We start from the raw sequence: 40,973 nt of genomic DNA, 5'->3' as shown, positions 1-40,973 counted from the left end.
AACCTTCAAAGTAAAATACAATGGTCCGTTTAATCTATATTAAGGTAATAATGTAACCTGCAAAAGCAAAGAGCCGCTTCATTTAAATGAAGCGGCTCTTTGCTTTTGCAGGTTATTGATTTTTACCGTTTGAGAAACACTCTAAAGGTGCTCCCAACATCAATCTGACTTTCAACTTCTATATGACCGCCCGCGTTTTCGACCATCTTCTTAACCATGTAAAGGCCAATACCGCTACCCTCAACATGATCGTGAAAACGCTTGAACATGGTAAAGAGCTGCCCCATATGATTCTCCTTCATCCCTAGGCCGTTATCTTTTACTGTGATAACATGGTGCGTTGCTGCAGTTTGGCAGTGAACTTCTACAAGTGCCTCCCTTTCTGGAGAGCGGTACTTAATGGCGTTGGATAGCAGGTTGTAAATAATGCTACGCAGGTTTTTTTCAGAAAAGTGGATGGTGCTACACTCAGATACATCGATTGTCAGCTGTACTCCCGACGATTGGATCATTGGCTCCAGGTCCTGTATAACTTCCTGCACCACCTCCGGCAGACTTACCAGAACAGGACTTACCTTATTCTCCTGCTGAAGCTTAACGACATCGTTAAGGTTATTAATCGTTTTCTTAAACCGGTTAACAGACCCTTGCATTAGGGACATAACATGCTTCGCATCGTTTTCCTGCAATATGCCTTGGCTTAAGTCATCAGACAGGAAAGCCAGTAGTCCCTCAATATTGGCGATAGGAGCTTTCAAATCATGAGAGGCTGCGTAGACAAAGTTATCAAGGTCATTATTAATGTACGTTAACTCCTTGTTTTTCAACTCTAGTGCCGCCTCTGCCTTTTTCTGGTTGTCTATATTGGTGTTGGTTCCGATCCAGCGCACCACTTTGCCATGTGTATCTTTCACGGCATGGGCTCTTGTAAGGAACCAACGATACGCACCATCGGCGCCTCTCAATGGAAATGTTAACTCCCAGGTCTCACCCTTTTCCCAAGTCTCCTTTAAGTGTGCTACCACGCTGTCCACGTGATCCGGATGGTGAACTTTTGCCCAACCCCATCCGAGCATTTCCTCCAGGGTGGTTCCTGTGTATTCATACCAGCGTTGGTTGTACCAGTAGATCCATCCATCAGGCTCTGCCATCCATGCCAGGTTTTGTACATTATTGGCAAAGGTCCGGAACTGCTCTTCGCTTTCCCGTAGGGCAATCTCCGATTTCTTTCGCTCCGTCACATCACGGGTAACTCCCAAATGCATTACTCCTTCTGCAGTAGATAAAGGAACAGCATGTGTCTCCATGCGTCGGCGTGCCCCATTTAATCCAATGATATTGAACTCCCAGCTGAGGCTCTCCCCATTGCATACACGCTTATGGTTTCTTTGCCATTCCTTCTTATACTCTGGATCAATAATATCGAACACACAGGCAGTACCCAACAACTCTTTGTTACCCTCTATCATTTCTAGTCCGGAATGGTTTATAAACTGAAGCGTTCCATCTTCCGATACTATTTTTATACACTCCGGCGTGGCCTCAATGATAGCCTGCAGCCTGGCCTCGCTCTGTCGTAGTGCTTCTTCATATTCTTTTTGCCTTTGCACATCTGTAGCAGTACCGTACCATTTCAATACGTTTCCTGCTTTATTAAGCTGCGGAAGGGCCCTGCTGAGGTACCACCTGTAAGCTCCATCCTTCATCTGAAGCCGGTGCTCTTGTTCATACACACTTGCTTCTGCCACAGCTTTGTTCCAGGCATTAGAAGTTGCCATCACGTCATCCGGAAAAAGTATTCCCTCCCATCGCCAGGTGCCATTGGGTAGTTTGGTTGCACCGGCAAATTCAGAGATTCTGTCATTGTAATATGTTACTTCTCCGTCTGCATCCGCAATCCATACGAGCTGGGGCATCGCATTAGCCAATTTGTTTAATTCCTCTTTATTTTCCTCCAATTTCCGCTGTGCCAATACCTCTTCTGTAACATCAATGGCGGTTTGGTGAATGCCATATAAAATACCTGCTACATCAAAAAGGGGCTTGTAAGTATAGGTGAAGTAAAAGGATTGTAGTCTCCCATCAATAAACAGGTTGGCTTTTTCCTTCACTCCGCTGTAAGCCACTCCGGTAGCATACACCCTATCAAGCAGATCAGGGAAAGGCTGACCTTCCAGTTCAGGCAAGGCCTCACGTAGTGTTTTGCCAGTTACTGAACAATCTTTTCCCCAATACGACAGCATAATGTCATTGGCATACTGTATTCTAATTTCCTTGCCTATGTAAAGTGCAGTCGCAATTGGGGCCTCCTCTATAAGAGTACGATATCGGTACTCCGTCTCCTCAACCCTTTTGCGGGCAAGTACCTGCTCCGTTACCTCATGGGCCACGCTAAACACACCGGAAGCTTCCGGATCAGAACTTTTTTCAAAGTATGGTTGGTAAACAAAGTTGTAGTAGCGCAATTCCTCTTCGCCGTCTATGTGTAATGTTATCGGGTACTCTGTGGCAGAAACTTGAGTGCCGGTGCTTCGAACCTGGTCCAACAGCTCTGGGAAGCCTTGTGGTATGGCTTCGGGTATCACCTCAAACAAAGGTTTACCGATTATTTCAGATGTATTTCCTAACACCTGAAGCATTTCCTCATTTGCTAATCTTACAAGGTTCTCCGGACCATTAACAATACATACTGCCACCGGGGCTTGCATAAACAAGCTGTACGTGCTCTCAACCTTTTCCAGCTCAATTACTTTTTCCTCAGCCTTAACATCGTCTGTCACTTCTTTAGTAGCGTGCAAAAGGTAAAGGATATCACCGTCTTTGTTCAGGATGGGCTTGTTAAACGACGACCAATATCGCTTCTCAAATACTCCTTCTGCATTTGGTACATCATAGCGAATAACAGGCATTTGGTCTGACTGCTTCGTTTCCACTGCACTGGTAAGAGACTTTCTAAGATTTGATGGCCCTGTAGCTGTTACAGCTTCAGGGTTTTCAGGAAACACCTCAAAAATGCTTCTGCCTATTACGCTGTGCCTCTCCAGGTTGGCTAACTTGAGCAACTCATCGCTCACAGCTAAAATAGTAAAGTGCGGTACATCAGGTTTTAGAACCAAGAAGTTTCCCGGCATTGTGTTGAAAACTAGCTGAAAGTCCGGTGTAAGGTCCTGATTCATTTTAAGTGAAGAAAGGGGCTTATAAGATAGGGATGGCCGAAGGTAAGCAAAACCTATTGGAACGCTGCAATTAATCCGTTAATACTGACAGGTTAACGCTTTCAGGCTACCTTGGGTTTTAGTTGCTTTTGTGCACCAGATGAAGGGGACTGAATAGCCTGTACTATTTAAGTCAACTGCACTTTGCAGCTACCTTGCTTCATTCTAGAAGTAGCTCCGCGGCCGATAAAAAGCCTTGGTTTTTCAGCAAGAAGACTTGTAAACAGGACCTCCAATACAACTATTCAATTGGAAAATAGCATTATAACTTCACAATGTTTTTTTAATACATACTTTGCTTACTTTTGAAGATTGTACAAAAGTAAAGCTGTCCGATATGGAGTTTTTCCAGAAGTTACTGCAATCAGATTTTATGCCTCACGGGCATTGTTATTTTTGGAAGCCGGAGATCCTTTGGTTGACTGTTGGGGGCGATGCCCTTACCGCAGCCGCCTACTACTCTATTCCGCTTATGCTATTCTACTTCGCAAAGAAGCGGCAGGACCTGGCGCACAAATATGTGTTTTTCCTGTTTGCAGCATTTATACTGCTGTGCGGTACTACCCATATCTTAGACATCTGGACAGCATGGGTGCCTACTTACCGACTTGCAGGTATGATTAAAATGATAACCGGTTTAGTGTCCATAGCCACAGCAGTGGTTTTGTACAAATCTATTCCGGCTTTACTGGCGATCCCAAGCAATTTGCAACTGGAGTCTGCTAATCATAAATTGAGAGAGGAGATTAAGGAACGAGAGAAAGTTCAGGCCGAGCTTAACCTGGCTAAAGATGAACTTGAAACACGTGTAGAAGAGCGAACTGCAGAACTTTTCCGTGTGAATCGTGAACTGGAGGAGGAGATCGTAGAGCGAAGAAAAGCGCAGGAGGCTCTTGTGCGTAAGAATGATGCTTTGCTTCAGATAAATTCCGACCTGGATAGCTTCGTCTACTGCGCCTCCCACGATCTAAAGTCACCAATAACGAACATGGAGGGTTTGTTATCTGCCCTGCGTGAAGAAATGGAAACACCAGGAGGAGATGTTGAACCTATTCTAAAGCAATTAGAAACCTCTGTACAGAAGCTTAACGGCACAATTGAAAGCTTATCAGATGTAAGTAAGATTCAGCGTAAGTCCCAGGATGAGCAAAGGGAGAAATTAGAGTTTGAGAAGACTTTAAGCGATGTAGCCCTGGGTATCCAGCATATGATACAACAATCCGGTGCCAATATAATCACTGACTTCAGTGAGCAACCTGTAGTTTGCTTCTACCCACAGCACTTGCAAAGCATTTTGCAAAACCTTCTCACCAATGCCATCAAATACCGGGCTTCTGAAAGAGATTGTATCATAAAGATAAGTGCAAAAGAGGCAGCCGAGTATGTGGTTTTAACTGTAGAAGACAACGGAATAGGCATTGACTTAAACAAACACGGAAATAAAATATTTTCTCTTTTCAGAAGGCTCCACGACCACGTAGAGGGAAGTGGTGTAGGACTTTATGTGATCAAGCGAATAATTGAGAACTATCAGGGCAAAGTGGAAGTGGAAAGTATGGTAGGCAGAGGTACAGCCTTTCACGTTTACTTCCGAAAAGCGTCCTGATTTTATTATCATGCTGCGCGTGCAGAGCAACCACGTGCAGCATGAACTCTTCTAAGCAACTCACAACTTCTTACAATAAGTTTAATCAGTTTACTTGCTGTACTAACCTTTCCTATGGTACGGGCAGGTACGCTGTTTCACGTTTCTATTAAGCTTTAGGCAGCAGGAATAGCCTCTCTGTCTAAGGCCCTAATCCCCTTTTCCTGCCAAATGTACCTTCTTATCCTATCCTTACTCAATAGCTGCTTTGGCTATGTTGTTCGCTTGCTTCCCTAGAACATTTTAACGGTGAGAGTACGGTCTCGTAAAAATTAACAAAGAAACGTGACACAGGAATTTAAAAGATATAAGATTGTGAAAACAAACATTCAAAAGACAGAAAAAAGAACAGGCATGTAGCGAAAAGCAGGAATGGGGCTTTGCCTTTTCCTGATGCTGGGTGCGGTTAGCTGCGACGATGATGACGATGACATTGAAGTGTTTGATAACAACACATTTTTCGAAGACTTCTCTGCAAACAACCTTTTTAATGATTGGGATCTAGATAATGATGACCTGCTGGATGAAGATGAGATGACTATGAGCTTCTTCGAAACCTGGGACACAAATGATAATGAGATGCTGGATAATGCTGAGCTCAATGCAATAGAAGAGGACTTTGGCATGTCAACGGCAGACTGGGATGTGTGGGACACTGACAATGACGGCATGATTGAGAGGAGTGAGTTCATTGCCGGAGCAGATACGGATGCAATTTTTGACAGCTGGTTTACAGACTGGGACATGGATGCTGATGGTTTTATTGAGGAGCGTGAGTTTACTGATGGTGTCTTCGGCCTGTGGGACGATGATGGCGATGGCTTCTTAAGCGAAGTAGAGTACAATGGATTCTTCGACACTTATTTTGGCCTATAACAGAAGACAGATTTTACTTAAGTACAGAATATTACAACATCAATATTTGTACTCCGTAAGGATAAACACATCATCATATGTTAGTATAAATTAAAAAACTATGGAAATGAAAAACGAAAAATTTTTATCAACAGTTGGCAAAGGCCTTTCCCTATTGTTCTTAGCAGGCTTGGTAGCTTGCGGAGGAGAAGGAGAAGTTGTAGAAACAACTGAAGTAGGAGAAGCCGAACTAGACAATGAAATGGTGACTGCAGAAACCTACGATGCTGATAGGTTTAATACTACTTTTGCCTCAACCAACTACTATGAGGAGTGGGATGCCAATGATGATGATATGCTTGACCAAAACGAGTATACTGCTGGCCTCTACGACACCTGGGATGTGAATAATGACAACCGGTTGGATGAAAATGAGTGGAATACGGCAATCAGCGATTGGGGACTGGAGAACGAAAGCTGGGCAGAATGGGATGCAAATGCCGATGGCTTTTTAGATGAAAATGAATTCGGAACTGGTTTTGCCGATAATGCGTGGTATGGTGAGTGGGACACTGATGACAACAACTTACTCACTGAGCGGGAGTACACGGATGGTGTTTTCGGCCTGTGGGATGCTAACGACGATAATATGTTAGATGAGGCTGAGTACAGAGCCTACAATATTTACTATGTAGATTAGAAATTGTTAATTTACTTATTGGGCACCTCTCCTGAGGTGCTCATTTTCATCTTAAAATTTACTACTATGAATCTCTTTACAAATAAATGCAAGCTACTTCTGTGGGCTTTGGCACTGTTAATTCTTGCAGGCTGTGCTCCAACAGTAAGCGTAACCACTGATTACGACCGATCAGCTAACTTTAGTCAATACCAGACTTTTGGTTTTTACCAGGAGCGACCAATGGAGCCACGGGATGCCTCAGTGAACTTCAATGAATCTCTGGACATGTACCTCCGCAACGCCATAAGGGAAACCCTCAACAACCAAGGGCTTCGCTTCGAAAGCACCGATCCTGATTTAAAGGTAGCCTACGATGTTGCCGTAGACACAGAAATAGAAGTAAATACCAACTATGCATTTGCACCAGGCTTCGGATATGGCTATAGCTATTGGTATGGTTACCGTTATAATTATGGCTTTACCAATTTCCCTACCACTTACAAAACCATTAACCAATATAAGGAAGGAACTGTGGTAGTAGACCTGATAAACCCGGATACTAATGAGTTAGTCTGGCGGGGTATTGGAGAAGCAGCCGTAGACATGTCGGGTGGTATAGACCAGGAGCGCATAAATACGATTATATCTGAAATTCTGCAAAAGTACCCACCAACACGTAGCTAAACATTGAAGAACATTTTGCAGGTAACGGTAAGTTAAAAACAATTCTTTTATTGAAGGAGGCTGATTCACAGGACAGGGATCAGCCTCCTTCTTTTTACCTTGTACCTTCCTTATCTAACCTTAACTTATTACTTCGCCTGCAAAGCTCAAACAAAAAAGCCGCTGTAAAATTACAGCGGCTTTTTTTGATGGTGGTATCAGATTAATTTCTTCCTATTGGATAGTAGGCTCTAAGTCCATCAGGATATATTCCCTCCAGGTAAACAACTTCTCCATCTATGTTTCGAAGGTATTTTTCTACATCAGCTGGAGTACTAACTTTATTCTTGTCTATCCTTGTGATGATAAAACCATCTTTTATACCTGTCTCACTGAACTTGCTATCACGTACACCCATAATTTTAGCGCCGCCATCAATTCTTAGCTTGTTCATTTCCTGTTTGCTGACAGGTTCAAAAGTTGCTCCGGCAAAGGAGGCTGCTTTAGCAACACTTCGCTTCACCAGTTCGGTACCATTGTTCATGTTTCTTAGGGTTACTTTGGCCGTCTTCTTATCACCACCACGCAGGAATGCAACTTTTACCTCATCACCAGGCCTATAGCGGGCTACCTGCTCCAGCAACTCAGAAGATTTGCTAACAGCCACACCATTTACAGCTGTAACCACATCACCGGATTTTAATCCTGCCTCGGCAGCTCCACCATTTTCAGCCACTCTGGAAAGAAACACCCCATTCAATGTTTTAAGGCCCTGCTCCTTCGCAAAAGCAGCATCAATTTCACGTATCTCAGCACCTAATAGCGCTCGCTGTACTTCTCCGTATTTCATCAGGTCATCTACAACCTTGCTTACAAGTGCCGAAGGAACCGCAAAAGAATAACCGGCAAAAGAACCAGTCTGCGAGGCAATGGCCGTATTGATTCCAATAAGGTCACCGTTTAGATTTACCAACGCCCCACCTGAGTTACCTGGGTTAACAGCTGCATCCGTCTGGATAAAGGATTCCACACTATAGCGCTGGCTCGGATCTTTAGAACGAAGTATGTCAATGCTACGACCTTTGGCACTTACGATACCCGCTGTAACCGTAGACGTAAGATTCATTGGATTACCAACCGCCAGAACCCACTCTCCTACTTGTATCTCATCGGAATTACCATAGCGTACAGTAGGCAGTCCATCAGCCTCTACCTTAAGAAGGGCGATGTCTGTAGTAGGGTCAGTACCAACCAATGTGGCAGATAACCTACGCTTGTCATTTAGCACAACCTCTATTTTAGAAGCCTTGTCAATCACATGGTTATTTGTAATTATATAACCATTAGTAGCAATGATTACTCCGGACCCGGAACCAATTTGTGGGCCCCTTGGCATTTCTCTACCACCATATCCTTCTCCAAAGAAGTCGCGCAGGCGTGGATCCATTTCACCTCCACGAGCGGTTGCACCACCACTATATTCCGTCATAACATGAACAACAGCTGGAGTAGCTACTTCAGAGGCTTTCAGAAAATTAAGTCCCTCCGGAGCAATGGCTGAGCCACTACGCATATCACTGGTATAACGAACCTGAGGTAAATTTACCTGATCCTGAAGATGACTGATCGCATTGCTGTCTAAAAATTGGTAACCGCCTATTGCAACACCTCCACCAAGAATAGCGGAAAGCGTAAGGCCGGCAATGTATTGTCTTGTTTTCATAAAAAGGTTTTAGGATTCTTTATTATTGATTATTAATATCTTGGTTTTAAATATACACTAAACTATCATCCAAATACTGTACCAAAATCAATAACGCTATCATAAAATGTTGTACTCCTTAAGCTACAGTCTCCAGCGGCTTTTAACAGCTCACTAACTTTATGTAATTCACATAGCAACAGGCTTTATTCATAATAATCCAATGGTTACAAAAAACTTAAACTAAACGATTCACCATTTCGATATACCTGCCTGAAAAAAATACAGGCGCTTCCGATACAGCTAAGCCACCAAAACCTCACTTCCTACACGCTATGTTTACCTTGAAATTTCGGGAGTTGGTCTAATAGATTTTTATAACTCACCGGAAATTTTTCCTTTGTATTAGAAAGAAATTATTCACGACCTACACCTTAAAACTATGTTAAAAAATAAGGACCTTCTTACACTTCTGATCCGGCTCTTCCTGGCTTACACCTTCTTCTCTGCCGGAATATGTAAACTGACACACGGTAATTTTGGCCAGATAATGGGACCTCCTTGGCTGGAAGAACGATTAGCTGAATATGGCCTCAGTTTATTTGCCCAGGTAGTGGCGGTAAGCCAGGTAATAATAGGTTTGCTGTTGTTTTCGCAACGCTTCAGCCTGCTGGGAGCCATTATGCTGGTGCCTATGAATGTAGCCATACTTGCCGTTACTGTATCGCAGCAGTGGGTGGGAACGCCATCTTTGAATGTGGTTTTCCTTACTCTTAACCTGCTCCTGCTGGGATTGGAACACAAGAAATTCAGGTTCCTGTTTTTTGCTTCCAGAACCTTCCAGATCAAACCTTCTAGCATAGATCATATCGGGCAGAACTTGTTTAGCTGGGTGGGCATTGGCTTTGCTTTGGCCACTTTGTTTTCAGCCCCTTTTATCATTTTACTAACCAACATTTTTGCTGTGCTAACGTTTGCCACCTTTGCCACAAGCATTATCCGCAGCGGACTGGAAAACAAATTCGATATACTGCTCTTGATAATGCCATTTTTGGCAATGACCGTCCTTACGTTGGGGAAGGTTATTCCCAGTGCCGAGATTGTACTCTTGAGTGTGCTGATGATAGAAGCACTGCTACTGCCATACAGGCTGTACCTCGGTAAAAGCAAAAAACCGCGTAAAGTCACTGCAACTGCTGCCATAGGCTAATGACACTGCCTTTACCAGCGGACGCTCTGCCAGAGTCTTCAAATCTTTTAAAAAAAATCAGATAGTTAAGTGTTGAAAAACAAAAAGGCCTCCAGCAACACTGGAGGCTTTTCTCTTTATTCACAAAAGTTGTTTTACTCATTCATATTTTAACCAATTATTGCAATCCTGACTCTTCCCCTTCTTTAGCATCTTCGTTGTTGACTTTCTTTACACGGCGCGGCTTGGCTTTCGCATCCTGCTTTCCAAACTGATAGTTGAAGCTTAGTCTTACCTGCCGCATATTCAGGTTTAAAGTGTTGGTTTGGTTCAGCACGAGTACGTTTTCTGAGTTATACGTTTTAATAACACGCTCCCGTGTCACGTACTTATTGAATGGGTTATTGACCCCAAGCGTAACGTTACCTTTTTTGTTCAGCACTTCTTTTCTTACAGCAAAGTTGTAGGTTCCAAATCCCAGGGTTTTGCCCTGCAGCGTTACCTGTGAAGAATTATAGTCACCAGCCATCTGGGCACTGAAGCCTTTGTTAAAGTTGTACGATACGTTCAGGTTCGTATTATAGACAATGCCTGAGTTAGACTGCTGCTGTCCGCCCCCCTCAATAGAAGCATAAAACAGGTTTACGTTACTGCTAATCCTTCCTTTCTCCCAGAACTTCGTACTGCCAGACAGGCTAAGCCCGTAGAAGCTCTCTTGCCCTAGATTCCCGAAAGTAGTTGTTACTCTGCCTACAGAGTCCGGGTTAGTACCATTATAAAGTGTACTAAGTGACTGGATGGCATTGTTTGTCTGGCGCCAGTAGAGAGATGCGTTTACGGTTGCCCCAGACTTAAAGAAAGTGCTGTACCCAAGCTCGTAAGAGTCTGTTAGCTCTGCCGCCAGGTCAGGGTTGCCCCGCACCACATTTTTAGGATTACTTAAGTTCTCGTAAGGGTTTAATAGAGACAACTGTGGTCGCTGAATACGCTTGGAGTAGTTGAATTTGATCGTCTGGTTCTGCTTCAGATTTCTGGAAACAGAAATACTTGGAAAGAGATTCTGATATTCCTGCTCCACTGTGGTGCCATTCATAATGAAGTCTCCATTAATCTGGGTATGCTCGTACCTTAAGCCCATCTTCAGGTTGTACTTGTCTAGTTTCATGCCATACATCGCATAAGAAGAAAGCACATCCTGGTTATAAGAAAACACATCTGTTCTTTCTGGAAGCAACACAAAAGGAGATGAAGCCGGATTTGCCACCAGGAAACGGTAGTCGCTTTCTGCATAGCGCCAGATTGCTTTCGTGCCGATTTCTAAGACTTGGCTTTTGCCTATCGGATGCGTGTAATCAGTCTGGGCTGTTATTTCCTCGTTGTAGGCATCGTTAAAGTTCCGCTCTTTTTGAGTTAGCTGGCTGTTCTGAAACAACTCCATGTAAACTTCATTGTCGCGGCTGCTTCTACTCATCAGTCCCAGCACCGAAAGTTCCTGCCCCGGCTTTTTAAAGGTTTTAGTATAGTCGAGGTTAATGTCATAGTTAACTCCTTCAAACCCATTGTTGCCTACCCGGGTGTTCCTGTTTTCAGGCGCATTTTCAAAAGCGTTGGTAGTTACCTGCGTGGTTTTAAACTTAACATCCGGAATTATCATTCGGATGCCTGTCGCTATATAGCTGGTTTTACTAAGTCCGTAATCAGCACCAAACTGCAGCAACCTGGAAGAAGCAATTCTGTTAGCATCTACATTTTGCGTGCTACTGGAAATAGATGATCCTGGGCCGAAAACTGACGTAATGTTATTTTTACCACGCATATCGGCCATTGCATAACCCAGGGTGCTGCTTACACCTACTTTGCCTTTTCTGTAGTTCAAACCCACATTGGTGTTGCTGTTGATCGTACCCAGGTTGGCAGCAAAGTTTCCGGTCAGGCCCTGTACACCGCTGTCTTTCTTTAAAATAATGTTAATGATACCTGCCGTACCTTCTGCATCATACTTGGCTGATGGACTCGTTACCACCTCTACCGCCTTGATCTGATCAGCAGGAATCTGCTTCAGAGCATCGGCCACGTTACTGGCCACTACAGCAGATGGTTTGTTGTTAATGAGTACCCGTATATTGGAGCTGCCGCGCAGTTGCACATTGCCCTCCAAGTCTACACTCATACCAGGTACTTTTGCCATTACTTCAGCCGCCGTTGCACCAGGATTAATGTCTTTATCAACGTTGTAAACCATGCGATCTACTTTGTCTTCTATCAAAGGCCTTTCTCCGGTTATAATAACTTCGCTCAATGCTTTTGTGCTGGACTTAAGTGTAACTGTTCCCACGTTCACATCATCTTTTCCTTTCTCAACAAGCACATTGTCAACGGCCATACTTTCGTAGCCGACGAAGCTTATGGTTAATTTATATTGGCCGGGAGCAACCTCGGCAATACTGAACCTGCCTTTGCTGTCGGTAGTAGAGCCGTTTACAATTTTGCCTGTGCCTTTGTTTACCAGCGCCACGGAGGCAAACTCCACAGGGGCTTTTGTCACCTCATCCTGAATAATGCCGCTGATCTTACCCTCGCCTTTTGCGATGGGTTGTGTTGTGACTGGCGCCTTGGTAGCACCTGCTGCCTGGCCTGCCACATTTTGGGCAATAGAAGCCTGTGTAGCGAGAAAGCCCGCTACTGCCATAAGTATAATTTTTTTCATAATAAAGAGCTTAGATAGTAATGTTTATGGGTTTCGTTCTATAATTAGAAAGGGTGCCTATAAGGTAAAATAAGCTTCATGGCCATGTAGCAGCTTTTACAATATTTATCTTTAATTGTACTATTCACTTAAGTCCGTTTGAAAAAGGGCAAACCCGTCCCAGCCCCTCTTATGAGGAGAATTTTTACTGCACCTTAACTCTTCTCAGGAAGAACCAGGGACAGGTGCCATTTACAAACAACTAACCTTATTATTCACTAGCACTAAGGGTGGATAGTGCTATACTTTTTGTAAGCGTAAGCTAAACCTGCAACTGTTGCATATACGATGCGCCCACCGGTACTTCGTTGCCTTTTATGCATACCTGGTGTCGCTCTATCTTATCTATTCTGTCTTTGGCTACAATGTATGACCGATGCACCCGCACAAATTTATCCGTAGGCATCATATCAGAGGCTTCGCTAATGGTCATGCGGGTCAGCAACTTCTTATCCTCTAACACAAACGTTACATAATTACCCGCAGCCTCTAAGTATAAAATCTCGTTAAAGTGCACCTTCACCTGCTCATAACCAGTCTTCAGGAACACGTAATCCTTGGCTAAATCTGCCCCACTGCGCAGCAAGTATAACTCCTGTGCTTTGTTACAGGCTTTCACGAAACGGGCCAACGAAAAAGGCTTCAGCAAATAGTCTATGGCATCCAACTCAAAGCTGGTAACTGCATGCTCAGAGTAAGCTGTAGTAAAGATCACCAGTGGCTTTTTCTGAAGGCTCGCCACAAACTCCAAACCGGTAATATCAGGCATCTTGATATCCAGGAAGATTAAATCAACCGGCTCTTTTTGCAGGTACTCCAGCGCCTGAAACGCATCCGTGAAACTAGCTGCCAGCTCCAGGTATGGCACTTTGGAAGCCAGCGTTCGTACTACCTCCAGTGCCAATGGTTCGTCGTCTACTGCAATTGCCCTCATTCTTTTATCGTTTAGCCTACTCTTTATACTTGCTGATCAAACTTAATGATATCGTTCTAAATTACAGCTGCAGCGTCAGGTGCACAAAATACTCTTCGGCAGTTTCTCTGATGATGAGTTCGTGCCTCTTAGGATACAACAGGTCCAGGCGCTGCTTCACGTTTACTAACCCCACCCCAGATTTGTCTTTTTCCGGGTCCTGCTCCTGCTTCGGATGCGTGCTGTTATACACATCAAAGTATAGTTTGTTATCAGCAGTGTGTAACGTTATCCTGATCCACGACTTATGCTTCAGGCTAATGCCATGCTTAAACGCATTCTCTACAAAGGGTATCAGCAGCATAGGAGCTATAAACTTATCTGATACCACCTCCTGTATCTTGGTTTCGATGTTGATGTTAGGTGAAACCGAAGTTCGCAATCGCTGCAACTCAATAAAGTTGAGCATGTAATCTATCTCCCTCGACAGCAAAATCTTCTGCTGCAGGTTCTCGTGCAGCATAAAGCGCATCATATCACCCAGCATCTGTATACCCTGCGCCGTGCGTTCGCTGTTCTCCTGCAGGGCCGTACCATAAAGTGTATTTAAGGCATTAAACAAAAAGTGCGGGTTAATCTGAGAGCGAAGAAAATCCACATTGGCCGTTGATTTGCCTAACTCCTCCTTCAACACATATAGCTCTTCATTGCCCTTTAAGTGGCGCTTAAACAGAAACCAGGTTGCCGGCACTGTTATAAACATATGAAACATCACATTAAAAAAGCTTGAACCAAAAGCCGAATCCTCATCCTGGAACAGCAGCAGCATCAGGAAGGCCACCGGTAGGTAAGAAACTATAAGTATAAGCGCACTGATGATGGCATAGTACCGGAACGGGTTCTTTTTATGCAGTGCTTTTGGCAGCAAAGAGTAAAACGAATAGCAATAAATGATCAGGGCACTAAGCGACACAAGTCCCCATATGATCGTAATTTCTTCGCCAATGTTCAGGATAAGCAACAGAAACACGCTCACCATCCAGGCTACAAAAGCTGTAAGAACGTCCCGTGTTATAATATTATACTTAGACTCTATGGAAGTAGAATTGGATAACAGGTAGAGTCCGCTATACTTGATACCGGTATACAGGCCCAGCATCAGCAGCAGCCAGAAGGCGTAATGGAAGCTTTGCTGAAAAACGTAATCATATGTCTGTTCCGCTGATTCGAATCTTGCAAACAGATAACCTTTGGTATAGGTGTCGAGAACGCCGACAACCATGCCTACAACCACAAAAGTTACAAGCGTGAGGAAGACGTTTAGCCATAGAGATTGCTTTTTGAGCAGCCTTGGCACCAGCACAAAATTGGTTAGAAGGAATACCAGGTACAGCAGCAGGTATCTGAACAACTGCGGAAAGAAATAGTGCTCGTAGTAATTATACTCTATTCCTGCTTCTCTGAATAAGTACCTATTAGGACTAACGCCTATTGCCAGTGAGAACAAAGCAAAGACAAATATGGTGGTAGCTGCCCAAAACTCCACCTTGTGCCGGTGGATCGGTTCAGCTATATAGCTTTTTAATGTCATATCATTCATAGAACAATGATAAGGGAATGTCTAAAGTAAAAATAAAAAATGTGACGAATGTATTAGAATTTGTGATGGATTAAATATTACAAGTATGAGTTAACAACATAGTGCAGAAACTGCTCCTGCGGCTTTACCTGTATGGCTCCAAAGAGCTTTACAGGCTCTGTAATTTTTACATTTTTCGTGTTATCGTAAGACTTCGTGTCTATCAGCAAGCTGTGCGGATCTATCCCTGCAACAACAGGTTTCTCTGGAACAACAAAACGGACACGCTGGCTTCCGGAAGTGATGCGGTGCTTTTGAAGATAGATTTCCTGTCCCAGATAACCGTCTTTATCTGCCAAAAACGCACCTACTTCAACCATATCCTGCATAGGCACTTCAGTTACTTTACCTGCTTCGTCGGCCTTAACTTTGCGTGCCTGCACTTCCAGCGTTACCTGCCACTTGCCGTCAGACATTTGCTGCGCCTGTGCATCCTTGGTTTTAACTTCCCAATAAGTATTTGTTACAAAAAGATCTGAAAGCAAGTGCTTTAACGTATCCGGTGTTACCGCCTGCAGTTCCCTGTAAAGGTCAAGCGAGGTAGGCAGTGGTGGATCTCCTGAACTATACTTCTGCAGCAAACTTCTTAAAGCCATGTCGATACGCTCCTCTCCCACGTACTCCCGTAACATATACATGGCAAACGGGCCTTTGCGGTAAGCCAGAAACTGATCTGTGGCACGTAGTAAGGGTACGTCAGCTTTAGAGCGTGGCGTAAGATAGGAGCTGCGCATCACGTAAAGCAGCCGGCGCAGGTGATCTGTGCCATAAGCCTCCTCCACCACACCAAGGGCGCTGTACCAGGCAAGGCTTTCAGCCAACACAGGGGCTCCCTCTACCGCTGCTGGAATCAGCTGATGTGCCCACCATTGGTGCGCTATTTCATGAGCCACTACCGCAAAAGCCAAGTCAAATTTACGTTCATCAGCATCAGGGTTTAAGGTTGCAAAACCCTCTGTATAGGCAATAGTACCCGGGTATGATGTGGCACTGGTTCCTCCATCATTATACTCCACAAACTTGATTTGCCTGTGCGGGTATGGCCCAAGGGTTTTGGTAAAGTAGGCAAGCGAGGTTTTTATACTTTGCATCATTCTAGGGAGGTTCTGGGTATGCTCCGGGTGATAATAGATCTGTATCTGCACATCTTTCCACTTGTCTTCCATAACCGCATACTTTGCCGAGAAGACAGGCTGCATCGTACGGATAGGACTGTCGGTGGTGTAATGAAAGTAGCGCCTTCCATTCTCTGTCCAGGACCTGGTGAGTTTGCCAGGCGCTACGGCTATTTGGTCAGCTGATGTGCCTACTGTAGCGCTAAACCGTACACGCTCACGGTTTACCAGGTTATGGCGGGCCTTTTTATCATACAAGGATGGGATAGCTGGTTTCGGCGCCAAATTATGTACGCTTCGCGTTATAGGATTATCTAACTCTCTGCTGGACTGATAGCCGATAGTTGGCAACCAGCTTTGAGCTACGAAAAAAGTGCCATTTTCTGCCACAGCGGTGTTTATGCCCTTGTTGGTAAACCCTTTCTGCTTACGGTGCACTTTAAAACTTACTTTCAGGGAATCGCCTGGCTGTAGTGGTTGTTTTAAAGAATATATTGTGTGCCGCATCGATTTATCAGCAAGTACAACTTTTGCCTCACGATTAAAACTTACCGCACTGGTTTCTACCTCTGAGGCAGTAGCCAGGTGCACAGTGTCTATAGTGACCCGGCTCTTGTTCTTAAGCGTGTAGACGCCATTTATAACCGCCTCCTGCTCATCAGGAAAAATCTCTGTGTGCAAACTAGTAGCTGTTAAACTTGGCTGAGGTGTGTTGTTATACTTTGCAAAGCGACGTTCATACTCCGCACTTTGCTCTGCCAGTTCATCAGGCGTGTGGTATTTGTTAAGCACGTTGGTATTATATAGTACAAACGATCCCAGCGAAACAACCAGCAATGCTCCGACAGCACTTAACAGCACAAGCGACTGGGCCGGACGCACAAAAACCTGCTGTAGCCTATCTCTGAACGAAGTCTCCCGGCCTCTTACCCAAAACAACTTTGCAAGTATAGCTAACAGCAACGCCCAGCCAGCCCAGTATAGTTTAAATAGCAGCCAGGGACCAACCGTAGCACCAAAGCCGCTGATGGCCGAGTAAGACCATTCTGGTGATGCGCCATAAATAAGCAGGTTATGCCTGACGCCAAACTCACCTGCAAAAGCAGTGTACATAAAAGTGAGCAGTATAATGATGTGGCCCATGTACTTCTGGTTTACCAGCACATGCACAGCCATGGCAACAGCAGCAAACAGCGTGTAATCGACTAACTGCAGCCCTAAAAGCACACGCAGGTAAAGTCCTATCTCCAGCTTATTATAGTCTGAAAACACTTGTATAAGAATGCCGGCCGCCATAAATGACACCTGTATCAGTACAAGCATCAGCACAACACTAAGAAACTTGCCAGTCAGCAGCAGTCCGTCCGGCACTGGAGTTGCGTCAGCAATGTCGCCCATGCGGGCATCCCGCTCTCTCCAGACAACCTGCCCTACATATATGCTGATCAGCGCCACCAGCACTACTTTTATCGGAAAGAAATTATATAGCGTGATCACCAGACCAGTTGAAGGATAACGCGGTACTCCAATCGGTCCTTCCAACAGCTCAGCTCCAATAAACAGCAGGAAAACAACTGCGCCAAGTATGGCTAACCACCCCCACGTTGCAAGGTTTTGAATGAGAGAGCGCCACGTAATATTCAGCAGTTGAAAAAATCTTATTTTGGAGCTGAACTCCCCGCGCACCTGTGGCACTGCTATCGGGGCAGTAACCGGTACTTCTGCGGCAACAGTTCTCCTTTTAAACACGCTCTTAAACCAACTGCTACCAACATAGTGACTGAAATGAAACCTGAAATACGCCAGCATCAGCATAATCAGCACCACTACAAGCCAAAACCCACGGTTCAGTATCACCCATTTTTCAAACCCCACATGCTTTATGTTTAATTCTGCGGTCGGGACAGCCTGGCGTAGTTCAGCATAAACCGTAAAAGCAGAAAAGTCCAGCATTTTAGCTAATTCCCACTCGCCCATGTGGTCGGCTATTAGCTCTTTGCATGTTAAGGCTCCCATAAAAAGGAAAGCGCCTGTCAGAAAACTTACCAGCGAGTGCCGGCTTAACAGCGCCACCACAAACAGGATAGCTGTGGTTACAAAAGTGTTTGGCAACACCACCAGGAAGTATGCATTAATGTAAGGCTGCAGCTCAAATGGCCCGAACAAAGAAGCTTCAAGACCAGGCATAAATCTGGCTAGCATAAGCACAAGCGGAACAGCGGTAAATACCAGAGAACTAACAGCAAACGCTCCCAGAAAGCGGCCACCTAGGTACGTAAATTTTGAAAGCGGGGAAGTATAAAGCAGTGGCTCCACTCCTTCCTGCATGTCATGGGTTGCGGCATCGCCGGCCACTGCGGCTGTTACGATAAGCCCTAGCAAACCAGTGGCTACTGCTACGATTGCTCCTATTACAATCGGCGCATTCAGCAGGTAATCGCCGTTGCGGGAGTTGTCCACAAAGCTTAACATCATGGCTGTGGTTAGCCCCAGAAAGATGAGAAAGTATACCCAGGTAAACCAGCGGCTAAGCTGATACTTTACCTCAAACCGAAAGATCTCCAGCAGTTTCATAACGCCACCTCCTTTGCCGGCTGATACTGGTGCTGCGTGTAATGTCCTGTCATGGTGCAGAAGTATACATCCTCCAGGTCTGGTGCTACCTGCTCGAACTCAGTGCCGGGGTCTTCGTTGTTGTATATATGAACCACTGTTCTGCCTCCGAGCATTTTAGTGGAGATAACATGGTGTTCCTGGGCTACTTCAGCAAGTTTACCTTTTTCAATAACACGTCGCCAGATGCGGCCTTTTAAGTTATCTATGGCCAGCAGTGGCTCGGCCTCCAGCAGTATCTGCCCTTTGTTGATGATGGCCATGTTGGTGCACAGCTCCGATACATCTTCCACAATGTGCGTGGAAAGTATAACTACGCTGTTCTCACCCAGCTCACTCAGCAGGTTCAGGAAGCGAACGCGCTCTGCAGGGTCAAGCCCGGCTGTTGGCTCATCCACAATCAGCAGCTGTGGGTTGCCTAGCAGCGCCACCGCCACACCAAAGCGCTGGCGCATGCCACCGGAATAACCGCCTAACTTCTGTCTGCGAACCTCCCATAGGTTGGTCTGTTGCAGCAGGCCCTGCACTACCTCTTTTCTGATAGACTTGCTCGTGATCCCCTTCAGTATGGCAAAGTGGTTGAGCAGACTCTCGGCACTAGTATTTCGATACACTCCGAACTCCTGCGGCAGGTAACCAAGTGTTTTGCGCAGCTCATCCTTTTGGTTCACTACATCAACATCTCCCAGAAATACCTCCCCCTTATCCGGATTTTGCAGCGTAGCCAGAATCCGCATCAGCGTAGACTTTCCAGCCCCATTTGGCCCCAGTAAGCCGAACATACCCTTAGGTATCGTTAAACTTACATCTTTCAGTGCCTCCACCCCATTCGGATAGGCCTTAGAAACATTCTTGATTGATAGTATATCAGGAGCACCCATACTTCTTTTCTTTTGATGTGCGACAATAGATTAAGTATGAGCAAGAGTAGGAAGTATAAAGCGCTACTTCAACAATATGTGATGAAAGACCGGAAAGATGTGATTAAATAACTATTGAATACAAACTCAGGAGCACAACGACACTGGTCCCATAACACTACCGTTCTGTAACCTTCCCTGAACCAGTCACATTCTGATTAATAACAGGGTTGCCTCTGTAGTTCATAATCGATCTTACTGATTAACCTTTTATAGAAAGATTAAGTAACTCTTAGCAGCTTTTACTTAGGCTGTGGTCTGCTTTGTTATGGACATGGGTGTAACAGAGCAACGCAAAGGGTAACTAATTTTTCACTAAACATTCTGCTCCATTTGAACGGTAGGTTAAGTTCTTTTTTACAGGACATAGGTAAGCTCCTTCACTTACCTGCCGGCTTAACCGTTCTGACACTGCCCGTAATTTTTTATTATGAAGAATGGTTCGCGTTGATTCCTTTCGGACTGATGGCACTTGTTAGTTCAGGTATAGGACAGTTGCTTTACCTGCCATTTAAGAGTTCTAGCGAATCAGCAGTTGGTCTTTCCATTATTTTTGTTGCCATAAGCTGGTTGATGCTTCCCCTTTTTGGTATCATCCCTTTTTATGGCACTGCCCTGACCGCACCGGCAAATGCTTATCCTGCTATTTCAGTTTTCAATGATCCTATAAACTGCTTCTTTGAGTCTATGTCTGGTTTTACCGGCACAGGACTAACAATGGTAAATGACCCTACTGAGCTGCCTTACACCCTGCAATGGTGGCGTACGCTCATGGAGTGGATTGGAGGAATAGGCGTTATTATGCTAGCATCTATGCTCCTGAGCCTGAATCATGATGAGGGAAGCCTTTATAAAGCAGAAACCCGAAACTGGACGATTGAAGACGCTCCTGTAACGGAAACAATAAAGAGAATATGGTGGATTTATGTTGCCTACACAATTGCTTCTATTAGTGCCTTTTACCTGGCTGGAATGCGCTTCTGGGAAGCATTGAACCATGGTATGACGGCCATAGGTACTGGAGGGTTTTCAGTTACTCCCAAAAGTTTTACGGAGTATTCGGCTTTGATAAAAGCGATTGCAACAACGATCATGGTTGTGGGAGCTGTAAACTTTAAGACTCACTATCTACTCATTTTCCGGCGAGACATCGGCTCGGTTCTAAAGCAATCTCAGCTCAGGTACTTCATTCTTCTTCTGGGGATAGGGTTATTGGCTCTTGTTCTTATAAAACCGGAAATTCCGTTCGTAGATGTTTTCTTTCAGGTTGCTTCTGCTCTTGGCACCTGCGGTTTGAATTCCGCCAACTTAAGTCTCTGGACCATGTCGCCACTCTTCCTGTTAACAATTTTAATGCTTTTTGGGGGAAATGCCGGATCTACAGCAGGAGGCATAAAAACGGAGCGGGTAGCCTGGTTTTCGAAAGGAGTCTGGCGAGGAGTTAAACAGGCCTGGCTTCCCAAAGACAAAGAAGCAACTATTGAGTTTGATGGTGAGAGAAAGAAACCTCACGTAACGGAGCGAAACATTCAGCAGGCAGCCAGTATCTACTTCCTGTGGATGGTTGCACTAACTATTGGTACTTTGCTATTGTCAGTGCTCGTAGGGGATCAGTTTTCTTTTGATCAAATACTATTCGATACTGCCTCGGCCCTGAGTAATGTAGGACTAAGTTCGGGTCTAACTGGTCCTGATTTACCAAATGGTGCAAAGTTCCTTTTAACGGCACTCATGTGGTTTGGCCGCTTAGAAATCATGGCTGTGGTAATTCTTCTGCTGTCACCCGTTTACCTCGCTCAAAAGAAAAGCTGATTACCATCTGAGTCAAATATCTAGTACAGTATAAGTAAAACCTCCCATAAGTACCGGGAGGCTTTAAAATCTTTATTGAGGTAAGGTTAGCACTACTTAACAGGCACTAATCGCAAGACTTTTCCATTGCGCTCATCTGTCAAAACATAAACAGAACCGTCGGGAGCCTGCTCTACATCACGTACCCGTGTGGCAAGAGGTAAACGCTCCACTTCCTTTGCCTGCTCCCCATTTATCTGCACCCGCACTATACCGGTGCTGGTAAGCCCCCCAATAAGGGTTGAGTTTTGCCATGCCGGGAACATGTTCCCGTTGTAGAAAATCATACCTGATGGGGATATAGTAGGTGTCCAGTGTATCACAGCATCAGCAAACTCTGGATGCGTAGGCGGGTTAGGTATGTTAGAACCATCGTAGTTGTCGCCCCAACTTACAACGGGCCAACCATAATTTCGACCGGCAGCTGGTTGGTTCAGTTCATCACCGCCCATGGGGCCCATTTCTGCAACCCACAGTAAGTTAGTGTTAGGATCAATAGCTGCACTCTCAATGTTACGGTGGCCATAAGACCATATTTCATCTTCGGCATTCTCTTTACCTACAAAAGGATTGTCTTTCGGAACTGATCCATCAGGATTAACACGAACAATAGTACCCAGGTGATTGGAGAGATTTTGTGCCGGATCAAACTTAAACCTTTCACCCAGTGTGAGAAGCAGGTGTCCTTCAGGGGTAAAAACAATGCGACCACCAAAATGATTTGGTCCTTCTACCTTGGGCTTCTGGCTGAAAATAACTTCAAAGTCTTTTATCATATCCCCTTCCAGCTTACCCCTACCGACTGCTGTAGATGCGGTGTTATTATCTCCGGGCTCAGCAAAAGAAAGATAAACAAGGTTGTTTTGTCTGAAATTTGGATCCAGGGCAACATCTAAAAGCCCTCCCTGGCCTTTATCAAAAACCTCTGGAACGCCCTGCAAGGGCGCTGAAAGCTCGTTGTTTTTGTTCAAAATTCGAAGGTTACCAGTGCGCTCCGTAACCAGCATCCTGCCATCCGGGAGGAAAGCCATTCCCCATGGATGTACCAGGCCTTTTGCTAATGTTTCTACCTTTATTGGACCAGCATCTGTCTTTACCGTTGGTTTTTGTGCACATGCAGTTCCGGCAAGTAGTAGGAACGAGAGAATGCCGGCCACACGACAAGCAGCACTCGTCATAAAATTCCTTGCTAATGTTTTCATAGTTAAGATTTGTAATTTATTAAAAGATCATTCTAAAGCTAACGTAGTTAAAAAATGCTGGTTTAATTCATAACCAGGGGATACGTAGCGAATACCGCTTTTCAATCGTTGCTGTCGTCTGCTTTACCTAAAACAAACACTTGCTCCGCCTTGTTTATAAAATTGTAGCCTTTTAAGAACCAGACGATTACCTGAGCCAGCAAACACAATGAATATACTTGTTTTCGGAGCATCCGGGCGCACAGGTCGGGAGATAGTGCAACAGGCCCTTGTGCAGCAGCATGCTGTTACAGCTTTTGTGCGCACCCTACCTGATTTTGACCTGCAGCACGAACGTTTGCGGGTAGTAAAGGGTGACATTACAAACTACGATGAGGTAGAGCTTGCCATTAGCGGTCATGATGCGGTAATGTCTGCACTTGGGCCGCACACCTTACTAAAGCGGGTACCTGCCTTAGTAACAGGAATATATAATATTGTGGGAGCAATGGAGAAGAAGGGAGTAAAAAGGCTAGTTTATGAATCGGCTCTTGGAGTTGGTAAAAGTAAAGCAGATCAGAACGCTTTTTTCCGCTACCTGATACTTCCGGTTGTACTTGGCCGTGACTATGCCGACCATGAGACAAATGAGCAGACCATCCGCTCCAGCCGTCTGGATTGGGTTATTGTCAGACCTGCACGTTTAGTGGATGGTCCCCGAACAGGTAATTACCAAGTTGGCCTGCACCTGGCTGCTACCTTTCCTTTTGGAAGGATTTCCAGAGCAGATGTCGCTGCGTTTATGCTTGAGCAACTTACAGAAACAAATTACCTTAAAAAGGAACCAGGTATTCTGGGTTTTAAAAGCTTGTATTAAGCTATTGAGAAATATTGCCTACTTCTCTTCAAACATACTTCTATAATCAATAACTACTCCTATAAGCGAGGCATGGACAAAGGCCTGCGGTATATTGCCTAACCATTCCCCTGTCTCCGGGTCTCCTTCTTCCGGCATCAGCCCTGTATCATTCATGTACCTCAGTACTGCCTGCAGCGTTTCTTCTACTTTCTTCCGGTTCTTCCGCATCACCCAATACTGCGCCACCCAACAAGTACCTGCCAGAAAGGCTCCTTCTTTTTGTGAATCATACTCCACCAGGTGCCGTCTGTAAAGCTTATTCTGACAGTAGTTCTTCTCCAGCTTCTCTATTGTCTTGAGCATGATGGGTGTGTCAGCATCTGTATACCCCCAAATAGGAAAAAGCACAGCACTTACGTCCACATCTTCGCTTCCCGCATAAACAGCGTAAGCTCCGTCTGATGTCAGGCAATTTTTATGGACAAATGCTTTTATCTGCTCCGATGCATTCAACCATCTTTCCTGTTCTTCTTTATCATCGGAGTGCTCGGCTATATACTTCAGGCTGATGGAAGCCACTACCTTACTAGAAGTATAGTGGTGCCTGCAGGTTTCTTCCCACATTCCGTGGTCTGGCTTGTCCCAGTGATCAACTATGAAGTTTGCAATCCGCTGAACCGTCTCCCAGTGCTCTTTTGTATCGTAACGGTTGTAAATTACCTTGGCGGCAATGAGTACATTGCTGTTAGCATCCAACTGCAACTGGTGATTAGCACCATTTCCGTAAATAACAGGCTTACTGCATCTGTAGCCGGAAAAATCCAGCTCCTGCTCCGTTCCCGCAGGTTGATAATCCAAAGTGAACATCGGTACGATCGGCTCGGACAGCCGGTGCATGGCCGAACAAATGAAGCTAAGGAACAAGCGTTCTTCCTCCCCATCGCTACCTGCTCGTGCAAGAGCACTAACGATCATAGCCGCATCTCGCAGCCAGACATAACGATAGTCATAGTTCCGGTTTCCTCCCAACACCTCCGGTAGTGATGTGGTAGCTGCCGCTATCAACCCTCCGTTCTGAGCATAGGTAAGCATTCGGAGCAAGCGGAGCGACTTTCGCACCTCGTCTTCATAAGGCCCTTTATAGGTAATGTGCCCTGCTACCTCCCCCCAGTTTTTCAATGTTAACTTCCGGGACTCTTCAAGGCGCTTTAACGGATCATCCAGCTCCGTTTCTGAAAAAATCAACCATGCCTCTTCACCGGCAGGAACGTGACAACTGATCGTTTCTTCTTCTATCTGTAATGGGTGAGAAGCATATAAATGGAAATCAAAGTCAATGGTAGCATGTTGTGCTTGCTTCAGCTTTAGCACAGCCTGACGCCGGTTGTAGTTTGGCCGGGGACTTAGCTTAAAAGTATATGACGATGGTGCTTTAGTGAGTTTGCGGCATATACCAAAGAAACTTGCGTAAAGCGGCATCCAGTCCTCCAACACACAGCTACCTTTCTCTCCCCTGAATGTGGTTTGCAGAATCGCACTATCTTCTACATAGGCCCTTTTCTCAAAATGCATCCCTTCCATTTCCAAATGCCACTCTCCTCCTTGCTTTGCATCAAGCAGAGAGGCGAAAACAGAGGGTTCGTCAAAACGTTTCGGGCAGTACCATACGATGTTGCCGCCTTTATCCAGAAAGGCGCAGCTACGGCGATCCCCTATCATGGCTAAATCCTGCACCCGTGGTTCGATTTCATCCATAGGATTATTAGTTTGGCTTAAAACAACCTGACCAATCTGATGTTAAAATACCTTCCGGTTTAACAACAATTAAATACAGCCACAGGTTATCCTGCCTCTTTTCAACGTGGGGACATAGGGTGTAGTTGTTTATTTGCTCTTTAGCTGCAGCTCTCCTCGCAAAGGCTCAAATTCATTTCGGTTTTTGGTCCAGTAGTCTGTCATCATAATGGCTTTTCTGACAGCACGACTTGTTTCTTTTTCGCCTCCAGGCAATCGCCGTACTTCCTCCCAACCAGCTATCTCGTAAGGGAAATCTGCTGTGTAGAAAATTCGTAAGTCGCGCGGATAGTTATTGTAGCTTACCTGTAGTACCCGCAGGTCCTTGGCAGCAAAACTACCCATACTATCAGTAGCAGCAATGATACTTACAGAAGCCTCTTCTGCTTCCAGTTGCTCATGAGTAAAACGCTGATCCAGCAGGCCGGGGATCAGCTTTAGCTGACCGGTGGGGACCTGGTTCGGATTCAGACGCAATAGGGTCCAGAGGTTATCCTCCGGCATAGCATCTATGGTTAGCCGCTGATCACTTTCATTCTCGAAGTAAGACAATAGCTGCGCTTTATAAATACCCTTTTCCCTGTTTAGTTGTGTGAACGTATGGCCGCACCACTCTTGAGAACTTGCAGACACCTTAACAGCAGGAATACTATCATACACTGGTGTGAACACAGAAAGCATCATGGAATAAGGATAAATTCCCGTCACAAACTTCTTGGTCATATTTAGTTTCAGTACCTTTTGCGCATCCTGCTCATGTTGCTGTGGATTGTCTAGTTTTACTTGCTTTTCACGGGAGAAATCCTCCGTCACAAAAATTAGAACCGCCTCTCCATCGCGCATCTCCCCATACCGGTACTGCTGTAAATCATAGGTATTTACCTCGGCTTTTCCCTGGTACCAGTGCTCTCCAAAGGCATCAAAATTTAAGTTGCGTGAGGCAACACTTGAAGAACTACCGGAGCCAGAGGGCTTGCAGGAGACAAGGCCCAACACTATTATAAAGTATGATAAGTATCTCATGATTTTGATATTAGTTTATCAGAACAAACAGCTTTTCCAACCTGTTATTAGCTTAAGTCTAATTTGAGTAGTTCCTTATCCAGCTTCTCTTTTAGTTGGTCTAAGGTTTGCAGCTTGTTTAACTCATCGGCCCCTAAAAGGAGTTCTAAAGTATCATCATTTGTTTGTAAAGCTATGAGCGGAAATTTACTATGGCTGAGAGTAAACTCCCATTCGTTCTTATAAATAAACTCCACCTCCAGCGGCAATTGCTTTATGTACTTTGCCCATTCCTGCTTTACAGTTAAGTTGCCATAGGTAAGGGCGCAGAGGCTACACGCATAGGTATCCGGAGAGACAATTTTATGCGCAAAATCTGTAAGCTTGTTAAAAAAGCCTGTATCTGCATTATAAACAAACAGTAGCTTCGGCTTCATCTCTTAAGCTTTCCTGTATGATTGAAAAGAGTGGTAGAAAACCAACAGGTAGCCAAGCGCAAGCATTCCATGGAAGATGAGCAAGCCATATTCCTGCTTAGCCACACTCCAGGCTGCTACCCCCAGAAATAACAACCCCAGCAGCCCCTCTACATAAGTGGTGTAGGGCATACTGAAGCTGAGGTAGAGATTTTCCTGCCACTTATGTTGCCTTGCTTCCAGATTGAATTTGGGGGTGCGGATAAAAGGGGATCTGCGACCACTCCACCCCTCCCAAACAGCCACTGCATTGTGCAGGGCCAGTCCCATTGAAACAGACAAAAACAAGGGAAAGTACAGCAGAAAACCGCCCGTAAGTTTACGAACAGAAGCCTTCTCCTGCGATTGGGCCTGAAAATACACCAGGCTGATCACGATGAAACTCAGCAAAGTTACTGCCCCCACATTAAAAACTATGTCAGGCAGCAAGCCATTCACTTTTGCCCAAACCAGCGGAATACTGGTAAGCGAAGCCAACAAAACGGCCACAAAAACAGCGCTGTTAAGTAAATGAGCAAGTGCATGGTATTTAATGCTGAAGGATGCCTCTGAGCGTAGTACCGTGGCTAAGTGCTTCACAGCTGATTCTGCACCTCCCTTTGTCCATCGGAACTGCTGCGACTTCAGCGCACTCATGATGGGGGGCAACTCTGCCGGTGATTCTACCTCAGGCAGATACTTAAACTTCCAGCCTTTAAGTTGGGCACGGTAGCTCAAATCAAGGTCTTCCGTTAGTGTATCATCTTGCCAGTTACCTGCGTCCAGAATGGTTTCTTTTCGCCAGACACCGCCTGTACCGTTAAAGTTTATAAAGGCGTTTAAACTGTTTCGCCCCACCTGTTCCACGTAAAAATGTGCATCCAGGGCAAAGGCCTGTAGCCGTGTGAGCAGCGAGTACTCCTTGTTCAGGTGCGTCCAGCGCGTCTGTACCATCCCCATATCCTTGTTAGTAAAATAAGGAACAGTACGCTTTAAAAAAGAAGGCGCTGGAACAAAATCAGCATCAAAAACAGCGATAAGCTCTCCCCTGCTCAATTCCAGTCCGTACTTCAGGGCACCGGCTTTGTAGCCACTGCGATCGGACCGACAAACAAGCTGCCAGTGCAATTGCGGATACTCCTTTATTCTGTCTTTTATTAATTCTGTAGTCTCATCAACACTATCATCCAGCAACTGAATCTCCAGCTTGTCAGTCGGGTAATCCAGGGCAGCCACCGCATCAATCAGGCGCTCCACCACATACTTTTCGTTATACAAAGGCAGTTGCAGGGTAACTGTTGGCCACACTTCTGGCGCTGGCGGCTCCTCTGGCTGCTTTTCTTTCATAAAAAGCCTGAACCGATACAGCAGATGCGCCTGTGCAATACTGTAAAAAAGTATAAACAGCATCGACAGGGAATAAACCACTACAGAAAATATCAACAATAACTTCATCAACTCAGCACCTTTGTAGAGTGATTACCTGTCAGGAAGGGAATGTCTGTAATTCGCCCCTGCTCCGGCCCGTTCTCTAATTTCAAAACACCTCTCGGACAAACAGAGGCACAGATGCCACAGCCAACGCAGGAGGCCCGTACCACGTTTTGCCCGCGCTGTGCATACCAGCGAACATCGATACCCATCTCGCAATAAGTAGAGCAGTTGCCGCAGGAAATACACTGCCCTCCATTTGTTGTAATGCGAAAACGGGATTTAAAACGCTGTACAATGCCTATATACGCAGCTAAAGGACAGCCATAACGGCACCAGACGCGGTTTCCCATCAGTGGGTAAAAACCCACTCCAACCACACCGGCAAAAGCAGCGCCAATCAGGAAGCCGTACCACTGGTGCAAGGTATTGGTATATTGTTCCAGCAGGGCAAACTCTGTGAAATAATTTGCAATAGTCATAGCCGTGACCACAACAATAATCACCAGAATGCTGTGTACCATCCAGCGCTCAATCTGCCAGGCCTTTAAGGATTTATCGGAGAGATGACGGTAAGGATCACCGGCAGTTTCTGCCAGGCCTCCGCAGCCACAAACCCAGCTACAATACCACCGCTTGCCATAGAAGTATGTAAAAACCGGTACTCCCACCAAAGCGAGCAGGGTTCCCCATATCAGCATGAACAAGCCAACAGATCCGCTGGCCAGCATACTTTCTATGCTGTACTCAAAATAGAAGTCATAGTCCAGGGGCCAGATATTCTTGAGGTCCTGCCACGGGTTATTGAGCAGTACCAGTATCTCTGGTATCAGAAAAGCAAAGCTAAGCTGAAAGAACATTACTGAAGAGGTGCGCAGCAACTGATATTTATTACCCCGGTACTTGCGGAACATGCGCACCCCCATCACCAGAATGGCAAGGGTATAAAGGGTCCCATAAAAAAACCATTGGCTGGCTGGTCCACCTGCCAGTATCTGGCTCAGCGGATCAACCAGTAGGGTCCAGTTTACAATAAACTCCGGGTACCAGTACAGCAACACATAGATTCCTATCAGGTATATCCCAAGCACAATTCCCACTACCCCCCTGGATTTATTAGAAGAAAACATAACGCCGTTGTTTCGAACACCGGCGGGTTCTTTCCTGTGCTTTGGCAGTATGTTCATCAGGGCACCCACTGTGCCCAGTACAATAGTTAGAAAGAGCAAAAGCAGCTTGTTATGCTGCACAAAACCCTGGCTGGCTACTTTGGTGAGCACAAAGGCATAATCGACCCAGATTACCCGGTCCCACTGCTGGCTTCGTTGTTGCTCTTCGTTGTAATTATCCAGGTACTGGTTAAATTCATTCGCAAATGCAAAACTTGAAGAATAGGTTTTACCCAGCATAGGTTTCAGTTCCTGCCGCAGTACTTCCACATGCTCCTGTTTGATCGTGCTTTCCAGCTCCTCTTCCGTCAGCTCATACTGCCCCATAAAAAGCAAGGCGTTGAAAAGCAGCAATGCCAGAAGAAAAATGCCTAATCCTATTTTTTGTATAAGCTTCATCATGCTGTTCTGCTTCCTAAAAATGAAAGCAGCCTTCTTTTCTCTTTTTTTGGTTGTAGGTTAGTTCCAAACTGGTGGTTGTAGGCCTGCAGTATGCTTTTATAGTGCTTGTCGTAAAATTCGGGATCAAAGTTGGCAAATTTCATATTCTCAAGCGCCTCCTCAATGGTACAGAGTTCACAAAGAGCCTTATCAAAGAAATCGTGTCGCAGGCGCATACCAAAAGCATTAACACCATGCAACTTCCCTGTATTACCATTATAAACAGCTCTGAAGGCTACCTTTCCATTCTCATGCTCCCAATAAAATGACTGCACAGGCTCATGCCACACAGTTGGTACCATACCATACGTCTGATACTCGATGTCAAAAAACTTAGCAGAGTTGAACCAGGGACCGGGTGTATACGGCACTGGTTCATGCGTTAGATTGTGCGCCAGCGTTTCGCCATGCATGCGCCCGGTATACCACACCTGCTCAATGTTCTTTCGTTGTGGTATTGGCACGCGGTGCTCTGCACAGTCGCCGATAGCAAATACGTTCTTTACATTTGTAGCAAAGTACTGGTCAATCAGTATGCCTCTGTTCACCTCTATAGGAGTGTCTGCCAGAAGGTCAGTATTGGGGCTAACGCCTACGGCCAGGCCTACAAACTGGCAGGGAATCTCCTCGCCTGTGCTCGTTACCACGGCTCCTGCACCACCTCTGCCATTTCCAATTATCTCCTTCAGCTCCGTTTGCAGGCGCAGGTCAACATGGTGTTCTTTCATGTGCCGCATTACCAGCTCCGATTCTTCTTTCGGTAATATGTTACCCCAGAAATGATCTTCACGCACCAGCATTGTAACCGGAATGTTCCTGCTCAGCAGCATTTCAGCCATTTCAACTCCAATCAACCCACCTCCTACCACCACAGCACGTCCGCAGTTTACTGTGCCTGCTTCCATGCTTTCCAGATCCTGGTAACTGTATAGCCCCTGTACACCTTGCAGATCCTGCCCTGGCCAATCAAATTTGTTTGGCCTTGAGCCCAAGGCAAGAATAAGGATGTCATAAGGTATTGCCTCCTGCTGCTTAAGCTGAAGCTCCTTTTTCTCAACATCTATTTTTGTTACCCAATCGTGCACCAGGTTCAGGCGATTCTTTTCCCAGAACCAATCTTCGTAAGGTTTTGTATGGGCATACTTCATCTGCCCCATGTAAATGTACATAAGTGCAGTCCGGGAGAAAAAATGTTCTGTCTCGCCTGATATAATGGTGATATGAGCCGTGCTGTCGCGTTTGCGCAGGTGGCGTGCACAGGTTACACCTGATATGCCATTGCCGATGATGACAATGCGGCGTCCTTTCGATTGGTTACAGAAATTTCTGTCTGGCTGTGTTTCCTTCATTTGTATACGTCAGCGGCACGCCTCTTAAGGCAGCTCCTGAAACTTTGCCTTATACTTTTCCTCTATAACACAAAAAGCTGGCGTTTGTGCTAATTTACCTGTAATTCCTTTCCCACACATACTTTCTCGACAAAACACCGACCCTTTCCGCTAAAAAGCATCAAAGGCCTGGCTCAAGTTTCTATTAAAACAGTACCCTTTCCACAATTACTTAGCAGAACATCACGCTATTTTATGTCTGCAGTTGTTCTTTATAAAAACATTTGTCAGTTTAAAGCTTAACTGGCGCAGCTCGTATAAACAAGCATTAACAAAGACTCAAATGGAACATCTTGTCGTAACAAAAGCCTCTGGCGAAAAAGTACTTTTTTCAGTTGGGAAACTAAAGCTTTCGCTCCGAAGGTCAGGAGCTGATGAGGCCTTGGTGGAGGAAGTGCTTCGGCAACTGGAGCCTTTTCTTTATGAAGGCATATCAACCAGGAAAATATACAGGCACGCGTATGCTATACTGAAGAAGAAATCTAAAACTACAGCAGCAAAGTATAGCCTGAGGCAGGGGATAATGCAGCTTGGGCCTTCAGGGTTTCCGTTCGAGAAGTTTGTGGCCGAGGTATTGAAAGTGCAGGGCTATTATACGCAGATTGGTGTTTTTGTGGATGGGCATTGTGTACGGCATGAGATTGATGTAATTGCCTCTAAAGATGGTAAACACTGCATGATTGAGTGTAAGTACCATAACCTGAGCGGAAATAAATCCGATGTTAAAATCCCGATGTACATTCACTCCAGGTTTAAAGACGTTGAAAAGGTATGGCCCTCGGAACAGGAGTATGAGGTACGTTTTCATGAAGCCTGGATCGTAACGAATACCCGCTTTACAGAAGATGCCATACGCTATGCTACCTGTATGAATATGCACCTGATGGGGTGGGATTATCCGGCTAAGGGTGGCTTGAAGGATATGGTAAACTCTTTCGACCTATACCCTCTTACCTGCCTTACTACCCTCACTCATAGTGAAAAACAAAAGCTGCTTGACATGAGGATCGTGCTTTGTAAAGAACTGCTGCAAAACGAACAAGCGCTACACAAAGCAGGAGTAAGAGAAAAGCACCTGCCTAGCGTGCTAAATGAGGTGGAGAACCTGTGTGGAAGCAACAATACCTATACTTTGCAACAGCCATGAGAAAAGACACGAGCAACGTACTTCGGCTCCGGAAACTGGGAATTGACACCCATACAGAAAACATTATCTTTTTGAGGTCTGACAGCCAGGTTTGTCGTTCAGAGGGTTTCACTGCCAATACAAGGGTGGCTGTTCACCTCGGTTCACGCCATATTATTGCCACACTAAACGTAATCACTTCCGAGCTGATCAATGAAAACGAAGTGGTACTTTCGGAGGCTGCGTTCGAAAAGCTACAGGCACAAGAGGGAGAACTGATAACAGTGACTCACCTCCAGCCTATTCTCTCCTTCAGTGATGTTCGGGCAAAAATGTTTGGCAAAAAATTTAATGACTCTGCCATTCAACAGATAGTCTCTGATATTGGCAAAGGTCTTTACTCCAAAATAGAAATTGCAGCCTTTGTTAGTGTTTGTTCCGGTGACAACCTGGCACTTGATGAAGTAATATATCTTACAAAAGCCATGATCAACTCTGGCTCCACTCTGGAATGGGAAACTCCTCTGCTCATAGACAAGCACTGCGTGGGAGGGTTGCCAGGTAACCGAACTACACCTATTGTGGTGCCTATAGTGGCAGCTGCAGGTCTTATTATACCAAAAACCTCCTCCCGGGCAATTACCTCACCAGCCGGCACAGCCGATGCAATCGAGACCATGACACCCGTTGATCTTACATTGGATCAGATAAAAGAAGTGGTAAAAAAGGAAGGTGGATGCATGGCATGGGGCGGGGCTGTAAAGCTTAGCCCGGTTGATGATGTGATCATTGCCGTAGAGAAAGCCCTTGATGTGGACAGTGCCGGGCAAATGATTGCCTCTGTACTCTCAAAAAAGGCAGCCGCAGGCTCTACGCATACTATTATTGACATACCCGTAGGACACACTGCCAAAGTAAGATCCAGGGAAGAGGCTTTTCTATTGGAATACTATTTTAGAGCTGTTGGACTAGCCATCGGAATGGAGGTAGAAGTGATGATTACGGATGGCACCCAACCTGTGGGGCGGGGCATCGGGCCTGCACTTGAGGCCATGGATGTGTTAGCGGTACTGCGTAATGAACCTGATGCCCCTGCCGATCTGCAGGACCGGGCCCTACAACTGGCTGGGCTCATGCTTGAAAAGGCAGGTAAATGTGAAAAGGGAAAAGGAGTAGCATATGCCCAGGAGTTACTCGTAACCGGACAGGCACTTGAGAAGTTCTATCGTATTTGTAAGGCGCAGGGAGGTTTTAAAGAACCAGTTCCCGCACCACTTCAGCACGATGTGCTGGCGGTAACAAGCGGTGTTGTACGTTCAGTGGATAACAGGAAACTGGCCAAGATAGCCAAACTGGCTGGTGCTCCGAAATCACCGGGCGCAGGTCTGATTTTTAAAGCACCTGTCGGTAAATATGTAAAGCAGGGAGAGCCTCTTTTTACTATTTATTCAGAAACGCAGGGTGAGATTAGCTACGCCCTTACATACCTTCATAGCTCCAATCATATTGTAGAACTGACAGCACCATGAGCATGATACTCTTTTCCTTGCCTGGCAACGAAGACCTTACCCGCTCTCTTGCCTCCAAATTAGAGGCAGAAACCGGAGAGGCTGTGACAAGGCGCTTTCCTGATGGGGAGAGCTATATCAGAATACTCTCAGAGGTAAAGGACAAGCAGGTAGTTTTGGTTTGTACCCTGCATCAGCCTGACCTGAAACTACTCCCCCTTTATTTCCTTGCCAGAACAGCCCGTGAAATGGGAGCATCAAAAGTTTGCCTGATAGCACCTTACCTGGCTTATATGCGACAGGATAAACAGTTTAATCCTGGGGAAGCAGTTACCTCCCGCTACTTTGCCGAACTTATTTCAAACACCGTGGGTAACCTTATCACCATAGACCCACACCTGCACCGCTTTCATCACATGCACGAACTGTATTCCATACCTGCCACTTCTCTGCATGCTGCTCCTGTATTGGCCAGTTGGATTAGGAATAATGTTCAAAAGCCCCTTCTTATAGGGCCAGATGAAGAAAGCCTGCAATGGGTATCAGAAGTTGCCAGCCTGGCAGGTGCCCCTTATCTTGTACTAAATAAAACCAGGTTGGGAGATGAGGAAGTGCAGGTTACGCTACCAGAAATTAACAGTTATCCGGATCATACTCCCGTACTTGTTGATGACATCATCTCCACTGCCAGAACCATGATAGAAACAGTGCAGCACCTGAAGCAGCTAACTCCACAACCACCAGTTTGTATTGGCGTACATGCGGTATTCGCAGAAGGTGCTTTCGAAGCGCTTAAAAAGTCCGGTGCAGCCCAGGTTGTTACCTGTAATTCTATTCCGCATGAATCTAACAGAATTTATATTGATGAGTTGTTGGCAAAGGCTGTAATTTCTGCTGAAGCTCATAACGGCTGATAGCCTTTTTCAGCCCTTTCTTTGATTCCGATCAACATTTTACGTTCCATGACAAAGTGGATCGGATCAAAAAAAAGAAACACCAGTATCCGCTGAAGCCAGTTCTCTTTTCGCCCGTGAGATCTGATAATGAACCGGGTTGTTTTATTATCTATGGGTTTTAACACGAAAGTGCCCCAGCCTTTTAAAACTATAAATTGCTTCTCTTCTAGTTCCGTTACAGGCAGTAAGGTGCTATCTCCATACACTTCTTTCGAACCTAACCGTATCGTATCACCTTTTTTTAGATGCTGCCACTCCGGCACAATTCTGTCAGCGTTATGGATATCGGCTCTTACCAGATTCTCCAGAAAGGAGTAGCTGTAGAAACCTGCCCGGTCCTGCCCTATTTGTACCAGCCAGGGCCACACCGCCTCCACCGGCGCATGTATAGTAATGGCATGGTTGGAAGCAGGATGATCCATCAATTCGTCTCCGGGCAATGGCTGCACGAGCTCTTCTTCTGTTGCCCCCCAGTTAATATATTTTTGACGAAAGATAAACAGCAACGCCACATAACCGATCATTCCTGCAGCTACTAATCCCCCTTTTTTTATCAAACTGCTCATCCTAGTTGGTTGGAAAAAACATATTTAAAATACCTGTACTGTTAATGCTGTCCTGACTCGGCCTCTGTCACTTCCTTTTTAAGCCCGATCACCAAACTTTGAAGGAATATTCGTCTCTTAGCCACCTGCACCCGTATTACTAATTAAATATTATTTATTACTTCAATAATTAAAAACAGTTTAGTTGTACCCTAAAAGAATAACACATAACCTGAGCTTTCTTGAATTAACATTCTAGTGGTGGCTAAGTCTTCATAAGCGCCCCTTACCCAAAGCACAGGCAGTTGAGTACTTATATATAACTTCTTAAGCGCTTCATCATGGGAAGACAATTTCAGGATAAAGTTGCCATTGTTACCGGAGGGAGTTTCGGAATTGGCAAGGCAACAGCCATACTTTTTGCTCAGCACGGAGCCAAAGTGGCAGTAGTGGATTGGAAAGAAGATGACGAAGCTGTGAACGCTATTAAGTCTGCTGGCGGAGAAGCCATTTTTATTAAGTGCGATGTATCAAAAGACGATGAGGTACAGGCTATGGTTACCCAAACCGTAAGCACCTTCGGTCGCCTTGATTTTGCTTTCAACAACGCAGGTATCGAAGGTGAGTCTGCCCCTACTCATGAGGTAACGGAGGAGAATTGGAACAGAGTGATAGGCATAAACCTGAAAGGGGTATGGCTTTGCATGAAACATGAAATCCCGCACATGCTCCGGCAGGGAAAAGGAGCTATTGTAAATTGCTCTTCTATTGCCGGAGTGATTGGTTTTCCGGGTATACCCGCTTACACGGCATCAAAACATGGTGTTCTCGGACTTACTAAAACAGCGGCACTGGAATACGCCACTGCAGGGATACGGGTAAATGCTGTTTGTCCGGGAGTAATCCAAACCCCTATGATCGACCGGTTTATGGAGAAAAACAAAACTAATAAAGCTGAAATGGCAAGCCAGGAGCCAATCGGCAGGTTCGGAACGCCCGAGGAAATAGCAGAAGCAGTTATGTGGCTTTGCTCCGATGGATCCTCCTTTGTTACAGGACACCCCCTCGTAGCGGATGGAGGGTGGGTAGCCAGGTAAGGTAAGAAACCTCAAATTCTTTAAAACATCTCCAGAAACAACAAGGCCCGGTGCATGCGTTGCACCGGGCCTTGTTGTTATAGAATGCAGCTTAAATTTATATTTTCTTTAAACCTTTCATGTCTTGTTTGCTGCCCTCTTTCACGCTCACAGCAACACCACCGCCTGGCGCCATTGGCTGCTTCAGTACACTTTTTGAATTCACTTTAACTTTGCGAATAGTATACTTCTGAGGATTCTTGTCCCAACTTGCATCGGTTGCATCGGCATAGATAGTGGCAATATACTCTTTGCCTTTTGGCAGGAAGTCGAAGCGAACGGTAGCAGTGCGTGCCTTCTCATCTGTGATACCCCCTACATACCATTCATCCTTGCCTTTTGCCTTACGGGCAATCGTAACGTAATCTCCTGGTTCTGCTTCCTGCACCCAGGTATTGTCCCAATCCACAGCCACATCTTTAATGAACTGGAAAGCGTCCGGGAAACGCTCGTAGTTTTCAGGCAGGTCGGCAGCCATTTGTAGCGGGCTATACATGGTTACGTAGTATGCTAATTGCTTCACTAGCGTAGTGTTCACCCGCTGGTTACCACCTGTGTTATAATAAGAAAGGTCTGTCTGGAAAATTCCTGGCGTATAGTCCATCGGCCCTCCCATCATGCGTGTAAAAGGCAAAATGGTGGCATGGTCAGGGGCTAGTCCTCCCATGGCCTCAAACTCTGTACCGCGGGCAGACTCCTGCGCTATCCAGTTCGGGTAGGTACGGTGCAAACCCGTAGGGCGAACTGCTTCGTGACTGTTAATCATGATTTTATAATCTGCAGCCTTTTCAGCTACATAAATGTAATGATTCACCATCCACTGACCATCGTGGTACTCCCCTCTCGGGATGATTTTGCCAACATAACCTGTCTTCACAGCATCGTACCCATGTTCTTTCATGAATTTAAAAGCCTCATCCAGGCGGCGCTCATAGTTTCTTACAGATGAAGATGTCTCGTGGTGCATCATCAGCTTAACCCCTTTGGATTTTGCGTACTGCTCCAGCTCCTTCACATTGAAGTCTGGGTATGGTGTCACGAAGTCGAATACATCTTCCTTCCAGTTACCAAACCAGTCTTCCCAGCCAATGTTCCAACCTTCCACCAGCACCGCATCAAAGCCATGCTTGGCGGCAAAGTCGATGTGCTTCTTCACATTTTCGTTAGTGGCTCCGTGGCGGCCGCTCGGTGTTAGCTTGTTAGGGTCATCCGTAAGCTTCACATTCTTATCTGTACCGTAGGCCCAGGTGCTTTTACCGGCGACAAAGTACTCCCACCACACGCCAATGTACTTCAGCGGCTTGATCCAGGATACGTCCTCATACTTGGTAGGCTCGTTTAGGTTCAGGATCAGCCTTGACTCCAGAATGTCAGTAGCCTTATCGCTTACCACGATAGTGCGCCATGGCGTCTGTGCATCCGTTTGCAGGTAGCCCTTGTTTCCAACGGCATCCGGCGTCAGGTGCGAACTCAATCTAAAGTTCTTAGGGTCCACGTTCAGGTGCATGGCCGGGTAATTCACCAGAGCCGCCTCATGTATGTTGATGTACAGGCCATCAGCAGTCTTCATCATAGAAGGTGTCTGCACCGAAAGCGTATCAATCGGCACCTGGGCATGCACATCGATCGTGGCTTTCTCGATCAGCTTCGGAACCTCAGATATCTGCGATGTCGTGTAGGCATACTCATTGGTGTTGTAGTCACCCCTGATCCAGTAGATTTTATGGTCACCGGTCAAGTTAAATTCCGTGTGTTCATCCTCCACAATGAAATAACTCAGGTTGTCCTGCTCCGGAAACTCATAGCGGAAGCCCAAACCATCATTGAAAAGACGGAAGCGGATACGGATGTGGCGGTCCTTCTGGTCTTTCTGTGCCAGGGTTACCAGCAGCTCATTATAGTTGTTGCGAATAGTTTTCTCCTCACCCCAGATTGGCTCCCAAGTAGTATCCACCGAGTTCTGCTTCGTATCCGTTACAGTAAACCCTTCCATAAAAGAAGGTACGTCCTGTGTTTTAATACCAAGCTTACTCTGCTTGATTACAGGCTTTTTCTTGTAAGTCAGCTGGTAGGTGGGTTCTCCTTTTGGCGTCAGCTCGAACTTCATGGTAAAGTTCTTATCCGGAGAAGTAATGACCTGTGCGTTTACCAGGAAAGAGAATGTGCAGAGCAGCAGCAGCAAGGCCAGTCTACGCATCATCCCGGCTGCACTCGTTGCAAAGGGTTGGCTCATAGTACGTTTATGTTTCATTTGATTTCAGGTTAACTGAATTGATAAATAAAAATCCAGACTTTTTTCCTGGTGAAAGATATGTTTAGTTAGCTGTTACTATATGTGCCACAGCAATTTTAGTTTCATGCGGCGGATACATAAATGTCTGCAATGCTACTTTACAATAATAAACACTGGACACACTTTCCCAAATATACAATTTGTGTTACACTTTTTACTACCTGCCTTTGAGTTTGCAGCACTAAAAAGAGCAAAGTAATATGATTTTTAGGCGCATCTGGCTTGCCTAAAACGTAAAGTAAGAAAAAAACAAACCGGATCCTGCTCTCCTTAAACTATAACAGGCGAGCAGGATCCGGTTTAAAATTATTATATTTTTCGCTTTTAGATCTTTATCATTCCTTCATAATTTTAACAGTTCTGCTTATTCCTGCCGTATCTGTATAAACCAGCAAATACAAACCTGAAGTAAGTTTTGCCCCAGCCAGGTTAATTTGAAGTTTTCTGTTCTCAGGCCTTAAGCTTTCGGATTTAAAAACCACTTTCCCTGAACTGTTAAGAATCATTATTTCTTCCAACACAACTTCTTCAGCACTAAAATCTAGCACAACAACATCCTTAAATGGGTTAGGATAAACAGCTGCGTCTTGAATATTTTCTTCTCCTTCTTCCCTTTTCAAAGCAGAAGAAACACTTACCGCCTCGAGCATTATTGGAGAGAGTCTATTACCTGGTATAGGTCTTTCCAGGATGCCACCAGGCAGCTGCCAGCCTACAGCCATATTATCTCCGCCTGCTTCTTCCTTCATTAAAGCCTCGATGTAGTAGCGCTTGCCTGCCTCCAGGGTCACCTTCACCGACTGTTGGGTGCTGTACTTTGTCCACTCCCTCGGAAAGGTCCAGCCATTGTACATGTAAGCGATGCGTTCTTTTTTTGCTGGATCTTCAGAAGTACTCAGCCACAGCTCGATATCATTATCTCCTGATATCCAGAAAGTATACTGCCCAGTCGTTGGTGCTGTCACGTAACCGCGCACACGCTGACCGTAATTGTCGCCAATGTCTGTAGGTGATTCGAACGAGGTGAGTTTCACAACAGAAGTTGGTGTGGTTGTAAGCGGAATGTTGCTTACAGAATTTCCTCCTATATTGCTCCAGTACTCACGTGTGATCTCACCAGTAGCTACAACAGGTGTGGTTGGTTCTGTAGGTGTGGTTGGCTCTGTAGTTGTTGAGGAGCTTCCCATCTGTGAAAGCCGCTTTCCTGCAATCGGTCTTTCCAGTGTACCATCCGGTAGTTGCCACCCTACAGCCAGATTGTCGCTTTTGTTCTTTTCCTTCATTAACGCTTCAATGTAGTAGCGCTTGCCCGCCTCCAGCGTAATTTTCACCGACTGCTGGGTACTGTACTTAGTCCACTGACGCGACTTGGTAGAACTATACACATAAGCTATTTTCACTTTACCGACAGGATTTTCGGAGGTGCTTAACCAAAGCTCCGCTTTGTTATCTGCAGCGATCCAGAAGGTGTATTGCCCATTTGCCGGGGCTGTTATATAGCCCCGAATGCGCTGACCGTAATTATCCCCCACGTTGCTCGGCGCCTCAAACAATGTCAGCTCTGTTACACTTGTAGGTGCCGCCGTTAGCGGAATGTCACTAATTTCAGATCCACCCACGTTTGCCCAGAACTCCCTCGTGATCTTACCTGTGCCTGTTGTAGAAGGCATCTGATTATTATCAGTTGGCGCGCTTCCATATGGTCCCAATACGATACCATTCTGCTGTAGTTTCTGTATCCATAGTGTGTATTCATTCGCCTCTGTCTCAACCGGAATTGCACCTCCCGGTAAAAACGTGTTGTTTGTAAAGGAGGCGTGCTCGGCGACGGAGACGTCGTTTCGGTTGTTGTTGTAGCCCCAGGCGGTGACGCCGACGGTGTTGTTGTCCACCGAGTTTGCGAAGGTGGTGTTCTTGCCGTAGTAGTCCTTGCTCCACAGG

Annotated in this window: 28 protein-coding genes; 11 read left to right on the top strand and 17 right to left on the bottom strand. The window is 45.6% G+C overall.

The window, feature by feature from the left end:
- Positions 1-122: 122 nt before the first annotated feature.
- Positions 123-3,176: a PAS domain-containing protein gene (locus tag ACFSRY_RS12905; RefSeq protein ID WP_377508082.1), complete on the bottom strand. Its 3,054-nt coding sequence runs from the start codon at positions 3,174-3,176 to the stop codon at positions 123-125.
- 376 nt (positions 3,177-3,552) lie between these two features.
- On the opposite strand from ACFSRY_RS12905, the gene ACFSRY_RS12900 reads away from it, so the two are divergent.
- The 4 genes from ACFSRY_RS12900 to ACFSRY_RS12885 all read left to right on the top strand — a co-directional run bounded on the left by ACFSRY_RS12900 (position 3,553) and on the right by ACFSRY_RS12885 (position 7,081).
- Positions 3,553-4,821, top strand: coding sequence for a sensor histidine kinase (locus ACFSRY_RS12900; protein ID WP_377508078.1), 1,269 nt, complete (start codon positions 3,553-3,555; stop codon positions 4,819-4,821).
- Positions 4,822-5,232: 411 nt separating this feature from the next.
- The gene (locus tag ACFSRY_RS12895) at positions 5,233-5,736 is read left to right on the top strand and encodes a hypothetical protein (RefSeq protein WP_377508075.1); all 504 of its coding nucleotides are present in this window, start codon (positions 5,233-5,235) and stop codon (positions 5,734-5,736) included.
- Between the two features lie 106 nt (positions 5,737-5,842).
- Positions 5,843-6,415 (top strand): hypothetical protein, encoded by a 573-nt coding sequence (locus tag ACFSRY_RS12890; RefSeq protein WP_377508072.1) that lies wholly within the window; start codon positions 5,843-5,845, stop codon positions 6,413-6,415.
- A 66-nt stretch (positions 6,416-6,481) separates the two neighbouring features.
- On the top strand, positions 6,482-7,081 hold the full coding sequence (locus ACFSRY_RS12885; protein ID WP_377508069.1) for a DUF4136 domain-containing protein: 600 nt from the start codon (positions 6,482-6,484) through the stop codon (positions 7,079-7,081).
- A gap of 202 nt (positions 7,082-7,283) precedes the next feature.
- Here ACFSRY_RS12885 and ACFSRY_RS12880 read toward each other — a convergent pair whose 3' ends face one another.
- Positions 7,284-8,783 carry a Do family serine endopeptidase gene (locus tag ACFSRY_RS12880; RefSeq protein ID WP_377508066.1) on the bottom strand — a complete coding sequence of 500 codons (1,500 nt, stop codon included), beginning with the start codon at positions 8,781-8,783 and terminating at the stop codon, positions 7,284-7,286.
- A 421-nt stretch (positions 8,784-9,204) separates the two neighbouring features.
- On the opposite strand from ACFSRY_RS12880, the gene ACFSRY_RS12875 reads away from it, so the two are divergent.
- On the top strand, positions 9,205-9,972 hold the full coding sequence (locus tag ACFSRY_RS12875) for a DoxX family membrane protein (RefSeq protein WP_377508063.1): 768 nt from the start codon (positions 9,205-9,207) through the stop codon (positions 9,970-9,972).
- Positions 9,973-10,129: 157 nt separating this feature from the next.
- Here ACFSRY_RS12875 and ACFSRY_RS12870 read toward each other — a convergent pair whose 3' ends face one another.
- From ACFSRY_RS12870 to ACFSRY_RS12850, 5 genes are all read right to left on the bottom strand, one after another.
- A complete protein-coding gene (locus tag ACFSRY_RS12870; RefSeq protein WP_377508060.1) occupies positions 10,130-12,658 on the bottom strand; it encodes an outer membrane beta-barrel protein in 2,529 nt (842 codons plus the stop codon).
- Between the two features lie 301 nt (positions 12,659-12,959).
- Positions 12,960-13,631 (bottom strand): LytR/AlgR family response regulator transcription factor, encoded by a 672-nt coding sequence (locus ACFSRY_RS12865; RefSeq protein WP_377508057.1) that lies wholly within the window; start codon positions 13,629-13,631, stop codon positions 12,960-12,962.
- A gap of 61 nt (positions 13,632-13,692) precedes the next feature.
- Positions 13,693-15,201, bottom strand: a complete 1,509-nt coding sequence (locus ACFSRY_RS12860) for a sensor histidine kinase (RefSeq protein WP_377508054.1) — start codon at positions 15,199-15,201, stop codon at positions 13,693-13,695.
- A gap of 86 nt (positions 15,202-15,287) precedes the next feature.
- The gene (locus ACFSRY_RS12855; RefSeq protein WP_377508051.1) at positions 15,288-18,938 is read right to left on the bottom strand and encodes an ABC transporter permease/M1 family aminopeptidase; all 3,651 of its coding nucleotides are present in this window, start codon (positions 18,936-18,938) and stop codon (positions 15,288-15,290) included.
- Positions 18,935-19,858 carry an ABC transporter ATP-binding protein gene (locus ACFSRY_RS12850; RefSeq protein ID WP_377508048.1) on the bottom strand — a complete coding sequence of 308 codons (924 nt, stop codon included), beginning with the start codon at positions 19,856-19,858 and terminating at the stop codon, positions 18,935-18,937. Before ACFSRY_RS12850 ends, ACFSRY_RS12855 begins: the two co-directional genes overlap by 4 nt.
- Before the next feature lie 372 nt (positions 19,859-20,230).
- Here ACFSRY_RS12850 and ACFSRY_RS12845 point away from each other — a divergent pair, with 372 nt between their 5' ends.
- Complete coding sequence (locus tag ACFSRY_RS12845) at positions 20,231-21,709, top strand: TrkH family potassium uptake protein (protein ID WP_377508043.1); 1,479 nt, start codon at positions 20,231-20,233, stop codon at positions 21,707-21,709.
- 92 nt (positions 21,710-21,801) lie between these two features.
- On the opposite strand, the gene ACFSRY_RS12840 is transcribed toward ACFSRY_RS12845, so the two are convergent.
- The gene (locus tag ACFSRY_RS12840) at positions 21,802-22,950 is read right to left on the bottom strand and encodes a PQQ-dependent sugar dehydrogenase (protein ID WP_377508040.1); all 1,149 of its coding nucleotides are present in this window, start codon (positions 22,948-22,950) and stop codon (positions 21,802-21,804) included.
- A gap of 208 nt (positions 22,951-23,158) precedes the next feature.
- Between ACFSRY_RS12840 and ACFSRY_RS12835 the strand changes: the two genes are divergently transcribed.
- Complete coding sequence (locus tag ACFSRY_RS12835) at positions 23,159-23,806, top strand: NAD(P)-dependent oxidoreductase (RefSeq protein WP_377508037.1); 648 nt, start codon at positions 23,159-23,161, stop codon at positions 23,804-23,806.
- 18 nt (positions 23,807-23,824) lie between these two features.
- On the opposite strand, the gene ACFSRY_RS12830 is transcribed toward ACFSRY_RS12835, so the two are convergent.
- From ACFSRY_RS12830 to ACFSRY_RS12805, 6 genes are all read right to left on the bottom strand, one after another.
- The gene (locus ACFSRY_RS12830; RefSeq protein WP_377508034.1) at positions 23,825-25,543 is read right to left on the bottom strand and encodes a glycoside hydrolase family 15 protein; all 1,719 of its coding nucleotides are present in this window, start codon (positions 25,541-25,543) and stop codon (positions 23,825-23,827) included.
- Positions 25,544-25,672: 129 nt separating this feature from the next.
- Positions 25,673-26,605: a hypothetical protein gene (locus tag ACFSRY_RS12825; protein WP_377508031.1), complete on the bottom strand. Its 933-nt coding sequence runs from the start codon at positions 26,603-26,605 to the stop codon at positions 25,673-25,675.
- A gap of 47 nt (positions 26,606-26,652) precedes the next feature.
- Positions 26,653-27,021 carry a hypothetical protein gene (locus ACFSRY_RS12820; protein WP_377508028.1) on the bottom strand — a complete coding sequence of 123 codons (369 nt, stop codon included), beginning with the start codon at positions 27,019-27,021 and terminating at the stop codon, positions 26,653-26,655.
- A 3-nt stretch (positions 27,022-27,024) separates the two neighbouring features.
- Positions 27,025-28,494 carry a cellulose synthase family protein gene (locus tag ACFSRY_RS12815; RefSeq protein WP_377508025.1) on the bottom strand — a complete coding sequence of 490 codons (1,470 nt, stop codon included), beginning with the start codon at positions 28,492-28,494 and terminating at the stop codon, positions 27,025-27,027.
- The gene (locus ACFSRY_RS12810) at positions 28,494-30,038 is read right to left on the bottom strand and encodes a 4Fe-4S binding protein (RefSeq protein ID WP_377508319.1); all 1,545 of its coding nucleotides are present in this window, start codon (positions 30,036-30,038) and stop codon (positions 28,494-28,496) included. Before ACFSRY_RS12810 ends, ACFSRY_RS12815 begins: the two co-directional genes overlap by 1 nt.
- Positions 30,038-31,429, bottom strand: coding sequence for an NAD(P)/FAD-dependent oxidoreductase (locus ACFSRY_RS12805; protein WP_377508022.1), 1,392 nt, complete (start codon positions 31,427-31,429; stop codon positions 30,038-30,040). The genes ACFSRY_RS12810 and ACFSRY_RS12805 overlap by 1 nt, the downstream gene beginning before the upstream one ends.
- A 322-nt stretch (positions 31,430-31,751) precedes the next feature.
- Between ACFSRY_RS12805 and ACFSRY_RS12800 the strand changes: the two genes are divergently transcribed.
- From ACFSRY_RS12800 to ACFSRY_RS12790, 3 genes are read left to right on the top strand one after another with little or no spacing between them, the layout of a single operon-like run.
- Positions 31,752-32,615, top strand: a complete 864-nt coding sequence (locus ACFSRY_RS12800; RefSeq protein ID WP_377508019.1) for a restriction endonuclease — start codon at positions 31,752-31,754, stop codon at positions 32,613-32,615.
- Positions 32,612-34,123: a thymidine phosphorylase family protein gene (locus ACFSRY_RS12795; protein WP_377508016.1), complete on the top strand. Its 1,512-nt coding sequence runs from the start codon at positions 32,612-32,614 to the stop codon at positions 34,121-34,123. Before ACFSRY_RS12800 ends, ACFSRY_RS12795 begins: the two co-directional genes overlap by 4 nt.
- Positions 34,120-35,016 carry a ribose-phosphate pyrophosphokinase gene (locus ACFSRY_RS12790; protein ID WP_377508013.1) on the top strand — a complete coding sequence of 299 codons (897 nt, stop codon included), beginning with the start codon at positions 34,120-34,122 and terminating at the stop codon, positions 35,014-35,016. Before ACFSRY_RS12795 ends, ACFSRY_RS12790 begins: the two co-directional genes overlap by 4 nt.
- Here ACFSRY_RS12790 and ACFSRY_RS12785 read toward each other — a convergent pair.
- The gene (locus tag ACFSRY_RS12785) at positions 35,004-35,624 is read right to left on the bottom strand and encodes a hypothetical protein (protein WP_377508010.1); all 621 of its coding nucleotides are present in this window, start codon (positions 35,622-35,624) and stop codon (positions 35,004-35,006) included. The two genes, ACFSRY_RS12790 and ACFSRY_RS12785, sit on opposite strands and share 13 nt — an antisense overlap.
- 320 nt (positions 35,625-35,944) lie before the next feature.
- Between ACFSRY_RS12785 and ACFSRY_RS12780 the strand changes: the two genes are divergently transcribed.
- Positions 35,945-36,700: an SDR family oxidoreductase gene (locus ACFSRY_RS12780; RefSeq protein WP_377508007.1), complete on the top strand. Its 756-nt coding sequence runs from the start codon at positions 35,945-35,947 to the stop codon at positions 36,698-36,700.
- A gap of 97 nt (positions 36,701-36,797) precedes the next feature.
- Here the strand turns inward: ACFSRY_RS12780 and ACFSRY_RS12775 are convergent, their stop codons facing one another.
- Both ACFSRY_RS12775 and ACFSRY_RS12770 read right to left on the bottom strand, forming a co-directional pair.
- On the bottom strand, positions 36,798-38,939 hold the full coding sequence (locus ACFSRY_RS12775) for a glycoside hydrolase family 97 protein (protein ID WP_377508315.1): 2,142 nt from the start codon (positions 38,937-38,939) through the stop codon (positions 36,798-36,800).
- 428 nt (positions 38,940-39,367) lie between these two features.
- The coding region (locus ACFSRY_RS12770; RefSeq protein ID WP_377508004.1) for a PA14 domain-containing protein at positions 39,368-40,973 on the bottom strand (1,606 nt) is incomplete at its 5' end.

Source organism: Pontibacter locisalis, assembly GCF_042684605.1.
GTDB classification, from domain to species: domain Bacteria; phylum Bacteroidota; class Bacteroidia; order Cytophagales; family Hymenobacteraceae; genus Pontibacter; species Pontibacter locisalis.
The sequence above is the reverse complement of the archived record's forward strand: the minus strand, read 5'-3'. Positions and strand labels throughout refer to the sequence as shown.

Coding starts and splice junctions, on each gene's coding strand:
- ACFSRY_RS12905 (WP_377508082.1), bottom strand. CDS start 3,176: ATGAATCAGGACCTTACACCGGACTTTCAGCTAGTTTTCAACACAATG.
- ACFSRY_RS12810 (WP_377508319.1), bottom strand. CDS start 30,038: ATGAAGCTTATACAAAAAATAGGATTAGGCATTTTTCTTCTGGCATTG.
- ACFSRY_RS12820 (WP_377508028.1), bottom strand. CDS start 27,021: ATGAAGCCGAAGCTACTGTTTGTTTATAATGCAGATACAGGCTTTTTT.
- ACFSRY_RS12860 (WP_377508054.1), bottom strand. CDS start 15,201: ATGACATTAAAAAGCTATATAGCTGAACCGATCCACCGGCACAAGGTG.
- ACFSRY_RS12885 (WP_377508069.1), top strand. CDS start 6,482: ATGAATCTCTTTACAAATAAATGCAAGCTACTTCTGTGGGCTTTGGCA.
- ACFSRY_RS12850 (WP_377508048.1), bottom strand. CDS start 19,858: ATGGGTGCTCCTGATATACTATCAATCAAGAATGTTTCTAAGGCCTAT.
- ACFSRY_RS12785 (WP_377508010.1), bottom strand. CDS start 35,624: ATGAGCAGTTTGATAAAAAAAGGGGGATTAGTAGCTGCAGGAATGATC.
- ACFSRY_RS12805 (WP_377508022.1), bottom strand. CDS start 31,429: ATGAAGGAAACACAGCCAGACAGAAATTTCTGTAACCAATCGAAAGGA.
- ACFSRY_RS12875 (WP_377508063.1), top strand. CDS start 9,205: ATGTTAAAAAATAAGGACCTTCTTACACTTCTGATCCGGCTCTTCCTG.
- ACFSRY_RS12895 (WP_377508075.1), top strand. CDS start 5,233: ATGGGGCTTTGCCTTTTCCTGATGCTGGGTGCGGTTAGCTGCGACGAT.
- ACFSRY_RS12775 (WP_377508315.1), bottom strand. CDS start 38,939: ATGATGCGTAGACTGGCCTTGCTGCTGCTGCTCTGCACATTCTCTTTC.
- ACFSRY_RS12825 (WP_377508031.1), bottom strand. CDS start 26,605: ATGAGATACTTATCATACTTTATAATAGTGTTGGGCCTTGTCTCCTGC.
- ACFSRY_RS12880 (WP_377508066.1), bottom strand. CDS start 8,783: ATGAAAACAAGACAATACATTGCCGGCCTTACGCTTTCCGCTATTCTT.
- ACFSRY_RS12855 (WP_377508051.1), bottom strand. CDS start 18,938: ATGAAACTGCTGGAGATCTTTCGGTTTGAGGTAAAGTATCAGCTTAGC.
- ACFSRY_RS12830 (WP_377508034.1), bottom strand. CDS start 25,543: ATGGATGAAATCGAACCACGGGTGCAGGATTTAGCCATGATAGGGGAT.
- ACFSRY_RS12840 (WP_377508040.1), bottom strand. CDS start 22,950: ATGAAAACATTAGCAAGGAATTTTATGACGAGTGCTGCTTGTCGTGTG.
- ACFSRY_RS12800 (WP_377508019.1), top strand. CDS start 31,752: ATGGAACATCTTGTCGTAACAAAAGCCTCTGGCGAAAAAGTACTTTTT.
- ACFSRY_RS12790 (WP_377508013.1), top strand. CDS start 34,120: ATGAGCATGATACTCTTTTCCTTGCCTGGCAACGAAGACCTTACCCGC.
- ACFSRY_RS12780 (WP_377508007.1), top strand. CDS start 35,945: ATGGGAAGACAATTTCAGGATAAAGTTGCCATTGTTACCGGAGGGAGT.
- ACFSRY_RS12865 (WP_377508057.1), bottom strand. CDS start 13,631: ATGAGGGCAATTGCAGTAGACGACGAACCATTGGCACTGGAGGTAGTA.
- ACFSRY_RS12890 (WP_377508072.1), top strand. CDS start 5,843: ATGAAAAACGAAAAATTTTTATCAACAGTTGGCAAAGGCCTTTCCCTA.
- ACFSRY_RS12900 (WP_377508078.1), top strand. CDS start 3,553: ATGGAGTTTTTCCAGAAGTTACTGCAATCAGATTTTATGCCTCACGGG.
- ACFSRY_RS12795 (WP_377508016.1), top strand. CDS start 32,612: ATGAGAAAAGACACGAGCAACGTACTTCGGCTCCGGAAACTGGGAATT.
- ACFSRY_RS12835 (WP_377508037.1), top strand. CDS start 23,159: ATGAATATACTTGTTTTCGGAGCATCCGGGCGCACAGGTCGGGAGATA.
- ACFSRY_RS12870 (WP_377508060.1), bottom strand. CDS start 12,658: ATGAAAAAAATTATACTTATGGCAGTAGCGGGCTTTCTCGCTACACAG.
- ACFSRY_RS12815 (WP_377508025.1), bottom strand. CDS start 28,494: ATGAAGTTATTGTTGATATTTTCTGTAGTGGTTTATTCCCTGTCGATG.